The 57,671-nt window shown below is 41.5% G+C and carries 48 protein-coding genes and 2 pseudogenes (1 of these 50 running past the window's edge); 29 read left to right on the plus strand and 21 right to left on the minus strand.

Annotated elements, in window-relative coordinates:
* The first annotated feature begins 306 nt into the window (after positions 1–306).
* Together LC608_RS12405 and LC608_RS12410 are read left to right on the plus strand one after the other, a co-directional pair.
* Positions 307–2,709 carry a GH116 family glycosyl hydrolase gene (locus LC608_RS12405; RefSeq protein ID WP_229553853.1) on the plus strand — a complete coding sequence of 801 codons (2,403 nt, stop codon included), beginning with the start codon at positions 307–309 and terminating at the stop codon, positions 2,707–2,709.
* Positions 2,710–4,762: 2,053 nt separating this feature from the next.
* Positions 4,763–5,098: a HetP family heterocyst commitment protein gene (locus LC608_RS12410; protein ID WP_374108398.1), complete on the plus strand. Its 336-nt coding sequence runs from the start codon at positions 4,763–4,765 to the stop codon at positions 5,096–5,098.
* A gap of 786 nt (positions 5,099–5,884) precedes the next feature.
* Here the strand turns inward: LC608_RS12410 and rpe are convergent.
* Positions 5,885–6,592 (minus strand): ribulose-phosphate 3-epimerase, encoded by a 708-nt coding sequence (gene rpe / locus LC608_RS12415; RefSeq protein WP_109008981.1) that lies wholly within the window; start codon positions 6,590–6,592, stop codon positions 5,885–5,887.
* Between the two features lie 199 nt (positions 6,593–6,791).
* Here rpe and LC608_RS12420 point away from each other — a divergent pair, with 199 nt between their 5' ends.
* Together LC608_RS12420 and LC608_RS12425 are read left to right on the plus strand one after the other, a co-directional pair.
* Positions 6,792–8,387, plus strand: a complete 1,596-nt coding sequence (locus tag LC608_RS12420) for a S8 family serine peptidase (RefSeq protein WP_229553855.1) — start codon at positions 6,792–6,794, stop codon at positions 8,385–8,387.
* A gap of 434 nt (positions 8,388–8,821) precedes the next feature.
* Positions 8,822–10,153, plus strand: coding sequence for a serpin family protein (locus LC608_RS12425; RefSeq protein ID WP_229553856.1), 1,332 nt, complete (start codon positions 8,822–8,824; stop codon positions 10,151–10,153).
* Positions 10,154–10,442: 289 nt separating this feature from the next.
* On the opposite strand, the gene LC608_RS12430 is transcribed toward LC608_RS12425, so the two are convergent.
* Entirely contained in the window at positions 10,443–11,618 is a 1,176-nt protein-coding gene (locus LC608_RS12430) for an AI-2E family transporter (protein ID WP_229553857.1), read from the minus strand.
* A 253-nt stretch (positions 11,619–11,871) separates the two neighbouring features.
* On the opposite strand from LC608_RS12430, the gene LC608_RS12435 reads away from it, so the two are divergent.
* Together LC608_RS12435 and LC608_RS12440 are read left to right on the plus strand one after the other, a co-directional pair.
* Complete coding sequence (locus tag LC608_RS12435) at positions 11,872–12,213, plus strand: hypothetical protein (RefSeq protein ID WP_229554089.1); 342 nt, start codon at positions 11,872–11,874, stop codon at positions 12,211–12,213.
* A 286-nt stretch (positions 12,214–12,499) separates the two neighbouring features.
* A complete protein-coding gene (locus LC608_RS12440) occupies positions 12,500–13,930 on the plus strand; it encodes an LCP family protein (protein ID WP_229553858.1) in 1,431 nt (476 codons plus the stop codon).
* A gap of 32 nt (positions 13,931–13,962) precedes the next feature.
* On the opposite strand, the gene LC608_RS12445 is transcribed toward LC608_RS12440, so the two are convergent.
* From LC608_RS12445 to LC608_RS12470, 6 genes are all read right to left on the minus strand, one after another.
* On the minus strand, positions 13,963–15,039 hold the full coding sequence (locus LC608_RS12445; RefSeq protein WP_229553859.1) for an anthranilate phosphoribosyltransferase family protein: 1,077 nt from the start codon (positions 15,037–15,039) through the stop codon (positions 13,963–13,965).
* Between the two features lie 106 nt (positions 15,040–15,145).
* Positions 15,146–16,093 carry a LysR family transcriptional regulator gene (locus tag LC608_RS12450; RefSeq protein WP_229553860.1) on the minus strand — a complete coding sequence of 316 codons (948 nt, stop codon included), beginning with the start codon at positions 16,091–16,093 and terminating at the stop codon, positions 15,146–15,148.
* Between the two features lie 300 nt (positions 16,094–16,393).
* Positions 16,394–16,501: a type II toxin-antitoxin system HicA family toxin gene (locus tag LC608_RS12455; RefSeq protein ID WP_229553861.1), complete on the minus strand. Its 108-nt coding sequence runs from the start codon at positions 16,499–16,501 to the stop codon at positions 16,394–16,396.
* A gap of 3 nt (positions 16,502–16,504) precedes the next feature.
* Complete coding sequence (locus LC608_RS12460; RefSeq protein WP_100900778.1) at positions 16,505–16,714, minus strand: type II toxin-antitoxin system HicB family antitoxin; 210 nt, start codon at positions 16,712–16,714, stop codon at positions 16,505–16,507.
* Between the two features lie 91 nt (positions 16,715–16,805).
* Entirely contained in the window at positions 16,806–18,104 is a 1,299-nt protein-coding gene (locus LC608_RS12465) for a HEAT repeat domain-containing protein (protein ID WP_229554090.1), read from the minus strand.
* A gap of 17 nt (positions 18,105–18,121) precedes the next feature.
* Positions 18,122–18,535 (minus strand): ubiquinol-cytochrome c reductase iron-sulfur subunit, encoded by a 414-nt coding sequence (locus LC608_RS12470; protein WP_229553862.1) that lies wholly within the window; start codon positions 18,533–18,535, stop codon positions 18,122–18,124.
* Positions 18,536–19,033: 498 nt separating this feature from the next.
* Between LC608_RS12470 and LC608_RS12475 the strand changes: the two genes are divergently transcribed.
* From LC608_RS12475 to LC608_RS12505, 7 genes are all read left to right on the plus strand, one after another.
* Positions 19,034–20,641 carry a ferredoxin--nitrite reductase gene (locus LC608_RS12475; protein WP_229553863.1) on the plus strand — a complete coding sequence of 536 codons (1,608 nt, stop codon included), beginning with the start codon at positions 19,034–19,036 and terminating at the stop codon, positions 20,639–20,641.
* 293 nt (positions 20,642–20,934) lie between these two features.
* Positions 20,935–22,437, plus strand: a complete 1,503-nt coding sequence (locus tag LC608_RS12480) for a NarK family nitrate/nitrite MFS transporter (protein WP_229553864.1) — start codon at positions 20,935–20,937, stop codon at positions 22,435–22,437.
* A gap of 277 nt (positions 22,438–22,714) precedes the next feature.
* The gene (locus LC608_RS12485; RefSeq protein WP_229553865.1) at positions 22,715–24,955 is read left to right on the plus strand and encodes a molybdopterin oxidoreductase family protein; all 2,241 of its coding nucleotides are present in this window, start codon (positions 22,715–22,717) and stop codon (positions 24,953–24,955) included.
* Positions 24,956–25,361: 406 nt separating this feature from the next.
* Complete coding sequence (locus LC608_RS12490) at positions 25,362–25,820, plus strand: phosphate-starvation-inducible PsiE family protein (RefSeq protein WP_229553866.1); 459 nt, start codon at positions 25,362–25,364, stop codon at positions 25,818–25,820.
* A 188-nt stretch (positions 25,821–26,008) separates the two neighbouring features.
* Positions 26,009–26,461 carry a nitrate reductase associated protein gene (locus LC608_RS12495; protein ID WP_229553867.1) on the plus strand — a complete coding sequence of 151 codons (453 nt, stop codon included), beginning with the start codon at positions 26,009–26,011 and terminating at the stop codon, positions 26,459–26,461.
* Positions 26,462–26,651: 190 nt separating this feature from the next.
* Positions 26,652–27,254, plus strand: a complete 603-nt coding sequence (locus tag LC608_RS12500) for a DJ-1/PfpI family protein (protein ID WP_229553868.1) — start codon at positions 26,652–26,654, stop codon at positions 27,252–27,254.
* Between the two features lie 630 nt (positions 27,255–27,884).
* A complete protein-coding gene (locus tag LC608_RS12505; protein ID WP_229553869.1) occupies positions 27,885–29,267 on the plus strand; it encodes a PrsW family glutamic-type intramembrane protease in 1,383 nt (460 codons plus the stop codon).
* 298 nt (positions 29,268–29,565) lie between these two features.
* On the opposite strand, the gene LC608_RS12510 is transcribed toward LC608_RS12505, so the two are convergent.
* The 4 genes from LC608_RS12510 to LC608_RS12525 form a co-directional block, all read right to left on the minus strand.
* Positions 29,566–30,213 (minus strand): hypothetical protein, encoded by a 648-nt coding sequence (locus LC608_RS12510; protein WP_229553870.1) that lies wholly within the window; start codon positions 30,211–30,213, stop codon positions 29,566–29,568.
* 146 nt (positions 30,214–30,359) lie between these two features.
* Positions 30,360–31,934 carry a CHAT domain-containing protein gene (locus tag LC608_RS12515; protein ID WP_229553871.1) on the minus strand — a complete coding sequence of 525 codons (1,575 nt, stop codon included), beginning with the start codon at positions 31,932–31,934 and terminating at the stop codon, positions 30,360–30,362.
* Positions 31,935–32,079: 145 nt separating this feature from the next.
* Positions 32,080–34,356 (minus strand): PP2C family serine/threonine-protein phosphatase, encoded by a 2,277-nt coding sequence (locus tag LC608_RS12520; protein ID WP_229553872.1) that lies wholly within the window; start codon positions 34,354–34,356, stop codon positions 32,080–32,082.
* A 591-nt stretch (positions 34,357–34,947) separates the two neighbouring features.
* Positions 34,948–35,307 (minus strand): NAD(P)H-quinone oxidoreductase subunit M, encoded by a 360-nt coding sequence (locus tag LC608_RS12525; protein ID WP_229553873.1) that lies wholly within the window; start codon positions 35,305–35,307, stop codon positions 34,948–34,950.
* Positions 35,308–36,181: 874 nt separating this feature from the next.
* On the opposite strand from LC608_RS12525, the gene LC608_RS12530 reads away from it, so the two are divergent.
* Positions 36,182–36,466, plus strand: a complete 285-nt coding sequence (locus LC608_RS12530) for an Npun_R1517 family heterocyst differentiation transcriptional regulator (RefSeq protein ID WP_100900764.1) — start codon at positions 36,182–36,184, stop codon at positions 36,464–36,466.
* Positions 36,467–37,046: 580 nt separating this feature from the next.
* On the opposite strand, the gene LC608_RS12535 is transcribed toward LC608_RS12530, so the two are convergent.
* Positions 37,047–37,742, minus strand: a complete 696-nt coding sequence (locus LC608_RS12535; RefSeq protein ID WP_118166491.1) for a response regulator transcription factor — start codon at positions 37,740–37,742, stop codon at positions 37,047–37,049.
* A 195-nt stretch (positions 37,743–37,937) separates the two neighbouring features.
* Here LC608_RS12535 and LC608_RS12540 point away from each other — a divergent pair, with 195 nt between their 5' ends.
* The 3 genes from LC608_RS12540 (at position 37,938) to LC608_RS12550 (ending at position 40,093) form a co-directional block, all read left to right on the plus strand.
* A complete protein-coding gene (locus tag LC608_RS12540; protein WP_229553874.1) occupies positions 37,938–38,858 on the plus strand; it encodes a histone deacetylase in 921 nt (306 codons plus the stop codon).
* Between the two features lie 470 nt (positions 38,859–39,328).
* Entirely contained in the window at positions 39,329–39,466 is a 138-nt protein-coding gene (locus tag LC608_RS12545; protein WP_229553875.1) for a hypothetical protein, read from the plus strand.
* 180 nt (positions 39,467–39,646) lie between these two features.
* Positions 39,647–40,093, plus strand: coding sequence for a tellurite resistance TerB family protein (locus tag LC608_RS12550; protein WP_229553876.1), 447 nt, complete (start codon positions 39,647–39,649; stop codon positions 40,091–40,093).
* 572 nt (positions 40,094–40,665) lie between these two features.
* On the opposite strand, the gene LC608_RS12555 is transcribed toward LC608_RS12550, so the two are convergent.
* Both LC608_RS12555 and era read right to left on the minus strand, forming a co-directional pair.
* Positions 40,666–41,343, minus strand: a complete 678-nt coding sequence (locus LC608_RS12555; RefSeq protein WP_196527287.1) for a response regulator transcription factor — start codon at positions 41,341–41,343, stop codon at positions 40,666–40,668.
* Between the two features lie 86 nt (positions 41,344–41,429).
* The gene (gene era, locus LC608_RS12560) at positions 41,430–42,404 is read right to left on the minus strand and encodes a GTPase Era (protein ID WP_229553877.1); all 975 of its coding nucleotides are present in this window, start codon (positions 42,402–42,404) and stop codon (positions 41,430–41,432) included.
* A 280-nt stretch (positions 42,405–42,684) separates the two neighbouring features.
* Between era and LC608_RS12565 the strand changes: the two genes are divergently transcribed.
* The gene (locus LC608_RS12565; RefSeq protein ID WP_229553878.1) at positions 42,685–43,767 is read left to right on the plus strand and encodes an ATP-dependent 6-phosphofructokinase; all 1,083 of its coding nucleotides are present in this window, start codon (positions 42,685–42,687) and stop codon (positions 43,765–43,767) included.
* Between the two features lie 108 nt (positions 43,768–43,875).
* Here the strand turns inward: LC608_RS12565 and LC608_RS12570 are convergent, their stop codons facing one another.
* Entirely contained in the window at positions 43,876–45,003 is a 1,128-nt protein-coding gene (locus LC608_RS12570) for a succinylglutamate desuccinylase/aspartoacylase family protein (RefSeq protein WP_229553879.1), read from the minus strand.
* Positions 45,004–45,556: 553 nt separating this feature from the next.
* Here LC608_RS12570 and LC608_RS12575 point away from each other — a divergent pair.
* Complete coding sequence (locus LC608_RS12575; RefSeq protein WP_229553880.1) at positions 45,557–45,808, plus strand: hypothetical protein; 252 nt, start codon at positions 45,557–45,559, stop codon at positions 45,806–45,808.
* Between the two features lie 73 nt (positions 45,809–45,881).
* On the opposite strand, the gene LC608_RS12580 is transcribed toward LC608_RS12575, so the two are convergent.
* The 4 genes from LC608_RS12580 to LC608_RS12595 form a co-directional block, all read right to left on the minus strand.
* Complete coding sequence (locus tag LC608_RS12580; protein WP_229553881.1) at positions 45,882–46,403, minus strand: hypothetical protein; 522 nt, start codon at positions 46,401–46,403, stop codon at positions 45,882–45,884.
* Between the two features lie 106 nt (positions 46,404–46,509).
* Positions 46,510–46,953 carry a hypothetical protein gene (locus tag LC608_RS12585; RefSeq protein ID WP_229553882.1) on the minus strand — a complete coding sequence of 148 codons (444 nt, stop codon included), beginning with the start codon at positions 46,951–46,953 and terminating at the stop codon, positions 46,510–46,512.
* A 316-nt stretch (positions 46,954–47,269) separates the two neighbouring features.
* Positions 47,270–47,452 (minus strand): CsbD family protein, encoded by a 183-nt coding sequence (locus tag LC608_RS12590; RefSeq protein ID WP_099103871.1) that lies wholly within the window; start codon positions 47,450–47,452, stop codon positions 47,270–47,272.
* Between the two features lie 359 nt (positions 47,453–47,811).
* The gene (locus LC608_RS12595; protein ID WP_229553883.1) at positions 47,812–48,264 is read right to left on the minus strand and encodes a hypothetical protein; all 453 of its coding nucleotides are present in this window, start codon (positions 48,262–48,264) and stop codon (positions 47,812–47,814) included.
* 253 nt (positions 48,265–48,517) lie between these two features.
* On the opposite strand from LC608_RS12595, the gene uvrB reads away from it, so the two are divergent.
* The 10 genes and pseudogenes from uvrB to LC608_RS12640 all read left to right on the plus strand — a co-directional run bounded on the left by uvrB (position 48,518) and on the right by LC608_RS12640 (position 56,531).
* The gene (gene uvrB, locus LC608_RS12600; protein WP_229553884.1) at positions 48,518–50,515 is read left to right on the plus strand and encodes an excinuclease ABC subunit UvrB; all 1,998 of its coding nucleotides are present in this window, start codon (positions 48,518–48,520) and stop codon (positions 50,513–50,515) included.
* 388 nt (positions 50,516–50,903) lie between these two features.
* Complete coding sequence (locus LC608_RS36845; protein WP_267871066.1) at positions 50,904–51,035, plus strand: hypothetical protein; 132 nt, start codon at positions 50,904–50,906, stop codon at positions 51,033–51,035.
* Between the two features lie 70 nt (positions 51,036–51,105).
* Entirely contained in the window at positions 51,106–51,249 is a 144-nt protein-coding gene (locus LC608_RS12605; RefSeq protein ID WP_229553885.1) for a hypothetical protein, read from the plus strand.
* 10 nt (positions 51,250–51,259) lie between these two features.
* Positions 51,260–51,820 (plus strand): Uma2 family endonuclease, encoded by a 561-nt coding sequence (locus tag LC608_RS12610; protein WP_229553886.1) that lies wholly within the window; start codon positions 51,260–51,262, stop codon positions 51,818–51,820.
* 158 nt (positions 51,821–51,978) lie between these two features.
* Positions 51,979–52,197 (plus strand): annotated as a pseudogene (locus LC608_RS12615) (Uma2 family endonuclease); the annotation flags it as partial.
* Positions 52,198–52,931: 734 nt separating this feature from the next.
* Positions 52,932–54,119: a hypothetical protein gene (locus LC608_RS12620; protein ID WP_229553887.1), complete on the plus strand. Its 1,188-nt coding sequence runs from the start codon at positions 52,932–52,934 to the stop codon at positions 54,117–54,119.
* Between the two features lie 39 nt (positions 54,120–54,158).
* Positions 54,159–54,875: a hypothetical protein gene (locus tag LC608_RS12625; protein WP_229553888.1), complete on the plus strand. Its 717-nt coding sequence runs from the start codon at positions 54,159–54,161 to the stop codon at positions 54,873–54,875.
* 433 nt (positions 54,876–55,308) lie between these two features.
* Positions 55,309–55,503, plus strand: coding sequence for a transposase (locus LC608_RS37255; protein WP_229554091.1), 195 nt, complete (start codon positions 55,309–55,311; stop codon positions 55,501–55,503).
* 217 nt (positions 55,504–55,720) lie between these two features.
* Positions 55,721–55,834 (plus strand): annotated as a pseudogene (locus LC608_RS12635) (UPF0175 family protein); the annotation flags it as partial.
* Between the two features lie 142 nt (positions 55,835–55,976).
* A complete protein-coding gene (locus tag LC608_RS12640; RefSeq protein WP_229553889.1) occupies positions 55,977–56,531 on the plus strand; it encodes a Uma2 family endonuclease in 555 nt (184 codons plus the stop codon).
* Positions 56,532–56,598: 67 nt separating this feature from the next.
* On the opposite strand, the gene LC608_RS12645 is transcribed toward LC608_RS12640, so the two are convergent.
* Positions 56,599–57,671, minus strand: partial view of a polysaccharide biosynthesis tyrosine autokinase gene (locus LC608_RS12645; RefSeq protein ID WP_229553890.1) — the 3' end only. It continues 1,114 nt past the right edge of the window; the window shows 1,073 of its 2,187 coding nt (coding positions 1,115–2,187); the start codon falls outside the window, past its right edge; it ends in the stop codon at positions 56,599–56,601.

A 57,671-nucleotide genomic window follows, 5' to 3' on the forward strand; every position in this document is an offset into this window, starting at 1 on the left:
CCCCGAAGCCATACCCGTTTATTTACTTTTATCAAATAGAGTGAACTCTCTTAGACTAATTCCCCTAGTTTCTTCACTCATTGACATCTATTGGCTTTTAGTCTGCGATCGCCCCGTGATCGATTACGACAAAACTAAATGTAAACGCCACCGTTGAGATTGACGCTTACACCCAACAAATTTGGGCTTTATCTTCTTAAGTTGACACCAATGCAATGCCGTGCGCTTGCATCGTTGTGCCCCTTGAGAAAAATCACACATCGCGCTAGTCTTCATTGACGTAACTGCACAATGTAACATTAAGCGATGACAAATCAACTCTCTCCGAAAATTCCCTCTTGCACTTGGAGCCGTCCCATCGGCTTAGGCTGGGACAAAGCTTATACCGTCCGCTACGCAAGTAATATCGATGATGGCCCTTGGCATGGTATGCCTTTAGGTGGCTTTGGTGCAGGTTGCATCGGTCGTTCTTCACGGGGAGATTTTAATCTGTGGCACATCGATGGCGGTGAACATACCTTCAAAAACGTTCCCGCTTGTCAGTTCAGTGTGTTTGAGTCCAATAGCACATCTTCCCAAGCCTACGCTTTATCTACACAAGCGCCCGATGATGGTACTCTCAAAGCTTGGCAATGGTATCCGACAACTCCCGCAACAGAGGGGACGGGAAATTATCACGCACTATACCCACGTAGCTGGTTTGTGTACGAAAATGTATTTCAAGCACAGTTGACTTGTGAACAATTTTCCCCAGTCTGGGCAGGTAATTACCAAGAAACTAGCTACCCTGTGGCAATATTCCTCTGGAATGCCCACAACCCCACAGATGCACCCATTACTCTCAGTATTATGCTCACTTGGCAAAATATGGTGGGCTGGTTTACAAACGCTCTAAAATCTCCCGAAGTGCGGGTGCGCGATGATGGTAGTCCGGTTTACGAATACCAACCGCGCTGGGGCGAAAGTCAAGGAAACTATAACCAAATAGTTGAAAATACACAACAGTTTGGCTGTGTTTTAGGTCGGGTTGGTAGCGATGCTTTGCAAGAAGGTGACGGAACTTGGTGTATTGCGACGCTGAAGCATCCCCAAGTGGAAGTATTTCACCACACCCGATGGAATCCTGAAGGAACTGGTGATGAGGTGTGGCAAAGCTTTGCTAAAGATGGTTCTTTGCCTAATTATCTAGATACCACAGCAACAGAGAATACACAATTGGGGGCTGCGATGGCACTCCGTTTTACTCTCCAACCAGGTGAAACTCTTGAAATCCCCTTTGTCCTAGCTTGGGATTTACCGATCACAGAATTTGCCGCCGGAGTCAACTATTATCGCAGATATACAGACTTTTTTGGTAAAAGCGGAAACAACGCCTGGGCGATCGCATCTACTGCGCTACAAGAATATCAAACTTGGCGATCGCAAATTCAAAGTTGGCAAAAACCGATTCTTGACCGGGAAGATTTACCCAACTGGTTTAAAATGGCTCTATTTAATGAGCTTTATGACCTCACTAGCGGCGGTACTCTCTGGAGTGCAGCATCAGAACTTGACCCCATCGGTCAGTTTGCGGTGCTGGAGTGCTTAGATTACCGTTGGTATGAAAGTCTAGATGTGCGATTATACGGCTCTTTTGCCCTACTGATGCTGTTTCCAGAACTAGAAAAGTCGGTAATGAGGGCATTTGCAAGGGCCATTCCTCAAGGTGATGATACACCCCGGATAATTGGCTATTACATGACAATTAAAGCAGAAAGCCCGATTGCAGTTCGGAAAGTTGCAGGTGCAACACCCCACGATTTAGGCGCACCCAATGAACACGTTTGGGAGAAAACCAACTACACCAGCTATCAAGACTGCAATTTATGGAAAGATTTGGGTAGTGATTTTGTCTTGCAAGTATACCGTGATTTTCTGCTCACAGGTGCTGATGATGTAGAATTCCTGGCAGATTGCTGGGATGCGATCGTTCAAACCCTCGACTACCTGAAAACTTTTGACATTGATGGCGATGGGATTCCCGAAAATTCCGGTGCGCCTGACCAAACCTTTGATGATTGGCGGTTACAGGGTGTCAGTGCTTATTGTGGTGGGTTATGGTTAGCGGCGCTAGAGGCTGCGATCGCAATTAGCGATATTTTATTAACTCACAACCTTGGCAACCTTGCCGTCTTGGCGGTTCAAAAATCCACTTATGAAACTTGGTTACAACAATCTCTTCCTATTTACCAAGAAAAACTCTGGAATGGGCAATATTACAAACTTGATAGTGAAAGTGGTTCCGATGTGGTGATGGCAGATCAATTGTGCGGACAATTTTATGCTCGTCTGCTGGACTTACCAGATATTGTACCGAGCGATCGCGCTCTCTCTGCCCTAAAAACTGTTTATGATGCGTGCTTTTTGAAATTCTGCAATGGTGAGTTTGGTGCTGCTAATGGTGTTCGTCCTGACGGTTCACCAGAAAACCCCAAAGCTACTCATCCCCTAGAAGTCTGGACAGGGATAAACTTTGGCCTGGCGGCTTTTCTTGTGCAAATGGGAATGAAAGATGAAGCGTTTAAGTTGACGCAAGCTGTGGTGCAGCAAATTTATGACAATGGTTTGCAATTTCGCACCCCTGAAGCTATCACCGCAGCTGATACTTTCCGCGCTAGCACTTACTTACGAGCAATGGCAATTTGGAGCATTTACTTAGTTATTAATTAATTTACCATCAAAACGGTTCTCGTCTTGATGCAATAAACGTAGGGGCGCACAGCTATCATGCGTGTCAACTCAACGTGAAAGCCTATCCAGAACAAGCTTTTATCGCAATATGCTTGGGTTAAGCATTTTCTCATTCTCTCTGTGTACTCTGCGCCTCTGCGGTTAGTTAAAAAAATTGACTTTGACAAAGAGTTCTAACCTTAACCCAAGCATATTGGTCTTTATCTGACAAAGCAGAGTCTAAATTTGTGACTATATTTTCCAAGTGTTTCCGGAAGCGAAGGAAAATTTCAGTAATGGTAAGAGTTGAAGCATTGAGAATTCAAGACTACTCTATGCCGACTATATCTTTGTTTTAGACCGAGGTATCTTGTTGATCAAGGCACTGATTGCGAACTCATAAAAATTGGTAGTTTTTATTAGTATTTAGCCTAACTAGCACAGCATCCGTAATCTCAATTTTATAAAAGTTTTAAAGATTAAGACACATATAGAATTCCAATTGTATTTTTGAAATCCACATAGGGTTCGTTACGCTATCGCTAACACACCAAAATATTAGAATGGTAAGTTACGCTCTATTAACACACCCTATAAGACTACTTATCTTTCAAAAAAAATTATGATTTATAGAAAATGTGCTGCTGAACAAATTTAACAACCTTATGTATTAGTTAACTTTATCTCATCACTAATTCCCCTAATATACTACCTACTTAATCTGCTACATGTTTTTTATTAAAAGCATCTTGCTATAGGTGTTTTGCTTGATTTCAAGTGGTTATAATTAAAATTAACTATCTTTATTCCCACTAATCAGGATTTTTTTAAACTAGGCTGTCTATCATTACTAAATGATAATCATGAAAAAATTTATGGTCAGTTTACAATGGTTTCATTTAGATAAGCTTAAGCTATATTTCTTGTAAATCAAGAAATATAATTTTCTAATTGAACTTATTAATAAAATATGTCCAATGTTATAGATACGAACGTTTTTTATTATTTAAACTTTCTTATTTTTAGAAGTTGTTTTACATGGTAGTTAGTGGTAGTATTTTCTAGCAACTCGACAATAATAAATGGTTTAAATTGAGATTGTATGGGGGGTCACACCCCTCATGATTTAGCAAAGGAGGACAAAATTAAAAGCTGCACAAGACGCAAGTACGTATCTAAATACATTCAGTAAATTTAGCTTAAAATCTACTAAAGTAGTAGATGACATTAACGACAAAAAATAGTATAAATGCGAATGGCATTGTTAAAGCTCAAAGATAAATAAATTTTTCCCACTACTCAAAAAAATATGGAAACTTGCCGGAAAATGCTTAATTAAGCAGTAGTAAGAAATACAGGCGTTTTAACAGAGAAAGTTTATTGAACTAGGAGTTGAGAAAGTTTCAGAGGACAAAACTGCATCTACCAAGAGCTACGCCGAGACTTTTGTCTTACCAGTTAGATGAGAAGACAAAAGATAAAATTTTACCTTTCACTTACTAACAAGCTATAAGTACAGTTTCCTCAATTCATCGAAGGGAATCTGGATAGTTAGGACTGAGCAGCTAACAAACTTGATTAAAAACTTGATTGTTTTTAATCAAACGTTAGTTCATGAAAAAAATCATCAGGTCAAATGCAGTCGAAACCTCAAGCCAAGGGGACAGTTCAGGAATGAATCTATATCATTTGTATCCTTACTACGAGCTAGCTCTTGCCAAAACTAGTTTACTAGGGGAGTTATCAGCCAAAATTACTAAAACTCTGCTCAATAGCGCCAAGGTAAAGCTTAAACAGCAGAGAAGTTTCAGCCTGTATCTTTACTATTCAAAGCTACGAGAGCCAATCAGAGTTTAGGAAAATTATGTACGCGTCTGTTGATTGATAGATTTTTATCCTTCGTCAACATCCAACATCGCCAAATTGCTGACAATTACCTGAAAGCGATTCAACAGCTACAAAAAGGTTAGTGCAGTTTGTAACCCTCAATTGAAACACTAACAATCGCTGAAATTTAACTAGTTTACTTCACCCAAGATAACTAAACACTATGATGAATCAAGACATTGCTGGTATTAGTAGTAACTTAGATACAACAGTCAAAGCTCAACAATTTGACAAAGTAGTTGAAGCAATAATTGCTGGAAAGTACTCCTGGGCATGTGTTTTAATGCTACGATTTGCTGGGTATAATCCTCTCCATTACATTCCGTACCGTACCTACAATCGCTTGCTCAAAGAAAATTCTCAAACCAATAGAACAAAACAACAGCAAAGTGAAAATCTAAAAATGCTGAAAGATTCAAGACCTGCTTATCTTGAGGTAGTTGGAAAGCAAAAACCAGAAAGCAGCCAAGATATTTCCTTGAAACGCTGTGGAGTGAATTAAAAACAATTTGGAATCCACAGATTCTGCCCTAAAGCTGATTGAGTGTCTGAAAACCTACTATGCTAATTTAAAATTTTTAGCATGGTAGGTTTTCTATAGCAGTGATTAATTTAATATTTATTTGCAGAAATGTGCCAAAATGGCAAATATATACTAAGGATATTGGTAAACTAATAACAACTACAACTTAAACCAAAATAGAGGTGATTTGCGGCAAATAGATTAATTTTAATAAATAAAATCAATGATTAGTTCTGACTATGAAATCAATCAAACTTATTACAAAAGTAGTCAGCATTTCATGGAGTAAATAACTCCTATACCAAGACCAACGATACAACCGTTGCTACTGGTGGTTCTTTTTCTGAGGAAGTCTCAGCAAAGAGAATTTGGGGAGGTGGATTCCCCCAATCCAAATTTTACACAGCTTTCATCGACTGCAGACGATGGGAGTAATGCTAATAAAACTTTCTATCCTGTGGTTGGTGTTGCTTTAGTTAAATAAAGCAAACGCTTAACACCAATAACAGGAACGGAAACAGAAAAGTTACGGTAAAATCGTTGTCGTGGCTGGTAAAACTAGTAGGTCCATACGCTTCTCTTTCGACTATTGTAATCCTAGTCCTCCCAACCTGGATTATCTCTGGTTTCTAAATTTTCAATTTATATAACAACTACTGGAAGTTCAAAACTTGAATAGCTTCCAGTTTTTTATGTCTAAATAAAAATAGGGTGAGCAATTTGCCCACCCTATTTTTTGTAGAGAATGGTTAATCCAAAAATGAATTAAACCTTGGCTAATTCTGGGGTAGGACGCTTGCTATTACGAATTGATGTAATAGCCTCAGCATAATCTTTAGCGTTAAATACAGCTGAACCGGCGACAATTGCATTAGCTCCCGCTTCTAAAACTTGCCAGGTATTATTTGCCTTCAGTCCTCCATCGACTTCAATCCAAGGGTCAAGACCGCGTTCATCACACATTTGACGCAGCTTGCGGATTTTGGGTAATACACCAGGGATAAAGCTTTGACCACCAAAACCAGGGTTGACGCTCATAATTAGTACTAAATCGCACAAATCTAGAACGTATTCAATTAGCTCTAGAGGGCTACCAGGATTAAGTACAACTCCAGCTTTCTTACCAAGCTCTTTAATTTGCCCCAAGGTGCGGTGCAGGTGGGGTGAAGCATTATGCTCGCAGTGTACAGAGATAATATCGGCACCCGCCTTAGCAAATCCTTCTACATACTTTTCTGGCTCCACAATCATCAAGTGGACATCCAGTGTCTTGGTCGTAACCGGACGAATCGCCTCCACAATCAGAGGGCCTATCGTAATATTAGGTACAAAACGACCGTCCATGACATCAACATGAATCCAATCGGCTCCAGCCGCGTCTACGGCGCGAATTTCATCACCCAGACGACTAAAATCGGCTGATAGGATAGATGGAGAAATGACAATGGGTTTTTGAGATAGGTTTTGGGTCATGGCTAGTGGATTTTTAAGCGTCCTCGTCTGTAAGCATTGTAACAAAACATTGAGCAAGACTCATAATTTTGCTCCCGGATTTTTTGGGAGTAGGGAGAATAATAACTCCTAACTCTGCTCATTTTGGATTTGGGATTTTCCTTTAATCCCAAATCCAAAATTTAAAATCTAAAATTGAATGACTAATGACTAATGGCTAATGGCTAAAAAACTAACCTGGATAATTTGGGGATTAAGTGCTTCTTGTCTGAGCGCGCCTGTAATTGCTTCAGCTTTAGAATTTGCTCTAGGAACTAATGGCATTGACGCTCTGAGGCTACACCAAGCTCCTTATAATTTAATCGGTCGCAAGATTGCTATTGGTCAAGTGGAAATTGGCCGACCTGGAATCTTTGGGTGGGATAAGGCGGTGTCTAAAAATCGCGCCATTTCTTTAGCGGCGGTGTTCTTACGCAACGGGCCAGCTAAATCAAATAATGGTGTTGACCCTCACGCTTACAATGTCGCTGGGATGATGGTGAGTCAAGACAAAGCTTTGCCGGGAGTTGCTCCGGGAGCGCGGCTGTATTCGTCTGCGGTGGGTTCTACTAAAAATATGGGTCAGCCAGAAGAGTGCTTATCAGCCCAGCACATAGCCTTACAAAATGGTGGTGATGTCCGGGCTATTAACTTTAGCTTTGGTGAACCTCTGAGCCGCGATCCTCGCCCGGAGGCTACTTTAGACGGCAATGCTTTACTAACTTTATGTGTTGACTGGTCTAGTCGCGTTCATGATGTTTTGTATGCGATCGCAGGCAATCAAGGTAAGGGGGGTATTCCTATTCCTACAGATAATTTTAACGGAATAAACGTGGCTTTTTCATCTCGCCGAGGGGGAGTTTTTAACAAAGTAGATGTGGCTAATCTGGCGGGTGCTAACCAAGGAGTAAGCGGAAGGCTAGCTGGAAAGGAATTTAATCTTGATGAGCGTGGTGCTATCAGTTTAGTTGCTCCTGGGAATAACATTCCTTTGCTCAATCCGGATGGCAAAGTTAACAAGGTTACAGGTACTAGTTTTGCAGCGCCTCAAGTTACGGCTAGTGTTGCTCTGTTGCAAGAATTTGCTGATCGACAGATACGGACAAAACAACCACACTGGAGCATTGATGCTCGCCGTCATCAAGTAATGAAAGCTATATTGCTGAATTCAGCAGACAAAATCCAAGATAGCGGTGATGGTTTGCTGTTGCGAATGAGCCGGACACTAATTGATAAAAAAAATCAAAGCTGGCTGGATTCTGATGCTTATAAAGATCCAAAAATTCCCTTGGATGCCCAAATGGGAGCGGGTCATTTAAATGTATTTCGCGCTTATCAGCAACTTAGTAGTGGTCAATGGCAGCCATCAACAACTATACCTGCTATTGGTTGGGATTATCGCACAGTCAATGCTGGAACGTCTGTTGACTATATATTAGCAAAACCGTTAAAACAGGGGAGTTTTGTTGCTGTTACTCTGAGTTGGGATCGATTGGTAGAACTCAACGATAAAAATAAAAACCAGCAATATGACGTAGGCGAAAATTTCCGCGATCGCGGTTTGAATAATCTTGACCTATACTTAGTAAAAGCTAATGCTCAAAACTCAGATGCTGGTGCTGTTTGCTCCTCAATCAGCCAAATCGATAGTATAGAACATATTTTCTGCCCCGTTGCTGCTGCTGGCAATTACAAAATTCGCGTCCAGTTTCGTCAAAAGTTAAATGAAGTGACTCAACCCTACAGTTTAGCTTGGTGGAGTGTACCTATTAATTGAAACAAGGTAGCACAACTTTTATCTGTGTCAACTTACAGCGTTTTTCATTTATTTAAATAACATTCCCCTGTAGGGTAGCACAGCTCTGTATGCCTACAAAAGTTTGGTATTTTGTGAACTAAAAAGCGTGATTTTATCTTTAAAAATCAAGAGCGCTGGTTATTTCATGATTAAGTAGTCTACAATACTTTTATAGATAAATAGGAAAGTTCCTAAGAATCGAGATTTTTATAATTCGTCTGTATTGCCGCCTCAATTAGGATTTAGCAACTCTAATAAGTTGTGTTTAATTCCTCTGAGCTAATAACTTGCTGTTACAGTTTCTGTAACAGTGCCATTTTTGTATTGGAGCAAATGCAATAGTTAATCATTGACACAGTATCTGCGTCACCCATGATCACAGTTCGGGAATCTTTCGCAAGTGAGGTGGTAAGATGAATCCGCAGAAATATAGTAGTATGAGAGAAAATTTCATCCAAAGACGTTACGGTGTTAGCCTGGGCAGACGCTATGCTATGGCAGCCGCAAGTGTTGTTTTATGCAGTGTATTAGGGTATTCTCAAGTCGATAGTAATAAAAGTACCCTTGCCCAATCTGGTTTACCTCAGCCAGAAACTCCATTGCAAAAAAAAACACTCAAGACTGATACTAAACTTGTTGAGTCTAGCAATAAGTTTGGCTTCAAACTCTTTTCAGAAGTTCTGAAAAAGGATCGGGATCAAAAGAATGTTTTTATCTCACCTTCGAGTGTTGCGATCGCTTTAGCTATGACCTACAACGGCGCTAGCGGCACGACTCAACTAGCGATCGCAAAAACCCTGGAATTACAGGGGCTGAATCTAGCAGAAATCAACTCTTCTTACGCGGCGGCATTAAAGCAGCTTTTAGACAATTCTGATCCGAAAGTACAACTGAATATTGCTAACTCACTTTGGGCAAACAAAAATTTTAGCTTTCAGCCAGACTTTCTCCAAAGAATACAGTATTCCTATAAAGCTAAGGTCAGCAATTTAAATTTTCAAGATCGAGCAACGCCTAGTATTATCAATAACTGGGTAAAAGATAACACTAATGGCAAAATCGATAAGATAATTGAAAAAATTGATCCAAGTCAGGTGTTGTTTTTAATTAATGCCATCTATTTTAAAGGAAAATGGAGCCAAGAATTTAATAAAAGTCAAACTGCTCAATATCCTTTTTATACCACATCTGGCAAGCCAAAACAACACCCGATGATGTCACAAGATGGTGACTATAGATATTATGAAAGCAAACAGTTTCAAGCGGTTAGTTTACCTTACGGCAAAGATGGTAAATTCAGCTTTTATATTTTCCTGCCAAAACACAACTCTAACCTAAAAACCTTCTATCAAAACTTGAATGTTGAGAACTGGGATAAATGGATGACTCAGTTCAGCAAACAAAAAGGGTTTATTCGCTTACCCCGCTTTAAAAGTGAGTATGATGTTACTCTCAATGATGCCTTAAAAGCTTTAGGTATGGAGGAGGCTTTCAGCAACAAAGCCAATTTTTCAGGCATGGGTAAAAATTTTGCCATTAGCGAAGTTAAGCATAAAACTTTTGTCGAAGTGAACGAAGAAGGCACCGAAGCGGCTGCGGCTACTTCAGTGGGAATAGTCGCAACAGCTTTCAGAGAAGAACCAGAACCATTCCGAATGATTGTTGATCGTCCTTTCTTCTGTGCCATTAGGGATAATCAGACGGGAAGGGTTTTGTTTACGGGTTCCATCATTGATCCACAATGAGAAAGCAGGAGGAAAGGTACAAACCAAGCCGAATTGTAGGTAAAAAGTTAGAAATATTCTTTTCGAGATTCACAGCACCAGAAAAGATACGTCATTGCTCAAACCTCTTCCCTTCTCTACGAGACGCTGTGCGCGAACATGGCAGAGGTTTTCTCCTGCCTCCTTATCTTTGATAGGTTTCAAGGAATCCTGGTGTCAACCCCAACCCTTGGGGACGCTGCGCGAACGGGGAAGTCAAAAGTCAAAAGTCAAAATATGAAGTCTTGAATCCCTTCTGACTTCTGCCTCCCTAAGGTAATGTCGCTTCAGAAATACTCAATGTGTTGTTAGCGTCAGCTTTCGAGGACTGGTTTGCTGCAATGGATGCAGTGATCTCCCCAGTAGCGCTGTCGTCTGTCTGGCTACTTAAGCTTCCAGGACGCAAGGCGCTTAAAGCAGTCTTAATTACAACAGCTGTGGGTACTGCCACAATTACACCCAAGAGTCCGCCAATTCTTGCCCCTGTCAAGACTGAAATTAAAATCCAAACTGGATTTAAACCAGTAAAGCTGCCTAAAATTCGGGGGGCAATTAAGTTTTCGAGAATTTGCTGTACAATTACTGCTGCTATCAAGACTCTCACACCCATTGAGAAATCTTGCAGCGCTACCAATAGTGTAGTCATAGCGATACCTACAGAACCGCCAAAGGGCACGAGAGCCATCAGACCAATACTTAGACCAAATAGTAGACCAAATGGCACTTTCAGCCACAAAAAGGTAGGAATCAGGGCTGATGCCATGCAAGTAGATAAAATCAACTGGGTGATGAAGAAATTTTGGAAGCTCAGGCGGACTGTTTTGGAAAAAGGATCGCGAAATTTAGAAGGCAACCATTCTACTAAACTTTCCCAGAGTTCACCCCCATGCTGTAAAAGGTAGAAAGTCAAAACCATCGTCAAGAGAATATCTAGCAGACTAGTGACTGTAACTACTGCCAGATTTAAAACTTGTCCAGCGATCGCTTGCAATTGTCCCTTGACGCGATCGTTGATTTGCACTACTAGAGCATCAAGGTTAATTGGTAAACCATAAGTCTCAGCTTTTTCGTTTAATATCATTAACTGAGAGCGTCCAGAGTCGATCAACTCTGGTAAACGAGCTACCAGTTGTTGAGCTTGGGTAAGAGCCAATGGAAAAAGTGTCACACCCAAGGCTAATAAAATCGATAAAGCCAAGAGAAATACTAAAATAGCGACTTGCTCTCGCCTAGCACCATGATGCTCCATCCAGCTCACGGGGTAGTTGAGCAGAAATGCTAGCACTGAGGCTCCGACTAAAATGACTATGAGAGAATGGAAATAATTAAAAAATACCGAAAGTGCCCAACCATTAAGAACTAGTAGCGGCAGGAATAACGCGATCGCCCCGATTCGCGCTATTGGTGTAAATGTTTGCCACCAGTCGAGTAGCTTGCGTGTCTGCATTTTAAGCTGATTGCTGGATAGAACTAAATGAAATCTTTCTTTACAGATTATTATCTCTAACTATATGAGTCTTATTCATCCTTCTAGTTTAGGAGTTAGACTAATCCAAATGAAAAATTTTGAACCGAAAGAGAATGAGGAGTGGGAAGTGGGGAGTGGGGAAGAAGCAAGGGAGCTCTTAGCTGGGAGCAAGGGAGAAGGATTTTTCCCCCTGCCCCCTGCCCCCCGCCCCTCTGCCTCTTTTCAATACCCAATGCCCAAAACACAGTTGCTTTTACATTTGATTCCAATCATCGGCTTTTTTCCGTCCTTGTGGACTCTCTATCGGGGCCAAGGGAGCCGGGAAGAACTTTCTATTAGTCGTCTGTCTATTACTTTGGCGCTTACTTGGCTGTTGGGATATCTATTATTAGCTACCGGAGCAGCAACTTCAGATTTTTTTCTGCTACGTCTTTTTATCCTGAATAGCTTTCTGACATCGGGTTACTTTTTAGTAAGTGTCTGGTTGATTTTGCGCCTGATGCAGGGCAAATCTGGGCGTTTACCAGGGTTTACTAACTTAGCCGAACGAGTTCTAGGAAAGTACTTATCTTAATTTTTTAGGGTGAGAATTTTTCAGTAGTTTTACCTATTTCCGAAAAAATTACTGTTGATTTATCTATATATCTAGTCAAATCCAGTTTATTATTGCCATACTTCAGTAAAACATCTCTAGGTTGGCCCAAAAGAAAGAAAAATGCTGCTATAAGTGTTGTGGTTGACACTACATTAAAAAAATTAGCACTGATAATTAAGAGTTAGTTATTATGGGTTGATTTGTTTGGATGTTTTTAGTTTGCAAATTTACCGAATTTGATTAGTGAGTAAGTGTGAGGAAGTCTGTGACCATTCAAAGAAGTTCGGCGGAAGAAAACCAGTCGGGAAAAGCCTCAAAGTCCATTAAAAGAATTCCCCTTTCCCATAACCCGAAATCCGGGCGTTGGCTGTGGTTTTGGGTAGGCATGAGTGGGATTGCAATGGTGTCAGCAACAGCAGGGGCGCTTTTGGCAGTGTCTTTGACCAGTACGCCTTTGCAACAAGCCCAGCTAAGTCCACAGGATGAAGCGGTGTTTGATGGCGATCGCATTTCTGGAGGTGTATTGCGATTTTCAGAATTAACCCGCCCGGTTAATCTCTTAGTTATGGGCATGAGCGTACTTCCTCCAGATGTCCAAAATCCTCCCGAAGAAACCAAAAATCTCAAATACCTGCCCCAGGTAAACTCCTTTGATGGTCTTGCCGATGTGATGCTCTTGGTCAAATTTGATCCAGAGACTAAAAAAATAGTTATGCTCTCCGTTCCCAGAGATACCCGTACAGAAATAGAGGGGTATGGGGTGAAAAAAATTAATGCCGCCAATGTTGAAGGTGGGCCAGCTTTGACTGCCAGAACCGTCAGTAATCTCTTAGGTGGGGCAGGAATTGATCGCTATGTGCGAATTAATGTTCTGGGAGTTGCCAAGCTGATCGATGCTTTAGGGGGCGTAACAGTCTACGTCCCCAAAGATATGAAGTACCAAGATGATTCTCAGCATTTGTACATCAATTTGAAGGCGGGTAAGCAGCATCTCAACGGCGAGCAAACACTGCAATTACTGCGGTTTCGCCATGACGAACTCGGTGATATTGGCCGGATTCAGAGGCAGCAAATGGTCATGCGTGCCTTGATGGATCAAACACTTAACCCCGCTACTGTTGCTCAATTACCTAAAGTTCTTGATGTAGTGAAAGACCACATCGATACTAACTTGACGGTTGAGGAGTTAGTGGCGCTAATGGGTTTTGGGGTGCGAACAAATCGCTCTAATATGCAAATGTTAATGCTGCCAGGTCGCTTTAGCGATAAAAATGAATTTGATGCTAGCTATTGGTTGCCCAACAAAGATGGTATTGCTAAAGTGATGGCTCAACACTTTGGTTTGGAGTCAGAAGAGGAACAGCAGGCGACTGCGACTGATCCACGCTCTTTGCGTGTAGCAATTCAAGATAGTACAGATGGCGATCGCTCTAACCTCCGACCATTGATTAGAGCTTTGGAAAAATCTGGATATCGCAACATCTATATAGCCAAGGCATGGGGTGAACCTCTAGAGGTGACTCATATTGTCGCCCAGCAAGGAGATGGTGACAGTGCCGAATCAATTCGTGACACTTTGGGGTTTGGCGAAGTACGTGTGGAAAGTACTGGCAACCTTGGCTCAGATATCAGTATTCAAGTAGGTCAGGATTGGTTGCAACAAAAATCTATTTTGGAGAAGTCGCTGACACCCTAAAGTGATGAAATTCATATTTTTAACTGAAGTGTTTACACTGGCTGAAATACTTCTGCTGAGAGTGAATTTACTATCTGGCTGAGTTCTTGGAGTTTAGCTGCTACTGTACCATTGGTTAATAATTCTTCTGCCTTAGCTAAACCCTCTGGCATATCTCGACAAATACCACTCCGCCATAGGTAAAAACCTCCATTCCACAAGGCTGTTTGCATTAGTTCGCCTGGTTCACCTGCCAAAACCTTCTGAATATCCGCCACCAGTTCTTCAGTAGTTCCAAGGGGTACGTTCTTGGTAGTAAAGCCGTAATCACGCGGTACGAGATGCAATCGTTCTATCTCTTGGGATGCTACAGATGAAGATAAGCTGATAATCGCAGTGCGATCGCGCGGTAAATCACAACTCCCTTCTAATCCTTTCACTAATGTAAATTTTGTTACTCCCCGCAGCCCCAGAGCTATCTTAAACATCCCTTCTGTCGGCGGATGCACAAACCCAGCAATTACGTGAGCATCTCCGGCATAAGGACACCAGATTAGCTCCATTGTCGCCAATGGCGGACGTTTGCCAAGTTGCTCGCGGTATTCCCAAATACTGTTAGTTAAGGGAAAATGCTGAGGTAGATAAATAAAGCCGATTCCCGTTTGCTCAAACACCTGCTGGGTTTTTGCTAGTGGTAGGACAGTCCAATCGACTCCTAAAGCCTGCCAAATATCTATTAGAGGTAAGCCGTACTTAGTTGGGAGGCGATCGCCACCGTGCATTACCACTGGTTGTCCAACTGCGGCGAGTAGTAAAGCTGTTACCGGACTAATTGGTGCTGTGCGTGTTCTGCCATCATAAGGTACACCAAGAGCGATCGCTGGTCGCCGAGAGACGGTTGGTTGCAGTTTTGGCCCCAATTCATCATAAGCATCCAACATTCCCGCTAACTCTTCCCCCGTAGGACGTTTGATTCGATGAGCAATCAAAAACGCTCCGATTTGGGCTGGTGTAGCTTCACCCAGCAGCATCATTTTAATGGCGGTGGCTGCTTGGGTGCGAGTTAAATTCTCGCCTGTGTGGTTTCCGCTACCTACTTTTTGTAGTAATTCCCTAAATATATTGCTCATTTGTGCTTTGTCCTACCCTGTGGGAAGCCGCAGACGCGTCTATGTCATTTGTCCATTGTCCTTTCTGTAAATGACTAATGACCAAATGATTAATAACTAATAACGCTTAAGAAGCCGATCGCTGCTGGTCAATTTGTAATGGAATATTCTCGCACACAAGTTGCCAAAAGTGTTTGATAGGGGGAATTTGAAGCCGATCTTGAGTTGTTACCATAACTACCCGACGGGTCAAACTGGAACCATCTGTTAAACCACTACTACTATTGCTGGCTAAGGAACGAATCGCTAGGGTAGGGTCAAGACGAGCTTCCATTAATGCTGATTGAGGTAGCAAAGCTATCAATTCTCCTTGGCGCACCACTCCTCGGAAGGCATCTAGGGTATTTACCTCTAAAGCTGCCTGGAGTGTAGCTTCCATTCGCTCAAATCTATCTTGTATTAAGCGCTGCATCCCATAACCATCTTTAAAAACCACTTGGGGATAACGAATTAGCTCCGACCAAGGGACTAATTCATATTGGGCTAGTGGATGATTGGCTGCGGTTAGAATTTCTATAGGTTCATCATAAAGTACTTCTACCACCATTTCTCTACCAGTGGTTAAGAAGCGATTATTCATCACAATTGCTAAATCCACCAATCCATCTTTGAGGACTTTCAGAGCGCGATCGCTTCCCAATGAAGTCACCCGCAATTGCACATCTGGGTAATCATGACAAAATTTTTGCAACACTGGGGGTAAGTAAGATCCACATAAAGAGTGAATCGCGGCAATGCAAAGTTCTGGCTGCTTTCCGGCGATTAAATCAGCTAATTCTTCTGTAGCTGTCTGCCATTCTTGGCAAATTTTGCGGGCACGGGGTAGTAAACATTCACCTCCCAGCGTTAATTTTGCATGACTATTTCTGTGAAACAGTTCTATACCCAAATCTGCTTCCAATGCCTGGATTTGGCGACTAATTGTCGATTGCGTAACACCAGATGTTCGCGCTGCTTGTTGAAAGCTGCCGGTTTGTGCGATCGCTAGAAAGGCTTGCAACTGCTCTAGGCGCATTTTTATGTAGCCTGAATTACATTTATCAGTTTCATTAAGTTAACGGTTTTTTATCGGTAATTTAGTATAGTTTGTTACAGTATCTTTTATCTGATTTACATTGGTATAAATCAGGTTTTACTGCCTTTTTTGTCAATTCTCCGCTTTGTACCGATGTCCTAACGCCAAAGGAGAGGATGAATCTCACTGCGACTCCAACATTTCTTCAACAGACAAACCAATATCATTCGCAATTTGGCGTAGCAATCTCGGTGAAATATCGCGGCTCTTGTGAAACGGAACTGTTGTTCCTCGACCATCTTAGTGACGAAACTGCTTGTGTGAACCCTTCTGGCGCACCTCCACAAAACCAAGGTTTTCTAGAATGCGGATGACCTCTTGTGGCTTCAGGACAGGAATGTTGCTCATGGTTTACTGAACCACGATCTGCTGTGTACCAACAAATTCCGTCTCAAATGTCGCGTCTTCATCTTCTAGAAGCATCTCAATCACTTCGCGTAGATTTTCCTGTAACTCATCTAAGGTTTCTCCTTGAGAATGCGCTCCGGGAAATCCAGGCACATAACCAACGTAGAGATTAGTATCAGAATCTCGCTCAATTATCGCAGTAAAGGTTTTCATAAAGTTGGTCAGTGGCAATATGCTTTAAATCATAGCCGGACAATCACCTGTTCATAGTAGAGGAAGAGTCCGACCTCCAATTTGACAGAAATTACCACTCAGCCAAAGCGATCGCTATTCCTTGTTGCAAATCTGGTGTAAGTTCGAGGTTATTTGCTAACTGCTGCAATTGTTGATGTGCGGCTTCCATATCCAAATTTTTTAATGCCGCGATCGCGTGTAGTCTCACTGATGCATTAGAATCAGCTAGTAGCGAAATCAATGGTTCAATAGCTTGCATTTCGCCTAACTGCCCTAAAGATAAAGCGATCGCACAATTGATGCTGACAATCTCTATGGCTGGATGCTGCAATCGCAGTATTTGCAATAATATTTCTACGGCTCGTGTAGTTTGCGGCTTTTGCACTCGCCCCAAAACTGTAACAATTTCTTGCCAAAGTGTCTCTGAAGTGATTTGATTAAATGCTGTTTGTAAATATTCCAAACTGGATGGTGTTCCCACCCAAACCAAAGCGCGGATGGTTTCTAATTGCAGTGGTAGCGGTGTATGGGGTGATATTAGCAGCTTAAATAATTGCTGGGCTGCCTCATCACAACCCATTCGAGAAAGGGAAACTGCGGCTGCACAACAAACATCAATATTAAAGTCGTAAAGCTTGGGTTGTAGTCTCGTCACTAAATCTAATGCTTCGCGTAAGTCAGAGCGAAAACCTAAACCAAGTATTGCTGCACGCCTAACTGTGGCGGCTATATCATCCAAAGCGTTTAACAATACTGGTGGTATACGTTCGTCATGAAAGCTGCTGAGGGCTTCAATTGCAGCCGTGCGGATTGTTGCTTGTGGATCTTGTACTACACTTAATAGCGGTGTGATGGTTTCTATTTGGGGAATGCAGGAAAGCGATCGCACTGCTAAAAGCCTTGTATCTTCATCTGCTAGAAGTTCAGTTAGTGAAGTAATCGCAACACTACCCATTTGCGCTAGTGCTGTAGCTGCGATCGCTTTAAGTTCTTGATCCTCATCGGTTTTCAATAATTCAACTAAGGGTGCGATGGCTTCTGGGTGCTGAAATTCGCCTAAAGTCCGTGCTGCATACCAGCGTAATTCTTCCTCTGCATCTTCGTCTTCTAATATCTCAATGAGTGGTGGGATGGCAATATTTCCCAAGCGAGTCAACACTTTGGTGATTTCCCAGCGTTGCTGAAAATCCCCCATCTCTAACATTGAAAGTGTTAATTTCAGCAGATATTCTTGATTTTTAACTATCTCTGGATGCTCAGAATCTGTCGCTAAAATTAATTGTTGTAAATATTGAATTAGTGATGACCAATCAGCTGCATCGTATGCTGTCTGGGCTTGCACCAAAAGCTGGTTGATATTACTCACGATACCCTGAATTGTATTATTTAACTTGGTTTGACTAGAACTGAATTACCCTCAATTTTGACGGCATAAGTTTTAAGGGCTTCTGTGGCTGGGCCTTTTTGCACTTTACCGTCAATGCCAAATTCCGAATCATGACAAGGACAGACGAATTTTTTTGTCTCAGCTTTCCATGTTACGGTGCAACCTGCGTGAGTACAGGTAGGGTTAACAGCAGTCAGATTCGCAGCCTTAGATGTACCGACTAGCAACAGAGGCCCAGCAGGTGAGTTTTTAGCCAACAATTGACCAGTCTTATCTAATTCTGCCGAAGTGCCTACTGTTTGCCAATCCTTAGATACTGGAGTTGTTTGAGAAGAACAAGCTGCGATCGCTATAGGTAGAGAACTCGCTATCCCACCCAAACCTGCCCAATTAATAAAATCACGACGTTTCATAGCTGCTGAAATAATATCTAAGTTTTAGCTAACATCTGCCACTCAATTTTGGATTCAGAATTGATTTATGGCAATCTAAAATCCCTTCGATCATTTCAAATACCCTTCATTAAGGGGTTTACGTGGGTCATTGGCTAGCTTTGATGCAATAAATGCATATTATTTATCCGTTTTCAGCAATTTTACCAAAAAACCGTAGCTATTTATACGATTTTAACAGAAATATGCCTTTAAGTTATAGGTATCGAAATTGTTACATGAACATTCTCTAAACCTGCTTGACAAATTTCCAAGATGTAAAGGGCAACAAGTTTTCCTTAACTAATCACGGATTTGGAGTTTCGCTTTGAATGCTCTGAAGTAAAAATAATCAACCGTAAGCAAATATTAAGTTTTTATTTCCTAATCCTCGTAGATACAACACTTGATGGAACTACGGGTTGATTGATATTGGGCAATTATCACCATATTCAGTAATTTTGCATTGAGAGTCAGATCATGACAGACACAGCAACTACCACTACTAGCCTCAACAAGTTCGAGAAATTCAAGGCTCAAAAAGATGGACTCGCCATCAGGGATGAGATAGAGAAATTTGCCGCCTTGGGGTGGGAAGCAATGGACGAAATCGATCGCGATCATCGGCTCAAGTGGGTGGGTGTGTTTTTCCGCCCAGTCACCCCAGGTAAGTTTATGATGCGGTTGCGGATGCCTAACGGTATTCTCAGCAGCAGTCAGATGCGTGTTTTAGCCCAAGTAGTGCAACGTTACGGTGATGATGGTTGCGCTGATATTACTACGAGACAGAATATCCAATTACGGGGGATCAGAATTGAAGATTTACCAGATATCTTTAATAGATTTCACGCAGTTGGTTTAACCACTATCCAGTCAGGGATGGATAACGTCCGCAACATCACAGGCGATCCTGTGGCGGGGTTGGATGGGGATGAGTTGTACGACACACGAGAGTTGGTACAGCAAATTCAAGATATGCTCACCAACAAAGGCGAAGGGAACCCAGAGTTTAGCAACTTACCACGGAAGTTTAATATTGCAATCACAGGTGGACGAGACAATTCAGTTCATGCTGAGATTAACGATTTAGCTTTTGTTCCAGCATTTAAGGAAGCGAGTGGGGAAAAATCTTCCCAATCCCCAATCCCCAATCCCCAGTCCCCAATATTTGGCTTCAACATCATTGTGGGTGGCTTTTTCTCAGCGAAACGTTGTGAAGCAGCGATTCCTTTAAATGCTTGGGTACTTCCCGAAGATGTAGTCGCTGTATGTAGAGCCGTTTTAGAAGTCTTTCGTGATCATGGGCCGCGTGCTAATCGGCAAAAATCGCGCTTGATGTGGCTAATTGATGAATGGGGTGTAGAAAAGTTTCGCGCAGAAGTAGAAAGCCGCTTGGGTAAATCATTATTACCCGCAGCAGCAAAAGACGAAATCGATTGGGAAAAACGCGACCATATCGGTGTATATAAACAAAAACAAGCAGGATTAAATTACGCAGGTTTGAACATTCCCGTCGGGCGGCTGTATGCCGAAGATATGTTTGAAATTGCGCGTCTAGCGGAAGTTTACGGCAGTGGCGAAATCCGCTTCACACTTGAGCAAAACATCGTTATTCCCAACATTTCTGACTCGCGTTTAGCAACATTTTTAACAGAGTCTTTGCTAGAAAGGTTTTCTATTGATCCAGGTTTGCTGACGCGATCGCTAGTATCCTGCACAGGGGCACAATTTTGCAACTTTGCCCTCATCGAAACCAAAAACCGCGCCCTGGCAATGATTAAAGCCTTAGAAGAAGACTTAACCTTCACCAATCCAGTCCGAATTCACTGGACAGGTTGCCCCAACTCATGCGGACAGCCCCAAGTTGCAGACATCGGCTTGATGGGAACTAAAACTCGCAAAAATGGCAAAACCTTGGAAGGCGTTGACATATATATGGGTGGCAAAGTCGGCAAAGATGCTCATTTAGGAACTTGCGTCACCAAAGGCATACCATGCGAAGACTTGCAGCCAGTATTGCAAGACTTACTCATCAAAAACTTCGGGGCGAAACTCAAGCAAGAAGCCTTACTAGTTGGTAACTGCTAGTACTTATCGGGGGTATTCAGCATTGGGTAAAACTCATACTTCAAACTTAAAGGCTTAAGCTTCGACCTTAAAGGCTTAATCTTCAACCTTAAAGGCTTAATCTTCGACCTTAAAGGCTTAACCTTCAAACTTAAAGGCTTAAGCTTCGACCTTAAAGACTTAAGCTTTGACCTTAAAGGCTTAATCTTCAAACTTAAAGGCTTAACCTTCAAACTTAAAGGCTTAAGCTTCGACCTTAAAGGCTGATCTTCTCCTACCTCTTCACCGTATTTTATTCAATTAGAAAGATTGGAATGCTTAAAAACTTATTTTCATTTAGCGATCGCTACCGCATCTTACATCAGACTTGGTTTGCTTTCTTTCTCACCTTTGTCTGTTGGTTTAACTTTGCTCCCTTCGCTACAACCATTGGCAAAGAGCTAAGTTTAGCGCCTGAGCAAATCAAAACTTTGGGTATCTGTAACCTTGCTCTCACAATACCCGCACGGCTAATTATTGGGATGCTTCTGGATCGTTTTGGCCCCAGAATCACCTACTCAATCCTGCTGATGTTTGCGGTTGTTCCTTGTTTAGCAACGGCGCTAGCGCAAGATTTTAATCAACTAGTTATCAGTCGTTTGCTGATGGGAATTGTCGGATCTGGGTTTGTTGTCGGTATCCGCATGGTAGGGGAATGGTTCCAGCCGAAGGAGATGGGAATTGCTCAAGGCATTTATGGCGGTTGGGGTAACTTTGGGGCTTTTGGTGCAGAGTTTGCCTTACCAATACTTGCAGTTTCTACTAGCTTTTTCGCTGGTGGCGCTTCTAACTGGCGGTTTGCGATCGCACTTACAGGGATCATTACAGCCATCTACGGGGTAATTTATTACAACAACGTCCAAGATACACCCACTGGCAAAGTCTACAAGAAACCCAAGAAAAATGGTTCTCTAGAAGTGACTAGCATCAAAAGCTTCTGGGCAATGATTGTCTCAAATTTTGGTTTAATTTTCGCCTTGGGTTTATTAGCTTGGCGCTTAGAACAAAAGAACATTCACTTCCTAACTTTGAGCCAAATGTATCTGGCTTGGTTGCTATTAGCAGGATTGTTTGCTTACCAAAGTTACCAAGCTTGGCAGGTAAACCGAGAACTTCTAACTGGTAAAAGAACCTACGCTCCATCTGAACGCTTTCAATTTGGTCAAGTAGCTTTACTCGAATTCACTTACATCACTAACTTTGGCAGCGAACTAGCAGTTGTTTCCATGCTCCCAGCATTCTTTGAAAAAACTTTTGCTTTAGAGCATGTTGTAGCTGGGATGATTGCTGCTACCTATCCGTTCTTAAATTTGGTTTCTCGTCCCAGTGGTGGCTTAATTTCTGATAAATTTAGCTCCCGTAAATGGACAATGACAATTATCAGCGCTGGCATTGGAGTTAGTTATTTGATTGCACATTTTATTAGTAGTAGCTGGCCGATTCCGCTAGCGATCGCAGTTACAATGTTTGCCGCCTACTTTGCCCAAGCTGGCTGTGGTGCAACTTATAGCATCGTACCCCTAATTAAAAAAGAAGCCACTGGACAAATTGCTGGAAATGTGGGAGCTTACGGTAATTTTGGCGGCGTAGTTTACCTGACAATTTTTAGCTTAACCGACGCTCCAACACTATTTACCACAATGGGTATAGCTGCACTAGTCTGTGCTTCCATGTGCGCTTTCTTCCTGAAAGAACCAAAAGGTTCCTTTGCGGCTGCCTATGAAGGTGAATTACCAGAAACCGCAACTAAAAACTCTATTTTCTTAACTGAAGAATAATCAACTGAAGGATGAAGTAGTGAAATTAACTATCAGATTTAAGTTAGGTAACTTTACACTTCATCCTTCCATAGCAATCCTAATTCATGAAAATCTCTTTTTCTTCTCTCTGCGCTGGCGTCTTCTCTACGAGAGGCTCCGCCAACGCGCAGCGTCTCGTCAGAGAAGAACGCAAAGGAATAAGAGTTTCAAAAAGTTTTTGCGTTACACACAAATTTCTCAAACTGCCGCTACATCTGAGGTTGCCCAATCAAAATAACAAAATGGTACAACTGCCATGAGTGAATTTACCAAAACCCTTTGTCCTTACTGCGGTGTTGGCTGTGGACTAGAAGTTTCACCTCCAGCCCAACATGGCAAAGCAACTAATCGGGATAGCCAAGGAAATCCAACTTGGCGGGTGCGCGGCGATAAAGCGCATCCATCCAGTCAAGGAATGGTTTGTGTCAAAGGCGCAACGATCGCAGAATCTTTAGATAAAAATAGATTACATTACCCAATGGTGCGAGACTCCTTAGATCAAGAGTTTCGGCGCGTTAGTTGGGATGAAGCTTTTAATATCATCACAAAGCGCATTCAAACAGTACGCTTTACCCAAGGGCCAGAAGCGTTATGTATGTATGGTTCCGGCCAGTTTCAAACTGAAGATTATTATATAGCCCAGAAACTAATGAAAGGCTGTCTGGGTACTAATAATTTTGATGCCAACTCTCGCTTATGTATGTCTAGTGCGGTGTCTGGCTACATTCAAAGCTTTGGCTCAGATGGCCCGCCCTGCTGTTACGATGACTTGGAGTTAACCGACTGTGCATTTTTAATTGGTACTAATACAGCCGAATGTCACCCCATCGTTTTCAACCGACTGGAAAAGTATCACAAAAAGAACCGCAAAGTCAAAATGATTGTGGTTGATCCCCGTCGCACACCAACCGCAGAAGCTGCTGACTTGCATTTAGCGATTCGTCCCGGTACAGATATCGACTTATTAAACGGCATCGCCCACTTGTTGATGCGCTGGAATTACATCGATACCATGTTCATGGACGACTGCACCAGTAACTTTCCGGCTTATGCTGAAGTAATTCGGCACTATCCGCCAGAGGTAGTGGCTCGTCAATGTGGAATCAGCATTGAAGATTTAGAAACAGCAGCTCGCTATTGGGGTGAATCCGAGCGGGTATTGTCCTTGTGGTCAATGGGTGTGAATCAATCGTCAGAAGGGACGGCTAAGGTAAGAACTATCATTAACCTGCACCTGATGACTGGACAGATTGGCAAACCTGGGGCTGGCCCTTTTTCCCTCACTGGTCAGCCAAACGCAATGGGAGGACGAGAAGCCGGAGGTTTAGCGCATTTATTACCGGGTTATCGGGTAGTAAAAAATCCTCAGCACAGAGCAGAAGTTGAGCAGTTTTGGGGACTTAAGCCAGGACAGATTTCGCCCAATCCCGGTTTGACTGCTTGGGATATGATTACTGGCTTGGAAGATGGCGCTGTAGAGTTACTGTGGATTGCGGCTACCAACCCAGCTGTGAGTATGCCAGATTTGGAGCGCACTAAAAAGGCGTTATTGCGATCGCCTTTCACTATTTACCAAGACGCATATTATCCTACAGAAACCTCTGCTTACGCTCACGTTCTGTTACCAGCCGCCCAGTGGGGTGAAAAAACTGGTGTGATGACAAACTCTGAACGTGTGGTAACTCTATGTCAAGCATTCCGCCAACCGCCAAGAGAAGCTAAAGCAGATTGGGAAATTTTCGCCGAAGTTGGACGTAGATTAGGTTTTGAGAAAGAGTTTGCCTTTGCTAACTCCGCCGAAGTTTATGCTGAGTTTGTCAAACTAACTAAAACTCGCCCCTGCGATATGACGGGTATCAGTCACGCACAATTACAAGCAGAAGGGCCGAGTCAATGGCCTCATCCAGAAAAAAGTGATGAGTTAAGAGTTAGGAGTCATGAATTAGAATCTTCAACTCCTAACTCCTCACTCCTAACTTCTAACTCCAAAAGACTTTACACCAATCTCCGCTTCCACACCCCTGATGGACGCGCTCGATTTGGGGCATATTACTCAAAGGGATTGGCAGAACCACCAAACCCAGATTATCCTTTTGTGCTAACTAACGGGCGACTTTACGGACACTGGCATACCCAGACACGCACTGGACGAATTGAAAAAATTTGTAAAATGCATCCCGAACCGTTTATCGAAATTCATCCCCGTGATGCTGCTCGGTTAGGTATTGTAGATAGTATGTATGTAGAAGTGCGATCGCGTCGAGGTAAAGCTAAGTTTCCTGCTAAAGTGACAAAAGCGATCGCGCCTGGTACAGTTTTTGTCCCCATGCACTGGGGTTCACTGTGGGCAGATAATGCCGAAGCCAATGCCCTCACCCATCCAGAATCTTGCCCCGATTCGCTGCAACCAGAATTAAAAGCCTGTGCTGTGCAGCTGATACCAATCTCTGTAGAAGTTACAGTCAAAGATTATCAACTCCAGTCCTCACAATGGTAAGGGACTTCCAGAAAATAAATTATCCAATTTACTCAGATAATATTTTTCTTTCTCCCCCTGCCCCCTGCTCCCTGCCCCTCTGCCTACACCGCGATAGGATATTTTTTTAGTTGGAAGTCCCTAAGCTCGTAACTGTACTGCTCAAGATGTAATTAATAATCATCAATAGGTAATTTAGTCAATAATCAATAACCAATAGTGATTATCATTTTTTATGGCTCTCTACTATTGACCCATACCAATTACCATATCTAAAGAGGCTAAAGTTCTAGTAAGCAGAGGTTTTACTAGCGCCGAGTTAAGTTATGGGAAAAAATCAAAATCAGATAGTATTACAAATCATCTTATTTTAATCCTCTAGATTTATCTATGGGATTTTATTTTATTTAAAAATCGGGTGCAGCAGATGAAAAAGTTACTGAGGGAAATTCTAGGGGCTACCAAAGATGAGAACTTCATGCACATCATTGAAAACATAGAAGTAATAGTTTCTAAAGTTCTATCTATTTTTATGGTGATCGTGATTTTGGTAGCGATCGGGGATTTAGGAGTATTTCTTTTTAAAGAGTTATTTACAGCACCTTATGCAAAATTTAACACAACCTTGTATAAAATTTTTGGTCTATTTTTAAATATTTTAATTGCTTTAGAAATTTTAGAAAACATCACAGCTTATTTACGAAAACACGTTTTTCAAGTTGAATTAGTTATTGTCACATCCTTAATTGCTGTTGCCAGAAAAATTATTATTCTTGACTTAGAAAAGATTGGAGGTATTGATATAATTGGTTTAGGAATTGCTATTCTCGCCCTCTCAATTAGTTATTTGATAATTCGTCTCAGTAATTCCAAAAATACCCGTTAAAAATTAAAGATATCTAGTATGCAATTTAGTTAAATATTAGGTTAGTCTGAACTTTTAACAGATAATATATACCAATCCAATTTGATTTATGAAAATATATATATTTATATATATATGTAGGGTGTGAAAGCGTTGCTTAACGCACCGCCCGTCGATGGTTAAAAAACCTTAATTTTGAATACTTTCTTATGACAGATTTCTTTGAATTTGAAGCAGACTTTGTTGATTCCCTGCGCTGTATCCCGATGCAGGTGCGTTGCAAATTAGATACTTGTGGCATTAAACTAAAATTGTCTGATTGGAATCAGATGACTACAGGCGAGCGTCAAGCTTTAGTCGAATTACCTTGCACTAGAGAAACGGAAATTCAGTCTTACCGCGAGCATATCCAGCAATTAATTTTACAACGCACAGGTATACCAGCTACAAAATTGCCCATCGAGCCTCATCCCGCATGGCTAGACTCTGCCACTGTACCACCTAGCATCCAGGAAAAAGCTCAAGAACTAGGTGTAACCCTAACACAGCACAATTGGGCAGGTTTAACGCCCTTACAGCGTTTTGCCTTGATTAAACTCAGCCGCCCAGGACATGAAAACAAAAACTTTGAGAGAGCGATCGCAGAATTCCATCTGCTTTAACTAGTCAATAGTCATAAACAGAACAACTTTGTTAACTTGCCGCCCTTAAATGATACATTACAGCACAGTTAATGCTCTAATGTATCAGAAATTTACGCATAGGTTAACGGTTAATCTAGCTAACTCTAAATTAATATTTTCTTAATAAACTACTATTAACTATTCACTAGTAGGTGAGGGTAAGAAAAATATGGCTGCAAAGAAACTTTTGATGCTGGTTGGGGACTACGTAGAAGACTATGAAGTGATGGTTCCTTTCCAGGCGTTGCAAATGGTGGGGCACACAGTTCATGCAGTTTGTCCAGACAAAAAAGCTGGCGACAAGGTGCGGACGGCAATTCACGACTTTGAAGGAGATCAGACTTATAGCGAAAAACCCGGTCACAACTTCACTTTAAATGCCACCTTTGCAGAAGTAGAAGCCGCAACCTACGATGCCTTAGTCATCCCCGGAGGACGGGCACCAGAATATATCCGCCTGAATCAGCAGGTACTAGAAATCACCCGTCACTTTGCCCAAACGAATAAACCGATTGCTGCCATCTGCCACGGCTTGCAGTTATTGGCTGCTGCTGATGTACTGCAAGGCAAAAGATGTACTGGCTACCCTGCTTGTAGCCCAGATGTCAAGAGTGCTGGAGGGATTTATGTCGATATCTGTGTTGATCGGGCAATAGTTGATGGTAACTTGGTGACAGCACCAGCTTGGCCTGCTCACCCCCATTGGTTAGCAGAATTCCTCACAGTACTTGGAACTAAGATTGAACACCCAGAACTGGCTACAGTTGTTTGAGGCAAGATACCGGAAATCTTTTAGTTCGATCTTCGGGGCAGGTTAAGAGGCATAAAACCAATTCGCAATTCGCAATTAAACTAAACCACGCACAAGGGGTGGGGTTTTTACCTACCTTAAGCCACAAGGAATTTTTCGACCACAAGGGGCGTTAGCGTAGCGGGACGCAGTACGGTTTTGAACCTTTACTTTTTGGATAAAGCAAGTGGCGTGGAAACCCCCTTTTCTACGGGACGCTTTGTATAAAAGCCTCTCCCTTTGCGAGAAGACCGTACTGGCTCACAACAGAGCATTGAAAATTATATATTTTTGGAATAGAACAAAATGCAGTAAAAAATACTGTTTTTTGATAAATTGCCGTGGGTTTAATTTGCAGTTAGGATGTCTTGAGTACACCACCCATAAAATCTGATTTATCCCTCTAACAAGCCAGTTTTAGGATAAATTCTCAGCAAATGGAATACTTATTTACGTTAGGTAAAACAATTTGAAATTTTGCGTCTATAAATTTAAATTTCTTAGCAGGAAGTGAAGCTATAGTGGATTTAGCAATGCTGCTGTTAATGTGGCTAAGGCTAGTCCTGCTGCCAAATTATGTGAAGAATTAGTTTAGAAACGTACTCTAACTCGATGACAGGCAAACACGCAAGACATAATGCATTTCTGCGGCTAGTGTCTGGTAACGGGGCAGCTTTTGGACCAGAATCTCGCTATTCCCTGCCCCCCAGTAAAGAGATGGTAATTGGACGCGACCCCAGCTGCCAAATTGTCTTGGATGCCATGATGTACCGAATGGTATCTCGTCGTCATGCAGTGGTTCGTCCCCTCTCTCTATCGCCAGATAGCAAATTCAGCTGGGTGCTTTGTGATTTAAATAGTGCTAATGGCACTTATTTGAATGGACAACGCTTGTATGAATGTCAGGAATTGCACCCAGGCGATCGCATTTCTCTAGGTGCTGATGGGCCGCAATACGTTTTTGAGTATGAGTATACCTTACTCACCCCGGCCACGACGGTTAACCAAGTTACACCATTACCTTCGGCGACAAATCACCACAGCCACACGCAATTAAAGCAGCCAGATTCTGTTAGCTTCACCCAGCTTTTTCCGATTATTTCCACTGGTAAAGATTTAACTAGTAAAGCTTACCTCGTACCGGGAATACTGACCGTAGTTTTTGTAGTGTTAATGTTTGCTACAGTCGGTCAACCCCAAGCAAATCAAGTGATTGTAGCTACTTACATCGCCTTTGCTGCCTACTATTTTGTTTACCAACTTTGCGGTAAACAGAAGCCTTGGTGGGTGCTAATGGCTGCGGCACTGGGTACAATGCTGATTTTGCTTAGTCCGTTGTTGGATTTATTTATCTTTGTGTTTCGCACCGTCCTGCCTGGGAACTTACCCTCATCCCAAGAATCTATCACCTTTACAGAGTTGCTGGTGCGGATGTTTTTTGGCGCTGGCTTGATGGAGGAATTACTCAAAGCATTGCCTGTACTAGGGGCGTTTGCTCTCGGCAGAATGTTGTCTTCACCTTGGCGGGAACGCATAGGTATTTGGGAACCTTTAGATGGTATTCTCCTGGGAACAGCTTCTGCTGTGGGCTTCACTCTCTTGGAAACTCTCGGACAATATGTGCCAGATATTACTCAAAATGTCACGCAACAGGTGGGTATAGGCGCTGCTGGTCAACTGGCGGGTTTGCAACTGCTAATTCCGCGAATTTTAGGCTCCGTAGCCGGACACATGGCTTATAGTGGCTATCTGGGCTATTTTATTGGGTTAGCTGTCCTCAAACCCAGTAGAAGTTGGCAAATTCTCTCTATTGGTTATCTTAGTGCTGCTGCGCTTCATGCTTTGTGGAATGCTACAGGATCAATCAATGCCTTGCTGTTGGTAGTTGTTGGGGTGTTATCTTACGCCTTTTTGATGGCAGCAATTCTTAAGGCACGGGCGCTATCACCGACGCGATCGCAAAATTTTGCTACTCGATTTCTTGGGCCAAAATAAGGGATGGGGCAGGGGGAGTAGAGGAGTAGGGGAGTAGGGGAGTAGAGGGAGCAGGGGGAGATGAGGGAGCCAGAGACAAGAATTAATAACCAATGCCCAATGCCCAATTACTTTTGAATATTTATATCTTGGGATAGATGGTCTAATGTTTTAATCAGCTTATTGTGAGGTTACTTTAGGCTCACTATACAAAAATACTAGGATTAGTGAATGCTTAAAATAGCAGTACAAGTGTTATCAGCAAATAAATCTGCCTGCATCGAAAATTTATGTAGAAAAAAGAGACAGTTCATTCAGGTTATGCTTCATACTCAGACTTGTTGAGTTCATTAAAAGCATAAGAAGCGATCGCTAAAGTAACTTTTGCTTTCTCTACTTCTGATAAAGCTGTCCACTGGCTATTGTGAAGATTATTGAGTGCAGATGCCGCGTTTTGCGATTCGCTGCTTCGCATAGCGTAAGCAAAAGGACGAGCCAAAACTAAGAGATCCTCTGTTCCCCAATTTGGTAATACTGTCTGAACACACTCAACCAGTTGTTCAGCGATTGATTGCTGGGCAGCAAGGATTTCAGCAGCTTTGGTGGCGATGGCGTTGAGCAATGCTTGGGGGACACAGGCGGCAAAAGTACTAGATAATCTTTCTTGAAGATTAAGTACTTGTGCTTGTTGGACATTGTGATTATTGTCTGACTCCAGAGAGATACCAGACCAAAGTGTGTCTAGATGGCTATAAAAATCTTGCGATCGCGTTGTCAGTTCTTCCTCAAGCAAATCTTGCATTCCAAACTGTTCTTCTAATTCCTGAAAATAAGCTTCTGATTCTTCATCACCTGGATTCCAGGGATAGGTAGCATCGTCTGGTTCCAGTAATGCTTCTAATAATTCTAAATCTACATTATATGGCAAAGAAGAGAAGGTGTCTGAGCCTTTAATTTTATTAGCCATTTTTCATTGCCTCACATATTATTTAGTAGTATTTACAGCTACAATTCCTCAGAATAGATTTCCGCAAAAACAGTTGAATTTTTCTACAAAAAATAGATTTTAAAGATTGGTGCTAAAGACTCAAATTTATTTTTACAATAGTTATACTAGGAGTCTTCAATAATAAACTCCCAGGTTTCAGCTCTCGCACTTCCAAACTTTAACTGCATTCCCGATTTCAATGGGACTTCCTCTCGGAGGATTTGTTGCCAACCATTAGGCCCTAAAAACCAAGTTGTCCCGTAGGTAGAAAAATCTTGCAAGTAATAACTTCGCACCAATGTAGCATCAGTAAGAGTGTTGCGGCAAAAGATTTCGGCGTGGCGTTTGGATACAGATGGTTCAGGGATGACAACATCATTGTCGCTTGTGCGACCGATGCGGGTGACTCCATAACGTAGTGACCAGGTTTTACCTTTTGGGGTAAGCGATCGCAACGAAGCAGCCGGAAGCGAGAAGCCATCAGGAATGGCTGTATCTGGTAGTTCGGTAATACCTTCATCCAGATTCTTAATGAGTTCGCCATTAAAATCTGGATGCAGGTAGAGAACAGGCAAAGTCCAAGCAGGTTGATTAAATTTATACAGTGTTAACAATTCTTGCCTAGCCTGGGCTACGGCTTCATCAATTGGCTTGTGCGATCGCAAAGCTTCAGTAAAGGCTTGAATAAAACTGTGGCTTTCGTGGTCAGCGATTTCATCGCGCATCCCCAAAACCGCAGGCACACCATGACGAATCAACACTTCTGCTAAACTGCTGGCAGGGATAGCTTGATGATTCATAGCAGCTGGTTGTGCGCCCCAACAGGCGTTAAAAACTGCTAATTTCACACCTGTATGGGTCAATACTTGCGCCAATTCTATCCCATTTAGGGGCATATCTGGTCGCAAAAACAGTAACCCTCCGTCTGGGCCTGGCAAACCATGTCCAGCGTAAAAGAAAACATTGTATGCTCTGGTTTCTAATTCTTGAATCAACTCCTGTGGGGTTGGTTGTAGAAGTTGAGTCACTATACAAGGGGCACATCTTTGCAAATTACCACCCACAGACTTATCTGCAAGAGTTTGCTGTAAGATAGCAGCTTCTTGTTCTAGTTGCAGCTTGTCATCATGACCTAAAACCAGCAGAATACTTAAAGCCTGGTCAGTTCGCAAATGCGGTAAAGGGTCAACTTCGCTGCTGGTGCGACTAAATAGCAAATCTTGGGAGAGAGACATAGCTGATTGGCCAGGTTCACGCTGCATAATTTCCCAAGGGAGAGCGATCAGATCCGGGTCGCGGATTTCTAGCCGAAAGCGCAAACGTGTATGCTGACCCATAGCAATACCGCGACTGCGTTCTAGACTACCAAGAATTTGCCCATCAAATACCCAGCGCCATAAATTCATTCCCAAGTTTTGCATCAGACGACTGCTATAGGGACCAGTGGTTTGACCTGAAGCGGGTGAAATCCAATCTATGGGGAATGGGTTGGACTTTTGAGATGTTGATGGGGAAATATCTAAGTGACTATGACCAGCAAACAGTTGCTGCCATTCTTGCCAGACGTGATTGAGTTCATCAGGCCATACACAGTCACGTAAAACGTAGCCACTGGGATAGGGAGCTTTGACCACCCAAATGGCGAAGTTGTCAGTGCCAGTGTTACGGAGACGGGCGATCGCCAAATTCAGGGATGGCATGGATTCATTAAAATAAAAACTAAAATAAATAATTTCAAATAAGAATTCTCCAAGGTGAAAACTTTCTACTTTTTTACCTTGTAAGTTTTTACTCTGATGTTACCTGTTATTATTCCAGGTTTCTACCAGTTTATCGATTATTTGACTAAGTTGGACTGCTGTCGTCAGGTGGTTGAGTAACTGGCGGTTGTGTGACAGGTGTACATGGACTTGGTGCATCTTCTGGCAAAACAGAGACACCAAAGCGTTTTAGTTGGGAGAAGTCCAGCAATACTGTTTCCGGCAAAGGTTTTGAATTTGATGGAACTGAGGAGGTTACTGCTGGATTATTAGTGTTAGCTGGAGTTTGTGTGCTTTTATTAGCACAGACTTGCATAGACACTGAAAAATTTCCCGAAGCAGGTTTAGGATTTGGTTTTGTGTTGATAACTTGTAAAAAAGCTCCAGGTGGAAGTGATTGGTTGTTTCCCAAGGTGATTTGATTGTTAGTTTTAATTACCCAGCCAGGAGAAAGGTTGGCTAGCGATCGCTGTATGGGTGTTGCTTCGATGGTAGGATTTGAAGTTGGTATGGGAGTGGATGAAATCAAGGGGACTGATGGCGATCGCAGTCGCACTTGCTTCACAAACAATCCTAAAACACCTGCTGCTACCACAAATATTAATGGAACAATCCACTGTAGCGGTAAACTGCGCCTTTTGGCAGGCTCAGTGTCTGGAATCACCTGAGTTTTATGGTTGGGGCTACTTAAAAGTGTCGGATCTGTCCCCCTGGATGAAAAATCGATAGTTTTGGCAGAATAACTCTCTGGAATGAAGGCTTGGATCGTGATTTCCGGTTCCCAGTATTGGACTTGATAATGGACTAAAGCGATGGTGACATTATCGTGTCCATTCTTAGTGTTAGCAATTTCAACTAATCTATCCGCAACATTTGCTATAGGGACTTCCCCAACTAGAATCGGCAAGATTTCTGTTTCCCAGTACTCCTCCACCCGATCAAAATCACTCAAACCATCGGATGTGAGGAGAAAAACAGCATCTTCATCGAGCATAAACCGTGCCGATGTGGGATGCAATGAAGTGCTAGGCCCCATGCCCAAAGCCTGGACGAGAGAGCCAGCAGAACTTTGTTGTATAGCCTCGCGGTAAATGGCATAGCCTAGCCGCACCTCGCGGGAAGCAACATCATCGTCCAGGGTAACTTGATAACAACCGTGGCGGGTAATCCAGTAAGCACGACTATCACCGACGTGGGTAATGTACATTTCATGAGCAACAGGCAATGCCATTACTAAAGTCGTGCCCATCCTCTGACGCCCTTGGCGATTTTCACTGTCATTGCGCTGACTAATTTTGTCATTAGCAATTGCCACAGCCTTTTCTAGGTCATTAAGTAGCAGTGAGGGGTCTATGTGGTCGTAGGGAACTTTTGTTAGTTGCTGTACCTGTTGCTGGATGGTTTCAATGGCTAAATTTGAGGCGACATTGCCACCCTCGTGCCCACCGATGCCATCACAGACAATTGCTAAGGCTGTTGGCTGGGGTGGTTTACTTACCAGAGTTCCACTGGGTGGGCTACAAGCATCTTCATTACGTTGGCGGCTTGGCCCAGTGTCCGTTTTGGTGATAATTTTGATTGAGGGTGTTTGCGATCGCCCTAACCCAGCTAGTCCGCGATCTAAAACTCCGATTAATTGATCGGTTGAATTAATCTTTCCCTGAATTAAGGAAAGGCTAACCTCATTCACAAATTCAGTTATGGCTGGTTTAGCACCACTAACCAACTGCTGCCAAAATTGACCTAATTGGGGTAATTCTGGGAATGTTGCGGCATCGAAGCGCAATTCTAACAAACGGACTAATGATCCTTCTACCCGTAATACATTTGAGTCAAGCAAGCTAGAGACGACACCTTCACTTGCAAGAGGTTGCCACAGATGAGCTATTTGCCATAACCAATTGAGTTGGCGCATCGATGTTGCATCACGCCAAGCGGTGGTTAACTCACTGGCCAACTGCACTTCTTGGATTTTGTCATCTACTAACAATGGAGGTTTTTCTAAAAGTAATATTTCTCGATGAGAAGGTCCGTCACCGAGAAAAAGCGCTCCATATACCTGTGGTACGTGTAAACGGTAGGGAATTAGTCTCAGGTAAGCTTTTAGAGGCTGCAAATTATCTAACTCAGACGTTAGCGCTAATAAACCAGGTTTCGTATCTAAAAGAAGAAATTTATCAAGGACTAAATAGCGATCGGCTAATATTTCTCCAGGGCTACCCACACTTGGGCCATCTAGCACAGCCCAGAGGTAATTTTTGGTTAGGGGCGTGGAACATCGCAGGCAAAACTTGTGAGTCAGGGGGTTGGCAGCCTGACAACTTTCATTTGTACAGTAGAGCGTTGCCGCGTCATTTTCCATAGTTTTCGCACCGGGAAGCGATTGGCAATTTCTTTAACAGCATTATTAGGGACAATCTAGACCGCTCATCTTTCTTAAACTTCACATACCCAGACTTTAGATGATGATTTTAGCTGGGGGATATCAGCAGGTGCTAATACTTACTTATCCAAAGAATACGCTCCTAAGTCAACTCTACAGCCTCATCATAGCTTCTATTGCTCTGTGACTCTCCATCGCCAAAGCAACTAACTCCAACCCAGTTACCAAAGCATAACCCAAGCATAACTGCGCCCCAAGCTTTTGCTGAATTACCCCATCATCAAGAGGCAGATAATCTTGGTATTTATTTAGTTTATAAGTAGGATAGCAAGAATTAACTTTAATTAAGAATTAAGATAAGTGAACTACTCAAAGTAGCTGACGAATGAAGAGGCTTTAAAAATCTGGTAATCTCGTTTCCGGGTTCTTTTTCGCGAGGTCGCAAGCCTCACATATTAATTTTTCCCCTTCCCAACGCGGGAAGAGGGTTAGGGTGTTAGGTTTTTCGTGGATTCCAGATGGATCTGAATTGTCAGAAAAGTTCACCCAGATCGCTACCAACTCATTCGCTTATTGTTTGTCGTCCATTGCGACTTGGGGGACTCCCATGCTGTAGTTGGTAACGCGAGCAGATAGATTGTAGCTGATTTCGCCGAGTTGCAGAAGCGATCGCAGATAATGCTCTAAATCTGACCCAACACGGCGCAAGTTATAGTCTGTAAGGTCTGCGCCACTAGATGCTTCTACTAGTTCATCAAATTTTCGATAAACTTTTTGCAGTGCATCTTCGTTCCAGTTAAATTCGTTATCTGGGTCAATATCTAACGTTAAGACTTGTTGACTGGGAATCAGTTCGCCATCCCGGTCAATTTCGCCTGCAAAAATGCGGACATGCCGGGTTGTGGACTTGAGCAGCATCGGGTTATCCATAAAAGGGTGTAAGATTTGGGTGGATTACACTGAAATTATTGTAAACGTTATATTCAAGCTTGAATGCTCTCAATTTACAAGCTTTGAACGCAGTTTCAAAGGGGTATATTGAATGAGCATAAGTAAAAATATCACCTGTACTGATTAACTTACTACTTCTGTTAGGAGTTGAAGACACAATTAGTAGCGAGTACTGACAGTAGTCCAATTATTTTTTTGTAAAAATTACTGGTGAGAGGGGTTTTATTTGGCGTATACAAACAAGTCAAAGTGGTGTGCTAATCTTACCTACTGCTAAGATTTTCGTACTCATAAAGCCTAAAAGCCAGTACAGTAAAGCACTCACCAGGAATAATTTTATCTGTGTACATTTTTTTATGGAGAATAAAAGTTTTTACTTTAATTATTCTGCTCATCAATTTCTTCAAAATTTTCTATTGCAAAAAACGTACATCAAGTAATTTTACTGAATAGGGCTACATCGACCTCTGGCTTTAATAAGTTCAAAAAAATTAAGCGATTTTACTTACGTATAAACACCAAAATTAAAGTAACAAGTCAAACTGTTATTGACGTTCACATAAAGTTGATGTAAAAAGCTTTAAAAAGACCGGACAACTTCTTACAGAAACTTTATTGTGTAGAATCTTAAAAACTGAATAATAGTTATGGCTTACCATAAGCTATATCTGGCACAGTCACATCAAAATCTAGCTTGAAAATAAAACACAGGAGACTGAAATGGAATACAAAGGTGATTGATGAAGAAAAATTCTTAATTCAAGCACTTTGGATTCAAAGAAGATATAAAGAATTTTGCTGGGCATCTACCTCCTTACCCTCATGACCACCAAGTAAAGGAATCTCAATAGCTATGAACTCCAAAGCATTACCACGCCAGATAAATAATCTCGAAGTAGGTGTTTATGAGTGCGAAATCCATCTCAAATTTCGGTTGATTGAGGAAAAGAGTCTATTGGGCGATCGCGAACAACTGTTACAGGTATTACTTGATGCCTTGACCGAGGGTTCTGACGACTTTCTAGAGACACTGCAAGCGTCTGTTAAAGCGCAGGAAGTGTCCGAGTTTAAAGCCTCGCCTCAAATGCGACGCCAGTTGATGCGCTTGCGTAATGCTGCTGAAAATCCCCAGTCTTAAAGGTGTAATTTAAGTAGCGAAAAAACATGAATTGGGCATCAAATCAAATGTTGATCATATAGCCCCGTTGCAATAAAAACTAAGCAGTAAGTAGAATTCATAAAATATTGTGATTTCTTCTTTGTGAAAGTCTTATTTAGCAGCACAGAGTCCCAGGAACAGTTTCTCTATTAAAAACTTTGTAGCAAAGGATACTGGTAGAATCTAAGAGCAAATTCAGCCGGGTGCATTTTACCGAGTTTTTATAAAAACATTGCAGGAACAAGAAAATTCTGTGTCTTTACAGATGGGGAATTGGACAACAGGCGCGAATTCAATGAAAACCTAAAAGGCCAAAGTGAAAATGAATAACCTTACTTTTAGCTTTTTACTTTAACTAAGTGCCTGATTTGCTGAAATACTTATGTTTTATCTATTACTGGTAATAGGTTATGGTTTAGCAGCCAGTTACCTATTGCCAATTACCCACAAGAAGGGGGCAGGGGGAGAAATCAATTCAAAATTCAAGAATTTCTGCCTCCAGCAAGAACTGTCTCCTGTTTCCCAATGCCCAATGCCCAATTCCCAATTCAAAAATTGTCTATTTAGCAAGACCGTGTTCTAGGGCGAAACGAACTAACTCTGTACGGCTATTGGTGCCAGTTTTACTGAACAAACGGCTGACGTATTTTTCTACATTGCGGACGCTGGTTTCTAAGCGACGGGCGATTTCTTTGTTCATCAACCCTTCAGCGACTAAGTTCAAAACACTTTGTTCTCTAGGAGTCAAATCAATTTTGAAAGGGGCTGGCGATTGCGAAATGGCATTTCTTTGAGTTAACAATGCCTTAATTTGGGCAATCTGATTAGCTAATTCAGCAAGATCAGGGGTTTCAACGTCATCTCCTGTAGTTGCAGCCTTAGCGGCCCGGCGGGCTAGCAAATTTTCGACTATAGCCACTAACTCATCTGGATCGAAGGGTTTGGGTAGATAGGCATCGACACCAGCATGATACCCTTGGATGCGATCGCCTGTCATACCTTTAGCAGTTAAAAATACTACTGGTAGCGCTTGGAAGCGGGGGTCTTCTCGCAGTTGCTTCAGGAACTGATAGCCATCCACCTGAGGCATCATGACATCAGAAATCACTAAGTCAGGTGTATTCATCTGCATCCATTCCCAACCTTCAAGGGCGTTACTGGCGACTTGAACGCTGAAACCGCTCTCTTGCAAATAGTCTTTCACGGCTTCCCGTATCCCTGGTTCATCATCCACCAGTAACAATTGTGCTGACATTTAAAATTCCCTTAAGTTTACCTTTTTCCAATTTAGCGAAAGTTGAGAGTCATTGAACAAAAGGGATAAAGGAAAAACGAGAGAGCTTGTTAATGTTAGGCGATCGCTGGTAACTCGGTAACGCTAAGGAAAAACTGTTTGTACAAGTAACGATACAATAGCATTCATTGTCTTGCAGTCAACCTTTTTCGTCCTATGCTGCCAGTCATCTATTCCGACGAATTTTTAGATCATAAGACTGGAAAATACCATCCTGAAAGACCAGAACGTTTAAGTGCGATCGCTACTGCCCTAAAAGCAGCTACGTTTGCAGATAAAATTGACTGGCGATCGCCTACACCAGCATCAGAACAGCCATCACTGATGTCTATGTTAGTTAAGGCCCATAGCCCAGCCTACATCAAAAAACTTTGGCAAATCGCTTCTAGTGGCGGCGGCCCTTTGGATGGAGATACGCCAGTTTCCCCGCGTAGTTATGATGTGGCATTGTTGGCAGTCAGTGCATGGTTGGATGGTGTTGAGGCTGTATTAAAGTCGGCTAATCCAGCTTTTGTACTAGCACGTCCCCCAGGACATCATGCAGAAAGTGATGCGGGGATGGGCTTTTGCCTATTTTCTAATGCTGCAATCGCAGCTTTATTTGCCCTCGAACAACCCGGAATTAACCGCGTCGCTATCCTCGATTGGGATGTACATCACGGTAATGGTACTCAGGCGATCGTTGAAACCCAAGCAAGCATCGCCTACTGTTCCCTACATCAGTATCCCTGCTATCCCGGTACTGGAAGATCGACAGAACGCGGCTTTCATAATAATGTATTAAATTTACCTGTACCCCCTGGTAGCGATATTGCAGTATATCAGCCACTATTTGAAAGACAGGTCGTACCCTTTTTAGCTAACTTTCAAGCGGATTTGCTGATTGTGAGTGCTGGTTATGATGGCAATGCCGCAGATCCTTTGGCAAGTATCAATTTGCAGCCAGAAGACTACGCTTTATTTACTGATTATTGTCTAGGGATAACTCGTAAAATTCTGTTTGGCTTAGAAGGTGGTTATGACTTTGACTCTCTTTCACAATCAGTTGTAAAGACAATTGAACATTGTTTACTTTAGATACTTTCTTTTTTTTAGGTAAAACCTCGGAATTCGTAATTGAGTGATTTTCGTATATCTACTGAGATCATAATAATCCTATTGATTTGTGGCTCAGATTCTCGATTTCTCTAATAAATCGGGAATATTTTTGGATGTTTCCTTGGGATTTCACAAGATAGTCTGCAAAAATAAGCAATTTGTGGATACTTCTTGTGATGATTATTTGTGAGTTAGTTGACTAATTTAATAGCTATCTTTACGTAAAATTAGGGTGACACAACTTTTGCTCTAAACTCAACCTAAGTAATTTCTTTTACCAAGGCTTTCTAAAATTCATCAAATCTTCAGAAATAAAAAGTTTAGATGTTGTCCTGAAACAGCTAAAGTTTTGTTAAGATGCAATTGCTAGCAGTTTCTCGGCGAAATTCACCTATCGGTGTGTGGAGAAATAAAAGGTACTAGCAGCACAAATTTCAAAAGGTGAAGCAATGACCACCTATATTTTTTTCGATGAAGCCCTACGGATGCTGACCAACTCCTATTTAATATCAGTAGTACTGTTACTAGCAGCATCTGGTATAGGTTTGGCGGTAATTGAAACAATAGAAAAGGCAGGAGAACGCTAAGTAGTTTACAAATGGCAGTGTAGTTATTGCCAAAAACCATTGGGTGCAAGTGTTCGCCATAAACAAATCCTGGGAATACTAAAGCATGAAAGTCTCATAGCGTTGCACTCTTGCCTGTAAATCTACCAAACAGACAGGTAACTGTAGCGCTATTGAGGCTCTAACCAAGGAGTTACTACAATGGGTCTATTTGACGCTGTGTTGGGCACAGAAAGCCAAACTCAAACAGCACTCAATCCACCAGAGGCTTTTGCTGTCATTGTTTTGGCAGCAACAGCGTCAGACGGTTATCTTTCTTTTGAGCAAGCAAATTCTATCACTTTTGTGCTGTCTCGGATGAAACTTTTTAAAAGTTATCCCCATGAGATGATGAACAAGTTGTTTGAAAAAATCTTGGGCATTCTCGAAGGGGATGGCTTTAATAGTTTATTTAATGCAGCCAAAGATTCTCTATCTCAAGACTTGCGGGAAGCAGCATTTGCAGTAGCCACCGATCTAGTTCTAGCTGAAGGTATCGTAGCTGAAGAAGAAAAAAACTTTTTAAATGATTTATATCAAGCTTTAGGTATTTCTAGCGAGATAGCAATACAAATTATCCAAGTAATCTTAATTAAAAACCGCGTATGAGGCGATAAAATATATGGTTATAAAGAAAGCGTGCCAAAGGAGCTTAACTCCTTTGGCACTATTTTTTGATCGCATCTAACTTCTTCCATGAGCCATCTTGTTTTGCAGCTTCAATTTTTTCTAGACCAACTGTAGTCATCAAACCTTGTTCTATAAGTTCTTCAATATATTGTTTATTTAATTTTGACCTTCTGAATGGGCGAAAAAACTTAGAGGTAGACTTAGAATATAGCCAAGAACCGTAAATAATAAAGCTGTAGGAATAGTGAGCTTCAAATTTTGAAATATTAATGAGCACATGGAAAAAAATTAGCTAAATTTAAAGATTTTATACCAATTCTGCATGAAGATGCACGTAATAAGACCCCCCTGTAGTCCCCCCTTGGTAAGGGGGGACTACAGGGGGGTAAATATATGCAGCTTCACAAAGAAACGGTATTACAACTAGTTTGATAGTTAGAAATACTACCTTAAGGTTGACATTTAGTATTTTGAAACTTGCAGACACAGTAGGGAGCGCTACCCACACTTATCCAGATATTCAGTAGTAAAAATTTGAATGTATTCTGATATCAAACCAAACCTGAACGTAATGCGACGACTGCTGCTTGCACGCGATCGTCCACTGCTAATTTATTCATAATCCCTCGGACGTGAGTTTTGATGGTATTGGGACTGAGATAGAGTTTTTCGGCAATTTCTGGGTTACTCAAGCCGTCTACCATAAGTTTCAAGACTTCTAACTCGCGCCCAGATAAGTTGGCGTTGTTGCTGGTGGGTGAGGGTGGTTTGAGATTATCAATTACTCGCCGCGCAATTTGGGGATCAAGATAGGCTGCACCATCAACTGCGGCTGCGATCGCACTTAACAATCGTTCCACACTTGCACCTTTGATGCAATATGCATCTGCACCGCTAGAGAGTGCCGCAATAATTTCTGTCTCCGTTTGATGAGATGTCAGCATCACCACATGAGTTGCTGGTAGCGCCGCTTTAATTTGCTGTGTTGCTGCAATGCCATCCAATCGCGGCAACCCAATATCCATAACCACCAAATCAGGTTTTAGTTGCAGTGCTGCTTGAACTCCCAAATAACCATCTTCTGCTTGTCCAACAATCTCTAACTGAGGATGAGCCATTAACGATTGCTCTAATCCCAGTTGCATCATTGGATCATCTTCGACAATTAACACGCGCAACGGCGGAGCATTGGCCGGCAGATTTAAGGGATAGCGAGTATCTAAAGACATTTTTATTATTTAAGAGTCATTTGTTCTTTGTCATTAGTCATTTGTCCTTTGTCCTTTGCCTTTTTGACCAATGACCAATGACTAATTTATTCTTCCACGCGATAGCCTAACTCTGCTAAACTGATCCGCGACTGTCGCCATTTTGGCTGAACTTTCACAAACAATTCTAGGTAAACTTTACCAGAGATTAACTTTTGGATTTGTTCGCGGGCTTCACTACCAATTGCTTTGAGCATTGCTCCACTTTTGCCAATGAGTATGCCTTTTTGGGAATCGCGCTCAACGTTGATGGTAGCAAGTATCCGGGTAATGCTAGGAGTTTCTTCTACTAGGTCAATAGCGATCGCTACTGAATGGGGTACTTCTTCACGAGTCAATAATAAAATTTGTTCTCGGATTAATTCACCCATAATAAAGCGTTCTGGCTGGTCAGTTACCAAATCTGGCGGGTAGTATAACGGCCCAATTTCTAAATGTTCAATTAATAATTCTTGAAGTTGCGGTAATCCTGCACTCGTCTTGGCAGAAAATTTCACGATTTCCCATTCATGGGACTGGGCCATCTGAGCGTAACTATCATCTAGAAACTGAGAATCAGACGGTTGTTGGTCGATTTTGTTAACGCCCAGAATCACTGGTGTTTTGGTACGACACAGCAATTCGGCAATATAGCGATCGCCTGATCCACAAGCTACTCCTCCATCTACCACAAACAGTATTACATCTACCGATTCAATGGCAATTTTGGCATTTTGCACCAAAACTTCCCCTAATTGATGATGGGGCTTATGAATTCCTGGCGTATCTACAAAAATTAATTGCGCTTCTGGTGTAGTTAAAATGCCGCGCAAACGGTTACGTGTTGTTTGCGCTACTGGTGATGTAATGGCAATTTTTTGTCCTACTAATTGATTCATTAAAGTAGATTTACCGACATTAGGACGACCAACAATGCCGATAAAACCTGATTTGAATTCAGGAGGAGCCTGTGGGATTGCTACTTCTCCTGAAAAAGAGAAGTTGTAATTATCAATACTAGTCACCTTTGGCTCCACCCTCATATTTTATAGCTGGGATAACTTGGTTTTTTCTTAGACACAAAACAAGCATAAAAACACCCTAGCATTTTCGGGGATTGCTTTTGCTTAGGTTTAATCTACTACTGGCTCTACACCTATATTTTACAGCTAAGATAACTTTGTTTTGTTTTTAGATACAAAACAAACATAAAATTACTTTGGCATTTACAGGGAGGACTTTTGGTTTCGGTTTAATCTGCTGCTAATGGCTTAAGTTTCATCAACTATTAAATATATTTGGATCAAAATGTCAATAAAAAGTATGGGAGAACCCAAACGCATAGGAATTCTTACCAGTGGAGGTGATTGTTCTGGCTTAAATGCTGTGATTAGGGCTGTAGTGAATTGTGCTGTGGATACTTACGGCTGGGAGGTTTTGGGAATTCGTCAAGCGACTCTAGGATTAATGGCGCGTCCCCCACAATTTACCAAGCTGGAAGTTGATCAAGTTGACTCGCTGTTAACGGCGGGTGGCACAATGTTGGGGACAACCAATAAAGGCGACCCTTTTGCTTTTCCAATGGCGGATGGAAGTTTATGCGATCGCTCCGAAGAAATCATTGCAGGTTATCATGAGCTAAGTTTAGACGCTTTGATTGGTATTGGCGGCGATGGTAGTTTGGCAATTCTCCGCCGCCTCGCCCAACAAGGCGGGATTAATCTAGTAGGTATTCCCAAAACGATTGATAACGATATTGGCGTTACTGAACATGCTATTGGTTTTGATACAGCAGTCAATATTGCCACAGAAGCACTAGATAGGTTGCATTTTACTGCTGCAAGTCATAGCCGAGTCATGATTTTGGAAGTAATGGGGCGTGATGCCGGACACATAGCTATAGCTGCGGGAATTGCGGGGGGAGCAAATGTAATTTTAATCCCTGAAATTCCTTACACAGTTGAGCATATTTGCCACAAAATTAAAGAACGCCAAGAGAAAGGCAAAAACTATTGTTTGATAATTGTTTCTGAAGCAGTTCGTACCCACGATGGGGAAAATGTGACGATTACAAATCGCTTAGGCCAGTCTCGATACGGTGGAATTGGCGAATATTTAGCAGATAAAATTATTGAACACATTGGCGTAGAAACACGAGTCACAGTATTAGGACACATTCAACGGGGTGGAACTGCTTCACCATTAGATAGATTAGTTGCAACTGCTTTTGGTGTTGCGGCAGTTAATCTAATTGCAGAGGATAAATACGATCGCATGGTGACTTGGCAAAATCGCCAAGTATTAAGTGTACCAATTACAGAAGCGATCACTCAATATAGTGCCGTCGATCCTAATGGTACTTTAGTTAAAACCGCTCGTGGTATGGGTATTTATTTAGGAGACTGAAGTTAGTTAGGAGTTAGAAGTTAGGAGTTAGGAGTGGGGAGTTAATAGTTAAAAAACTCTTCACTTCAAATGACAAATGACAAATGACAAATGACCAATGACCAATGACTAACTCACGATTCCCAATACAAACTCGCCTTCATTCACAGCTTGATTGGTTGCGACATCATAAACTAATCCATCATGTTGAGCGCAGACATCAATTACAGTAGGTAACTTACCTTCTTTATTGAAACTGAGAATTTGATAGAGTTTGTCACCAGTTTTGACTTTAGTACCTAATTCGATTCTGGATTGAATCATACCACCTGCGATCGCATAATATTTTTTCCGGTTGCTGCTAGATGCAAAAGTCATTTCGTAGGTTTTTGTGTCTTCCAATAAATTAGGAATTTGCAGTACACCTTTCTCCACTAAATAATTTTTTACACCCCGTACACCTTTAGCGACTGAATCAGGGTTCATTTGCATTCCTGCTCCTAATTCTAGTGTCCAAGCTTCCATATCAAACTTGATTTCTCTACCCAACTCTTTAAAACAAGCTTCCAGTGCTAACCAAGGTTTGATAAAAGCTTCATCAAAAGCATCACCATCATATTTATCAAGCAAGATTCCGAAATCAAGCAGGAAGTATTTTGCACTATCTTCTCGATTTCGGAAGTAATAAATATAGTCTAAAGCTTGATTGGTAGAAGTATGTAAGTCAATTAAGTAGTCTGCATCTAAACTGAGATTTTGTAGTTTGTAGGCAAAAACTTCAGTGTAAGGAACACCATTAGAACAATTAAGCTTTTCTAAAACTTTTGCAAATTGTTGCTTAATTATAGTTAGATAATTTTGTCGGACGACCTTTAGATCAATATGAAGTTGAGATTTAGTAAAAGCTACTAAATCATCAGCTTCTTTCTCGTAGTCCCAAAATATGCGATTCCAGTCTTTGGCTTCATAAACAGAATATCGTCCAGGGGAAAAATGATGAGCGCGTTCATTCGTCCCCATTGGATTACAAACGGGAACTAACCAAATTTCTCCAGTTAAATCTGTATCATTTATTGTTAATAAAAACTCAATTAGCTGGTGAATAACGGCATTACCAGCAATTTCTGCCCCGTGCAGATTAGATTGAATGTAAACCTTTTTACCAGGTTGAGCGCCAATGAATTTGTATAGTTGTAAGTAGAGGCGATCGCCCGAAGCCATTTGACGTAATAAAATTGTTTCAATAACTGGCAGCATGAAATAACTCGGTGATGATTTGAGTAAATTATCGCTGTATCTGTACTGAATTAAAATAGGACTTACGCAAATTATCTCTCAAACTCTGATTTCTTCATGCCCTCTTTGCCTCTGTGGTAGCCTGCGGCAAGCCGCTCCACATCTACCTTATTCGGTAACTCGTGCGTAAATCCTATAAAACTCAATCGCACAGAGCGCACTACCCTAAAGAGCGATCGCATAAGCTTTTGTCAAAAAGTTGTAATGTTAAGGCTTAATGTAATAGCGTTAAGCCTTAATCTTATGATGCTGGTGATTAATGTTGTAACGTTAAGCCTTAAGGTTATAGCATTAAGCCTTAAAGTTATAGCATTAAGCCTTAAGGTTATAGCGTTAAGACTTAATGTTGTAATGTTGGTGACGACAAGACATTCACTTATAACTGCGATCGTTGATTCAAGAACTAATAAATTCTCTCTAGGTAATTTTCTAGGAGATATCGATTCTGCTAAAAAGAATGTAGGTTGGGTTGAGAAACGAAACCCAACACCTCAAACTCTTGTAATTGTCGGGTTTGACTCCGTTCAAACGCCACTTCACTCAAGTCGGTAAACCCGCCCATATAAGTGGCTCCCCAACCTACGCATCTGTTTTATTTTTTTCTGGAATTGGTATTAATCACAACAAGGTAGTTATTCAGAAGTGTGATATCTACGGCGGGCTACGCCTACGCAATATTTACGAACAAGTGTTGGTGCTAGTTGAGCAAGGACAGGTAGAAGGTTATATTTCCGCTTCAACTTTTAGTGATCTAGTCCATTTTTAATAAGCAAAAAATAAAGGTGGGTAATATAACCCACCTAATCTCTTACTCATCCTCCAAACTTAAAATTCAGAAGTTACTTGCGGCCACCTAACCACTTAGCCGCCGCAATTCCGAGAATACCTGCTACTACAGGATTACTGAGGAACTTCATAATGCCTGGTTGCTCCGCCAGCACTTCGCGGAAAATGTCGGGGTGGTTATGATATACAAAGGAGGCTAATTTGCTAACATCATCAGCACTCATGCGGCTGGGGTGGTGTGTAGAAAGCCCCAACTGTTGCTCTAGATGCTTCTCGTCTAGTTTTCTTTCTTTCAAGTGTTTGAAAAAGGCTCTTGCTACATCATCCCGTTCATTGGGTTTAATTTGGGCGATCGCCTGTTGTAATTCTGGCTCCATTTGGCTGGTTGGAATGCGATCGGGATGTAAAGATTTACCAAATAAGTGGCGACGTTGATCTGGTGTTGTCCGTTGAGCAAAATCATCAAAATTTTGATATTCCGTAGTTGATTCGGCTGTAGTATCATCCAGAGATTCAACATCACCTTTAGCCAAATCTTTCATTATTTGACGTTTGTAATCTTCGCTGGTTGCCACTGTATTTATCTCCTTTTTTTATGAAACTATTTGGATGGCTAGTATTTCCAAGCCCTAATTCCAAATTGATTAAACTCTATTCAAGTTTCTATTGCAAATACAGCAATTAGGTATACTTAACTTGATTAGTTTGAGTGTCATATTCAGTAGTCAAAATCAATTGCTTATCAGGTGCGTAAATCAAAACCTTCAAGTCTTGTTTTGGGAAGTTTTTATGAAAACCTTGAACTAAAGATTTTGCTAATGGTCGCACTTCGTTAGGACGAACTTTAGGAGAAATCACAACACCCAGTTTGTTGTTATCACGAACAAAAGCGTCCTGAACTAATCCTTGAGATGCTTGTACAACCCAGTTACCAAAGCTTTGTCCTCCTGGGGTATTGCCTCGCTCTAACTCTGCATAAGTTACATCTCGACCAATTGCTGAGGGAGTAGTTGAGCGGTCAACTCGTGACATTGTACTTGTACCACCACAAGCGGTAGTTATCATCAGTACTCCGATTAAAAGGAAAGTCGCCAATATTTTGCGACCTTGCTGAAGCAGAACCATTTTTTTACCTCCTAAGAAAACACTTTAAACAACAGATATAATAGATTTTATATTCAAAATAATTGCATTTATAAACTTGGAATTCATAGAGGTTATTCCTCTAATTTGTAATACCTTTCTTTTTTTAATGTAGAGACATAATTTATTACGTCTCTACAAGAAAATCTGCAAATCAAGCTATTTGTTTAACTTTCCACACTTGCTAAGAGGAGAAGAAAGAAGTATAAACTTGAATCTTCAATCCTTCATGCTTTTTTGCAAAAATGGAATCCATCCCACTTATATTTCCATTTCTGCAAAAAATTTGGATTATTTATTAGTCAATATTTTTCTTGACATTATCTTTCACGTCTTCAATACCGTGACGTACTTCGCTTTCAGCTTGCTTTGCTTTACCTTTGGCTTTATCTTCTGGATCTCCAGTTACATTTCCTAAAGCTTCTTGGGCTTTACCTTCAACATTTTTAGCAGCTGCTTTTGCGCGATCTTCTATGCTCATTTTGTACTCCTGATTTAATCAAAAACTTATTTCAAAGTTTGTTTACAGCTTTGAAATGTTTTGTTATTACATTTACAGACTAGCTTAAAGTTTTTACTAAAGCCTTCCACCACAAGGCATATTAAACAATTAAACAATTAAACAATTAAAAACTAAAAACTAAAAATTAAGAAAAGTAGTTATAGTAAGCATCCTGGCTATCGTTTGAATCTCAACTAAAGTAAGAACGACTGAATTACCTATGCTAAAAGACATAGAACAAGTGCAAATATGGTAATCTCTACTTTTGACTGTTTAAATAAAAAACCCAGCTTCCTATAGAAACTGGGTTAATAAAGTTATGGGGATATTTTATTTGTCTAATCTAGAAAACCCATCAGGCTTTCAGAATTGTCAACCTCATTTGATGCTATTGGACGATTACCGAATGTTGAATAGCTTTCATCAATTACCAATAAACTTGAGCCAATTGGACGAATCCCAGACAGATTGATACTTTCAACAACTTGGAATGTATTAGCACCAATTGGACGAATACCCATTGAGTTATAGGTTTCAACTACTTCCAAGCTACTGGTGCTAACAGGACGCACCCCAGCAATTGAGAGGTGTTCAGCAACTTCTAAGTCGCTAGCGCCTATAGGACGAATTCCAGAAATGGCAAGTGTTCCAGAAGCTCCCACTGGCAGTTCATTAACTTCATCGACTTTATCAGCATTCAAGCTCTGGTCTTGTTGATTTTCAACTTCCTCTGTAGACTTGGCAGACTTTTGCCGAGAACTGGTTGCTTTGCCAGCGTTGCTAATAGTCATAAATGAAAACCTCTGGTTTGTTAATTGAATTTTACAATAATTAAGGAAAGATGAAATTTTTTCCCATATACTTTAGAGTTTAACCTTAAACAACCCCATATAGATATAAGAATCTTTAAAACTGATACATAAGTAAATTTAAATAAATAATTTTTGTAAAGAATCATTACTATTTATTTGCTCTAATAACCCAGCTACAATGGATACAGGGCGGAATCGTCACCATGAGATAGGGTATTTTCAGCAAAACTGTATGACAGAATTTTGTCTTCAAGCTCCCTTTAGTCCCACAGGCGATCAACCACAAGCGATCGCACAACTTACTGCTAGTATCCAAGCGGGTAATCGTTACCAAACTTTACTAGGAGCCACTGGAACTGGCAAGACATTTTCGGTAGCAGCAGTTATTGAGAAAATTGGCAAGCCTACTTTAGTTCTGGCGCATAACAAAACCCTTGCTGCCCAGCTTTGTAACGAGTTGCGAGATTTCTTTCCCAACAACGCAGTTGAGTATTTTGTCAGCTACTACGATTATTATCAGCCAGAAGCGTATATTCCCGTTACTGATACTTATATTGAAAAAACGGCAGCGATTAATGATGAAATAGATATGTTACGGCATTCAGCGACGCGATCGCTTTTTGAACGCCGTGATGTTATTGTCGTTGCTTCCATCAGCTGCATCTACGGTTTAGGAATGCCGGCAGAATATCTGAAAGCTGCCATTCCCCTTCAGATAGGTATGGAAGTAAATCAACGCCAAATTTTACGGGATTTGGCAAATGTTCAATATAGCCGCAACGACATAGAAATGGGTCGGGGAAAATTTCGCGTCCGTGGTGATGTCTTAGAAATTGGCCCAGCTTATGAAGACCGGATTATTCGAGTCGAATTCTTTGGTGATGAAATTGACGCGATTCGCTACATTGACCCGGTGACAGGTGAAATTCTCAAAAGTTTGGAAGCGGTGAATGTCTACCCAGCACGCCACTTTGTCACCCCAGAAGAACGGTTAGAAGTAGCTTGTAATGACATTGCAGCCGAGTTAAAACAGCAAAAACTAGACTTAGAACAAGCTGGGAAACTATTAGAAGCGCAACGCATAGATCAACGTACACGCTATGACCTAGAAATGCTACGCGAGGTAGGTTACTGCAACGGCGTTGAGAATTATTCTCGTCACTTAGCAGGAAGACAAGCTGGAGAATCACCAGAATGTTTAATTGATTATTTTCCCAAAGATTGGCTACTAATTATCGATGAATCTCACGTTACAGTGCCACAAATTCGTGGGATGTATAACGGCGATCAAGCTAGAAAAAAAGTTTTAATTGAACATGGATTTCGGCTTCCTAGTGCTGCTGATAACCGTCCTTTGAAAGCCGAGGAATTCTGGCAAAAGGTTAATCAGTGTATTTTTGTTTCAGCTACTCCCGGAAATTGGGAATTAGAAATTTCTGAAGATCATGTAGTTGAGCAAGTGATTCGACCAACTGGAGTGGTTGATCCAGAAATTTCTGTACGTCCCACAGAAGGACAAATTGATGATTTATTGGGAGAAATTAAAGATAGAGCCGATCGCCATGAACGAGTGTTGATTACCACATTAACCAAGCGGATGGCGGAAGATTTAACCGAATATTTGCAAGACCACGGTATAAGGGTAAGGTATTTACATTCCGAAATTACTTCTATTGAGCGCATTGAAATTTTGCAGAACTTGCGCGAGGGGAAATTTGATGTATTGGTTGGTGTGAATTTGCTGCGGGAAGGGTTGGATTTACCCGAAGTTTCTTTAGTAGCAATTATGGATGCAGATAAAGAAGGTTTCTTACGAACCGAGCGTTCCTTAATTCAAACTATTGGTAGAGCCGCGCGTCACATCCAGGGACAGGCTATTTTGTATGCCGATAATATGACAGGTAGCATGATTAAAGCTATTGATGAAACAGATAGACGGCGTGGTATTCAAACAGCACATAATCGACTGCATGGGATTACACCACAGCCAATTGTCAAAAAATCAAGTAACGCGATTTTGGCATTTTTGGATGTATCTCGACGATTAAATGCAACTGACTTGAAAGTTGTAGATGAACATATAGATGAACTGCCATTAGAACAGATTCCAGGGTTGATTACTGTGTTGGAAGCGCAGATGAAAGAAGCTGCAAAGAAACTAGAATTTGAAGAGGCGGGTAAATTGCGCGATCGCATTAAACATCTGCGGGATAAAATGCTAGGAAATTAACCTAAATCTTACGCTCACAAATTAGCAATTACCCGCACAGAAAGGTTATTAGGTCAACGTTTGGGTGACAAAGCGCTCAAATTGCCGCCAAGAAGCGATAATGGATAAGATGCCATTTACGTTTTAAGAGTGTGGTAGCTATGACTGAGTTACTTGAGCGTGCGATCATGCAACTGAAAACTCTACCTGTTGCCGAACAGGATGCGTAGGCGTAGCCCGTCGTAGACATCGCAGCTCGTCTCCTTGCCGAGATAGAGGATGAGCAGACATGGAAAGCTCAGTTTGAGTCTACAACAGATGCTCAGTGGGATCGTCTAGCTGATATGGTAAGGCAGGAAATTACTGCTGGCGATATCACTCCTCTAGCTGACGTTTTTCCCTCTGAGCAATGAAGTCAAGTGTTACGAAGGGATTTCGCAAAAAACTTGATGAACTTCCTGCATCAGTTCAAGAACAAACTGCCAAAGCCTATGCTCTTTGGCGTTCAGATCCTTACCACAATAGTCTTCAGTTCAAATGAGTTAGCCAGCGCCAACCAATCTATTCGGCTCGTGTTAGTTTAGACTACCGCGTTCTTGGCTTGTTGCAGGATGATCACATTTACTGGTTCTGGATTGGCTCACATACAGAGTATGACGAGTTACTTCAAAGGTTGTAGCGCCAGCAGCCTAACCATTAGCTTTTCCATGCGCGATCGCATTAAACATCTGCGGGATAAAATGCTAGGACGTTAACGTAAATCTTATGCTCACCAATATTCGCCTAATTAGTGTTCAAGAATATCACAAAATGGCGGAAATGGGAATTTTTCATCCTGAAGAACGCTTAGAATTAATCGCGGGACAAATCATCACAATGTCAGCAAAAGGAACTGCTCACGAATCAGCAATTACCCGCACAGAAAGGTTATTACGTCAACGTTTGGGTGACAAAGTTTTATTAAGAATCCAGTCACCAGTGCAACTTGACGATTACTCGGAACCAGAACCAGATATTTCAGTGGTGAAGCTGAATCCATTAGATTATGAGGATCATCATCCCAATGCCTCCGAAGTGTTTTTAGTGATTGAAATAGCTGATTCCAGTCTCAAATATGATCGAGAAGTAAAAGCGATGGCTTATGCGAAGTCAGGTATTATTGAGTACTGGATTTTAGATGTTAATGGACGCAAGTTGTATATGTATCGTCTCCCTAGTCCAGATGGATATCACAGTGAGAGCATACTTGCAGAGGATGTGAAAATCTCACCTTTAGCTTTTCCTGATTGTGCGATCGCTATTCAGGAATTATTGCGAAAAATCTAGGAGGCGATCGCCTAAGCCAACTACACATCTGAAAAACACATATAGGAATCGTATTTGATTTTTGAAATGATCTACGTGGGCGGCCACCAAGAAGCGATAATGGATAAGATGCATGATTTCGCTATTCTAGAAAAGTGAATCATTAAGAGATCGCGCCGATGGTTGCTTTACCCGATCGCATTTTGATGAGTGCAGAGGAGTACCTGGTTTGGCAACCCACCCAAGAAGAACGCTACGAGTATTGGGATGGTGAAGTTATGATGATGAGTGGTGCTACATGCAACCATAATCAGATTTCTCTCAATTTCTCGAAGCTCCTAGATGATGCCCTAGCCGATGTCTACGACGGGCTACGCCTACGCACTTGTGAAGTATACCAAGAATCAAAGCCTCTCTCCCTGTGGGGGCTGTGGGGGCTACCGTGTACACACAAGTCTTGTCGCAGCTATATCTTTATTAATAAATCTCGCACTGCGTTTCTATCCCGCCTCGGAATGAATTCCGAGTCTCATAGCTGAAGTCCACCCTTTGTGGACTAAATTAGACCTGTCGGGAAATAGCGAGAAAAATCGCTGAAAACCTTGCGACACAGGAACTATAACTATTTATAGTAAAGTTGATTGGAAGGCTTGATCTATAAAGCTTTCAAAAATTTCTTGCTTTATTTCCCGACAACTCTATTGATTATTCAGTCCACAAAGCGTGGACTTCAGCTAAAAGCCAAAGAACTTTAGTTCTGGGCGGGATGTCGGTAAGTGTGACAGTTTAACTCTGACACAAATGTGGGTAAAAGAGTTGAAACGTATGTGGACAGCGCTTGTGTGTACACCGTAGCCCCACAACTCCTTCCTTTAGTAGTTTACTTGGACTTGTGTATACACCGTAGCCCCGTAAACAGGGAGACAAAGCGTAGCTTTTGTGGGGTAGAGTTATCCGGATTTAGTAAGTAATAAAGCGGATATGATACAAGTCCTAATTTTATATCCTGCCTTTTGCTCCTTTAATGGTTTAATTGCCTATATTTACGTAATATTACTATTTTAAATTAGTAGATTTTGCGTATAAATTACTGGTGTATTTCAGTAAACAATTTTACAAAAGGAATATTTTGATGGATAAAATGCAAAAAATGCTCAAAGGTAATAATACTTACAAAGCTATTACTGTTAACTACGCTTCATGGAATTTAGGGACAATCTTGATAGCTTCTCTTCTACTATTGACAGGTATTTTTAGCAAATCGTCAGTTGCTGCGGATAATATTGTTTCTGAAAACCAAGAAGTTCAGTTGAGTACGTCTCAAAGTCTGAAAGCATCTTTTATATCTGAGCTTAATTTACAGCCGAATATCAGCTTGCAGCAAAGGTTTTCGGCATCTAAAAAAAGTAATATTGTTGCTGAATTAGAGACTGCAAGGATTCGTGATGGTTTTACTGCTAACGTTAAGTCTGGAACTCTTGATACCGACACATCCTCTAATGTATTGAAGCAAAAACAACCTCAAATTTTTGTACAAACAGACTCTTCAGAAATTTTGGGCGATACTTTTGGCGAGACTAATAAATTACGCCAAGAACTTTTAATTGATCCCATCGTGAAGTTAGGTGAACCGCCAAAAGCTTCCCCTGGTTCAACTGCGGGTACTCCTTCTGCCTATGGTGCAAGTTTTGGCCAAGCCTATATTGGTGGTGGTTTATTTTTCCCTTTAGATGAGGAGAGAGGTAGAGTAGATGGTTCTTTGTCTGTTGGTTTTGGTTTAGGAGATGCGGCTAAATCTGTAGGATTAGAAGTTAATGTCAATATTACTAGTGTAGGCGGTGATGACAATTTTGATTTTGGTGATAGTGGCGGTATAGGTTTTAAGCTACACAGATACTTAGGTGATGGTACATCTGTCGCTGTGGGTTGGTCAAATCCTATTAAATGGGGAGATGTTAACAAAGCTAAAGATACCATCTATGGAGTAGTTACTAAGTCAATTGCCCTGCAACCAGAGAGTCTTAATAACAAGTTACCCTTAACTATTTCGGTAGGTCTTGGTAGTGGTGTTTTTCGTTCTAAAGGTGGAATAGAAGCAAATGAAAATTCTGCTAATCTTTTTGGTAGTTTGGGTTTGAGAGTGATACCTCAAGTATCCTTAGTAAGTAGCTGGACAGGAAATCGCCTCAATATGGGTGCGTCTTTTGCTCCCTTCAAGAACACCCCTATAGTAATCAATACTATTTTCACAGATGTTACTAGTAATTTTGATTCTGGCTTAGGTTTTGCGTTGACTGCAGGGTACAGTTTTCGGTTTTAAATGCTGAGTAATTTTGGAATTTAATCAACAATAAAAATAATGAAAAAACAAGGATTTGTTCTCACTTTTGCTCTAACATTCACCTTTTGCACTTATCTTGTGGGTACGCCAATGAGAGTAAATGCTAGTAATATCATCATTGGCGGTAGCGAAGATTCTTCTTCCTCATCTGGGGATAATTTTAACCCAGTCAATGCACAGCCACCTGTTGAACCTGCACCTGGGGTTAATGTGAAATTTAATGGTAATGGTCGCCTTAATATACCAATAGAAGTTCAGAATAGAGTGAATGCAACTGTTGCTAATATACTTAGTCAAAGTCCGGCTACAAATAGCCCATCTTGCAACATTATAGTTATCTTATTGGGTGGGTCGAATGCAGAAGCAGCAGCTAATCAGCTACAGGCTTCTATAGCGAGTTTAGGGGTCTCATCATCATCTGTAGGATCGCTGGTAAATGCTTTATTGGGTCTAGCTGGAAATAAATCAGCAACTGCATTATGTGCTCCTGTAGGAATATTACAACCAGTGCAGCTATTTACTAGCACTAAAGGATTAACGCCAGATTTAGTGATAGCTCAGAAGGGAGAAACACCGAATGTAGATATTAATCAGCTCAATAATGCTATTACTGCTTACAACAATATTGTGATGGAAAGCAGTCCCAAAGTGCTGCAAAAACTTGCAAAAGATCCACAATTTTTAGAAGTTGGGAAGCTGCTCAAGCAATTAAGATATGCTCTGAATAAAAGTTAAAAGTTAGACATTATTAGACTAAAGTTATTAGTGGTGCGATTTATAATCCTCTGAATTTACTCAGAGGATTATTGTTGAGAAATATGTATATTGACGGTTCTTTGCACATGATGGAAACGGGATTGACGAGGGAGTATCTCATTTTTGTAAAAACACGTCTGTCCTGGCGAATGGAATTCGCGGCTATACAAACAAAACCCACGGAAGTGGGTTTTAACTAAAACAGCAGAAGTCCCACATCTGTACTGTACTTAGTCAGTGTGGGGATGCCAGTCGCCTGCGACGGGAAACCCGTCTACAGCGCACCGCGAGTGAATGCGCGTGAGTAAGGAATTGACCAACAAGCGATATTGAACGCAGTTCAATTAGGATCGTTGGTCGTTGGCAGAGCCTCTCGAAGAGATGACGAACAAACTTTTTCTGAATTGAGAGAATCAATCCAGTCTTCTACCAAGGATGTAATAGTTTTGTCTTTAGTAGGGTCAAAAAGAGATTATCAGAAAGAACCCATAACTGCCCTAATTGTAAAGTCAGCCTGTGCAGGGATCTGAATGCTTCTGTAAACATAAAGGCGCGTGGGACGCACGCCCTCAAAGCTCAGGTTATGTCTTCATTGAAGAGTCTCTGAGAAGCCTAGACCGACCTGTACTCAGGCGGTGTAGGTACGTCACATTCTTTGAGTCCACGTAGGCGGACTACCCTTCTCTTCGAGAGGCTGCGCCAACGGGAAGGCTTCTTTACGAGACGCTACGCGAACGCCTACGTTTGTGTAGCCGCGATTTCTAACCGCCTGGTATATTGCATTTTCACCTCTTTGCAAGAATCCAGAAGAATTCGTCTAATAAATGAGAATTGCAGCCGCAGTTAAATGGTATGAATTAGGCGAAATATTTCAAAGCAAAGCAGCAGAAATTGCTGGAATATCTCGTGCTAGGTTTTTCGTGGACTTTTCCACATAAAGTGAACAGTCAGGCGTAGCTAACGCTGCGCGATCTGCCCTCAGCATAGCTGCCTTTCTTGATAAATTATTTTTGGTGTTTCCTAAGTGCCTACGAAGGATAAAATATTAGGAGACTGGAGATTTTTCGTTTCATCAAAGCGATGACAACAGCAACCTCGTTGACTCTCGAAGAACTTCTAAAACTGCCGGAAACTAAGCCAGCCAGTGAATTTAAAAATGGTTGTGTTTCCCAAAAACCTATGCCTCAAGGTAAACATTCGCGCTTGCAACTGAAGTTTTGTGATGTAGTTAATAATGTTGCAGAAACAGCGAAAATTGCCCTAGCTTTCCCAGAATTGCGTTGCACTTTTGCTGGACGCTCGATTGTTCCAGATGCTAGCGTGTTTCTTTGGCAGCGAATTCCTTTTGATGCAGATGGTGAAGTACCCAATGCCTTTAAAATTTATCCTGATTGGACGATAGAAATTCTTTCACCCAACCAGAAAGCTACTAAAGTTATTAGTAGTATTTTGCACTGTCTCAAGCATCGTACTAAGTTGGGATGGTTAATTGACCCTGAAGACCGAATAATTTTGGTATTTATTTCTGGACAAGAACCTGTGGAATTGACTGGTAACGATACTCTTCCGATTCCTGAATTTTTAACGCTGGGTTTGACCGTCGTGCAGCTTTTTGGCTGGTTGAAAGTAGGCTGATTTTTATTTTCGCTTGAGTTTGATAGTTGAAGGTCGTCGGTTCAAATCCGACTGCTAGCTTCATGTTTTATTCATAATAACTATTGGAGCTATTAAAGCTATTTTTTCTACCGTTGCTAACTATACCTAGTATATTCAACCGGGCAATTTTTAGGTTATCTAAAGCCATTTTGATCATTGAAGAATTTGTTTTGTGAATCCTGACTACCATCAAAAGCCCATCAGTGTGAGGTGCTATGATGCTGGCATCAGCTAATCCGAGCATTGGAGGGGCATCATAAATTACTAAGTCAAACCTGTTGTGGAAATCTGCCATTAATTGCTTCATCTTTTCAGATGAGAGCAACTTTGTGGGATCTGGTGGTATTGGCCCAGCGGTTATTACAGATAATTTGTTCATGGAAGGTAGCTGTCGAATTACTTCTTCCACTGGCAAGTTTGTAGAAATTAAATTACTTAATCCCCATAGATTATTTAAATTTACTCGGTCGTGAATTACGGGTTTACGAAGATCAGCATCTACAAGTAGCACTCGTTGTCCCATTGTCGCAGCTATTTGAGCTAGATGGATGGCAACCGTAGACTTTCCATCACCAGGCATAGCTGAACTGATAATTATAGAGCGAACCGGGCGATCGGAACTGAGCAGTTGAATGTTTGTATAAAGTACCCGTAGCGCTTCTATAAAATTTATAGAATAGTCTCTATTTTGTTTATGCGGTAGGATATTTGAACTAGTAATCTTCTCAGAAATAAAATTTTGTATTTTGACTAAGGAAAGCTTTTGGTTAGAAGCATCGTTTTCCTTCGTTTCAACTTCTTGTCCAAAAGGAATATTTCCTAAAAATGGCTGTTTGAGCCTTTTTTTAAGTTCATCAACACTATGATAGGTATTATCTAGCTTTTCCATTAGCAAAACAATACCAATTCCTGAGAGTATACTTGCAACTAATCCCAGCATCAAATTCCGTTGGGTAGAAAAAGCATCAAGAGGAATATCTGTGGTAGTTGGTGCTTGAAGTAATTGCCAGCCAAGAGCTGATTGGGATATTTCAATTTGAAGATTTTCGTGGGTTGATAGAAACCGATTTAAACTCTCATTAGCAATTTGTAATTTCCGCTGTAAATCAATATACTGTC

This window comes from Nostoc sp. XA010 (genome assembly GCF_020829625.1).
In the GTDB taxonomy this organism is placed as follows: domain Bacteria; phylum Cyanobacteriota; class Cyanobacteriia; order Cyanobacteriales; family Nostocaceae; genus Nostoc.

Bases quoted from the DNA above. Each gene is read 5' to 3' on its own strand.
- LC608_RS12405 (WP_229553853.1), top strand. From the start codon at position 307: ATGACAAATCAACTCTCTCCGAAAATTCCCTCTTGCACTTGGAGCCGT.
- LC608_RS12410 (WP_374108398.1), top strand. From the start codon at position 4,763: ATGAATCAAGACATTGCTGGTATTAGTAGTAACTTAGATACAACAGTC.
- rpe (WP_109008981.1), bottom strand. From the start codon at position 6,592: ATGACCCAAAACCTATCTCAAAAACCCATTGTCATTTCTCCATCTATC.
- LC608_RS12420 (WP_229553855.1), top strand. From the start codon at position 6,792: ATGGCTAAAAAACTAACCTGGATAATTTGGGGATTAAGTGCTTCTTGT.
- LC608_RS12425 (WP_229553856.1), top strand. From the start codon at position 8,822: ATGAATCCGCAGAAATATAGTAGTATGAGAGAAAATTTCATCCAAAGA.
- LC608_RS12430 (WP_229553857.1), bottom strand. From the start codon at position 11,618: ATGCAGACACGCAAGCTACTCGACTGGTGGCAAACATTTACACCAATA.
- LC608_RS12435 (WP_229554089.1), top strand. From the start codon at position 11,872: ATGCCCAAAACACAGTTGCTTTTACATTTGATTCCAATCATCGGCTTT.
- LC608_RS12445 (WP_229553859.1), bottom strand. From the start codon at position 15,039: ATGAGCAATATATTTAGGGAATTACTACAAAAAGTAGGTAGCGGAAAC.
- LC608_RS12450 (WP_229553860.1), bottom strand. From the start codon at position 16,093: ATGCGCCTAGAGCAGTTGCAAGCCTTTCTAGCGATCGCACAAACCGGC.
- LC608_RS12455 (WP_229553861.1), bottom strand. From the start codon at position 16,501: ATGAGCAACATTCCTGTCCTGAAGCCACAAGAGGTCATCCGCATTCTA.
- LC608_RS12460 (WP_100900778.1), bottom strand. From the start codon at position 16,714: ATGAAAACCTTTACTGCGATAATTGAGCGAGATTCTGATACTAATCTC.
- LC608_RS12470 (WP_229553862.1), bottom strand. From the start codon at position 18,535: ATGAAACGTCGTGATTTTATTAATTGGGCAGGTTTGGGTGGGATAGCG.
- LC608_RS12475 (WP_229553863.1), top strand. From the start codon at position 19,034: ATGACAGACACAGCAACTACCACTACTAGCCTCAACAAGTTCGAGAAA.
- LC608_RS12480 (WP_229553864.1), top strand. From the start codon at position 20,935: ATGCTTAAAAACTTATTTTCATTTAGCGATCGCTACCGCATCTTACAT.
- LC608_RS12485 (WP_229553865.1), top strand. From the start codon at position 22,715: ATGAGTGAATTTACCAAAACCCTTTGTCCTTACTGCGGTGTTGGCTGT.
- LC608_RS12490 (WP_229553866.1), top strand. From the start codon at position 25,362: ATGAAAAAGTTACTGAGGGAAATTCTAGGGGCTACCAAAGATGAGAAC.
- LC608_RS12495 (WP_229553867.1), top strand. From the start codon at position 26,009: ATGACAGATTTCTTTGAATTTGAAGCAGACTTTGTTGATTCCCTGCGC.
- LC608_RS12500 (WP_229553868.1), top strand. From the start codon at position 26,652: ATGGCTGCAAAGAAACTTTTGATGCTGGTTGGGGACTACGTAGAAGAC.
- LC608_RS12505 (WP_229553869.1), top strand. From the start codon at position 27,885: ATGACAGGCAAACACGCAAGACATAATGCATTTCTGCGGCTAGTGTCT.
- LC608_RS12510 (WP_229553870.1), bottom strand. From the start codon at position 30,213: ATGGCTAATAAAATTAAAGGCTCAGACACCTTCTCTTCTTTGCCATAT.
- LC608_RS12515 (WP_229553871.1), bottom strand. From the start codon at position 31,934: ATGCCATCCCTGAATTTGGCGATCGCCCGTCTCCGTAACACTGGCACT.
- LC608_RS12520 (WP_229553872.1), bottom strand. From the start codon at position 34,356: ATGGAAAATGACGCGGCAACGCTCTACTGTACAAATGAAAGTTGTCAG.
- LC608_RS12525 (WP_229553873.1), bottom strand. From the start codon at position 35,307: ATGGATAACCCGATGCTGCTCAAGTCCACAACCCGGCATGTCCGCATT.
- LC608_RS12530 (WP_100900764.1), top strand. From the start codon at position 36,182: ATGAACTCCAAAGCATTACCACGCCAGATAAATAATCTCGAAGTAGGT.
- LC608_RS12535 (WP_118166491.1), bottom strand. From the start codon at position 37,742: ATGTCAGCACAATTGTTACTGGTGGATGATGAACCAGGGATACGGGAA.
- LC608_RS12540 (WP_229553874.1), top strand. From the start codon at position 37,938: ATGCTGCCAGTCATCTATTCCGACGAATTTTTAGATCATAAGACTGGA.
- LC608_RS12545 (WP_229553875.1), top strand. From the start codon at position 39,329: ATGACCACCTATATTTTTTTCGATGAAGCCCTACGGATGCTGACCAAC.
- LC608_RS12550 (WP_229553876.1), top strand. From the start codon at position 39,647: ATGGGTCTATTTGACGCTGTGTTGGGCACAGAAAGCCAAACTCAAACA.
- LC608_RS12555 (WP_196527287.1), bottom strand. From the start codon at position 41,343: ATGTCTTTAGATACTCGCTATCCCTTAAATCTGCCGGCCAATGCTCCG.
- era (WP_229553877.1), bottom strand. From the start codon at position 42,404: ATGAGGGTGGAGCCAAAGGTGACTAGTATTGATAATTACAACTTCTCT.
- LC608_RS12565 (WP_229553878.1), top strand. From the start codon at position 42,685: ATGGGAGAACCCAAACGCATAGGAATTCTTACCAGTGGAGGTGATTGT.
- LC608_RS12570 (WP_229553879.1), bottom strand. From the start codon at position 45,003: ATGCTGCCAGTTATTGAAACAATTTTATTACGTCAAATGGCTTCGGGC.
- LC608_RS12585 (WP_229553882.1), bottom strand. From the start codon at position 46,953: ATGGTTCTGCTTCAGCAAGGTCGCAAAATATTGGCGACTTTCCTTTTA.
- LC608_RS12590 (WP_099103871.1), bottom strand. From the start codon at position 47,452: ATGAGCATAGAAGATCGCGCAAAAGCAGCTGCTAAAAATGTTGAAGGT.
- LC608_RS12595 (WP_229553883.1), bottom strand. From the start codon at position 48,264: ATGACTATTAGCAACGCTGGCAAAGCAACCAGTTCTCGGCAAAAGTCT.
- uvrB (WP_229553884.1), top strand. From the start codon at position 48,518: ATGACAGAATTTTGTCTTCAAGCTCCCTTTAGTCCCACAGGCGATCAA.
- LC608_RS36845 (WP_267871066.1), top strand. From the start codon at position 50,904: ATGAAGTCAAGTGTTACGAAGGGATTTCGCAAAAAACTTGATGAACTT.
- LC608_RS12605 (WP_229553885.1), top strand. From the start codon at position 51,106: ATGATCACATTTACTGGTTCTGGATTGGCTCACATACAGAGTATGACG.
- LC608_RS12610 (WP_229553886.1), top strand. From the start codon at position 51,260: ATGCTCACCAATATTCGCCTAATTAGTGTTCAAGAATATCACAAAATG.
- LC608_RS12620 (WP_229553887.1), top strand. From the start codon at position 52,932: ATGGATAAAATGCAAAAAATGCTCAAAGGTAATAATACTTACAAAGCT.
- LC608_RS12625 (WP_229553888.1), top strand. From the start codon at position 54,159: ATGAAAAAACAAGGATTTGTTCTCACTTTTGCTCTAACATTCACCTTT.
- LC608_RS12640 (WP_229553889.1), top strand. From the start codon at position 55,977: ATGACAACAGCAACCTCGTTGACTCTCGAAGAACTTCTAAAACTGCCG.